This is a genomic window from Massilia sp. 05N420, assembly GCF_056397205.1.
On record NZ_JBFTMX010000004.1, the window covers coordinates 57098 to 114768 of the forward strand.

The following is a 57671-nucleotide window of genomic DNA, read 5'->3' on the forward strand; positions in this document are numbered from 1 at the left end:
GGCGCTCGCCACCACCGGCGTGCCGCAGGCCATCGACTCGAGCAGCACATTGGCCCAGCCTTCACGGCTGGACGCCAGCACCATCAGGTCGGCCGCATTGAAATACTGTTTCAGTTCGGGCTGCGGCACCGCGCCCAGGAAGCGCACGCGGTCGGCCACGCCAAGCCTTTGCGCCAGCGCTTCCAGCTTGCCGCGGTCCGGGCCGTGTCCGGCAATCAACAGAACCACGTCGGGCAAGCCCGGCAGCGCCCCGATGATCAGGTGGTGCCCCTTCAGCTCGATCAGGTGGCCGACCGAGATCAGGGTGTACTGCGTCAGGCCGAGCGTGGCGCGGATCGCCTCGCGGTCGAGCGGGCGGAAGGTGTCCAGGTTGACGCCGTTGCGCAGCGGCGTGATCGCGGCCGGACGCACGCCCAGCTGCACCAGGCTGTCCTTCAGCGCCTGGCTGACGGTGATGATGCCCCTGGCCTGGCTGGCGGCCCACTGGATCATGCGCCGCGGCAGCGGAAACTGCGGAAACAGGTTGACGTCCGAGCCGCGCGCCGTGATCACCACCGGCTTGTTGAAGTAGCGGCCCAGCATGGCGGCGGCCACGCCGTCCGGATAAAAATAATGGGCGTCGATGGCGTCGAAGTCGTAGCCCTCGTCGATGATGCGGCCGATCTCGCCCTTCGCGCCCTGCATCAGCAGCATCGGTGCGACATTCATGCCCACCTTCGGCAGGGTGACGTAGCGCGGGTGGCGGATGTCCAGGCCGTGGCGCTCCTCGCGCGCGGGCACCGCCGGATACCTGGCGTACTGGCCGAAACGCGGATGACGCGAGGGGAACCAGGGCACCGGCGCCACCACCCGCGACGCGACCTGGCCGCTGGCCACCAGGTTGCGCAGCCGGGTCTCCACGAAGATGCCGTGGTTGGGCTGCTGCTGGTTCGGGAACAGGGTGCTGAAGGTCAGTAGCTTCATGGAGCGGTACGGGGAACGGTGCCGCCGGTGCGGACGAAATGTCTTACGATAATAAAATTGAAATTAGCATTAAGCAAGGTCGCACGAAACATTAAATGCGGCCTGACTACAATGTGATGTAACGGCGCAGCCGCGGTCCCAGCTGGTTGGCCACGCTCAGCGGCAGCTTGCTCCAGGCTTTTTCGATCAGCGGCCGCAGGCTGCCGGCGCGGGACAGGCCCGATTCGGCGACCGGCAACTCGGCGCCGGCCTTCCACTCCTGCCAGGCGAGCGGATGCGGCAGCGCGCCCCACTGCTCCTTGAATTTATAGGTGCCTTCGCCGAAGGTCGAGCGGCCGAAGTCGAATTCGCGGATACCCAGCGTGCACAGGTGGGACTGGATCGCCCAGTACAGCAGCATATTGGGCGCCAGGCGGTTGTAGTCGGCCAGGGTCGAGGCCCAGGGAATCACCGCCTTGCCTGCGCACAGCAGGACCCAGCCGGCGCCGACCACCTTGCCTTCATGGCGCACCAGCATGACGAACATGCCGTCGGCGCCGTAGTGCCGATGGATGGCCTTGAACCAGTCCAGGCTGTGGGCCGGGCTGCCGAGCCGGCGCATGTTCTGCGCATACACGTCGTAAAAAGCCTGCACGGCTGCGGCCGAGGTCGACATTTCGGCGCCCAGGCCGTTCTTTTCCGCCTTGCGGATCTGGCTGCGCAGCTTGGGCGGATAGGATTTCATCAGCGCTTCCGCACTGTCCGGCAGCTGCAGCACCATGCGCACCTTGCGTCCCTCCAGGCCGCTGCCATCGCCGGGGCCGGCGGAGCAGCGCAGCTCGAGCGAGTTCAGTTGACGGACGCCGAGTTCGCGCCGCGCATGCGCCGCCAGCGCCGCCGTCACCTGCGCATCCTCGCCCAGCGGACCGCCGAGGTCGCAGAAGGGCTGCGATACCCAGCGCGGCTTGCCGAAGGGACGGGCAATCGTGCACAGCGGCAGCACGCCCGCCAGGCGGCCGCCGCGGCGCGCCGCCAATACCTGGCTGCGGTAGCCGTAAGCCTCGCTGACCGCGCGGCACCAGGCGGACAGCTGGTAGGCGCTGGCCGCCGGATGGCTGCGCACCCAGGCGTCCAGCACCGTCGTCTCGGCCGCGCTTGCATCTATATAAGTGAATTCCAGTTCGTTCAAAGCCAGGCTCCGCATCTGCATCGGGGTACAGAAGGTCTGTTAACTAAAATGCATGAATGCTTCCGCATTGTAAGTGATGCGCAGCCGGGCTCGCCAACAATCGTGCGCAATCGAACGCGCCTGGCTCGTCGCCAGCCAGCCGCTGTAGAAATATTGATATCAATAAATAAACTGTTGTCTTAGCATCCGGTATCGATACAGAGCCCTGCTTTTTGCGTGTTTTGTATTGACGCTCGCGCAAACTCTGTTCCAAGATTTGGAACCCATCATAAATATCCTGGCCCGCAACCGCCTTGCTCAACAGTACGCGCACGATAGCGCGACATTAAATCTTGTTTTTTTTTGAAGATGCTAAAATTGCATTTAGGCTATGGATGAGTTGGCAACCGGCAACCCCATCCTGTTGTTTTTTAAGAGTAATGTAAGTCGTTTGTTGAGTGCCATATATTTCCGTGCTATATTAAAAGTTAATATAATGGCAAAAATCAATACTTGATCGGGACGTGATATGAAAGCGGATGAAGTCGTCGCAGTAGTAGGCTTGGGCTATGTTGGTTTGCCGTTGGCTGTCGAATTCGGCAAGAAAGCGAAAACCATCGGTTTCGACTTGTCGGCAAGTAAGGTTGAAAACTACAAGAAGTTCGTCGATCCCACCGGAGAGGTCTCGACCGAGCAGCTGAAAGCAGCGCAATATCTGGAAGTCACCACCGACCCATCGCTGCTGTCCCAGGCCGACTACATCGTGGTCGCCGTCCCGACCCCCGTCGACATCGCCCATAACCCCGACTTCACCCCGCTGGCGGGCGCCAGCAAGACCGTCGGCAAGCACATGAAGCGCGGCGCGATCGTCGTGTTCGAGTCCACCGTCTACCCCGGCGCCACCGAGGAAGTCTGCATCCCGATCATGGAAAAAGAGTCGGGCATGAAGTGGCAGCAGGACTTCCACGTCGGCTTCTCGCCGGAGCGCATCAACCCGGGCGACAAGGAACATACCCTCACCACCATCCTGAAAGTCGTGTCCGGCGACGACGACGAGACCCTGGACCGCGTCGCCAGGCTGTATGAATCGGTGGTGACGGCCGGCGTGTACCGCGCCTCCAGCATCAAGGTGGCCGAAGCCGCCAAGGTCATCGAGAACACCCAGCGCGACCTGAACATCGCCCTGATGAACGAACTGGCGATCATCTTCGACAAGGTCGGCATCGACACCCTCGAAGTCCTGAAAGCCGCCGGTACCAAGTGGAACTTCCTGCCCTTCCGTCCGGGCCTGGTGGGCGGCCACTGCATCGGCGTCGATCCGTATTACCTGACCCACAAGGCCGAGATGGTCGGCTACCACCCGCAGGTGATCCTGGCCGGCCGCCGCATCAACGACGGCATGGCGAAATTCGTGGCCGAAAAGACCGTCAAGTCGATGATCTCGTCCGGCTTCCACGTGAAGGGTTCGAAGGTCAACGTGATCGGCCTGACCTTCAAGGAGAACTGCCCGGACCTGCGCAACTCGAAGGTCGCCGACATCGTCCACGAACTCGAATCCTACGGCTGCGACGTGCACGTCTACGATCCTGTCGCCGAAGCCGAGGAAGCCCGGCACGAATACGGCATCAAGCTGGAACGCTGGGAAGACCTGCCGAAGGCGGACGCCCTGGTGGTGGCCGTCCCGCACAAGGAAGTGCTGGCCCGCTCGCTGCTCGACTTCCAGTCCAAGCTGAACGACAACGGCTGCTTCATCGACGTCAAATCGCAGTTCGACCCGAAAGCGATCAGTGAAGCCGGCTACTGCGTCTGGCGCCTGTAATACTGCCCAATACGGCCGTCCGCCTGCGCGGGCGGCCGCGCAATCCCTAAAGTGTCTGCAAACGTGAACAAGATTCAAGATGTCCAACAGCAGTTGCGCCAGCACAGCTACCACTGGCTGGTCACCGGCGCTGCTGGCTTCATCGGCTCGAACTTGGTCGAAGCCCTGCTCAAGCTGAACCAGCGCGTCACCGCTCTCGACAACTTCGCCACCGGCCACCAGCGCAACCTCGACCAGGTCCGCGAGCTGGTGGGGGAGGCCGCCTGGGCCAACTTCCGCTTCCTGCAGGCCGATATCCGCTCGCCCGAGGATTGCGCACGTGCCTGCGAGGGCGTCGACTTCGTCCTGCACCAGGCCGCACTCGGATCGGTGCCGCGGTCGATCGCGAATCCGCAGCTGACCAACGAGACCAATATCACCGGTTTCCTGAACATGCTGGTGGCGGCGCGCGACGCGAAAGTCAAACGCTTCGTCTACGCCGCGTCCAGCTCGACCTACGGCGACCATCCGGGCCTGCCGAAGATCGAGGACCGGATCGGCAAGCCGCTGTCGCCGTATGCCGTGACCAAGTACGTCAACGAGCTGTACGCCGACGTGTTCGGCCGCACCTACGGCATGGAATCGATCGGCCTGCGTTATTTCAACGTGTTCGGCCCGCGCCAGGATCCGAACGGCGCCTATGCCGCTGTGATCCCGAAGTGGGTGGCGGCCCTGATCCGCAACGAGGAACTGCGCGTCAACGGCGACGGCGAGACCAGCCGCGACTTCTGCTACATCGACAACGTGGTGCAGGCCAACCTGCTGGCGGCAACGTCCGGTAGCGAGGCCGCCAACCAGGTGTACAACGTGGCGCTGAACGACCGTACCTCGCTGAACCAGCTGCACGCGATGATGTGCGAGCTGCTGGCGCCGCGTTTCCCGCATGTGGCCGCGCACCGGCCGGTGTATGTCGATTTCCGCGCGGGCGACGTGCGCCATTCCCAGGCCGACATCGGCAAGGCCGGCGCGATGCTGGGCTATGCGCCCACCCACCGCATCGGCGAAGGGCTGAAGGAAGCCATGGACTGGTACGTGCGCAACCTGTCTCAATAAGCACTGCAGTATGTAATCAAGAAGAATACCGGAGGGTAGCGTGCTTAAGATTTCGAATCACTACGTATCGAAGATCGTCTTCGTCTTGCTGTTCGTCGAGGTGCTGGTGCTCCTCGGCGCGGCCTATATCGGTGCGGCGGTGCGCTTCATTGAACTGGGCCAGCCGGTCAGTCTTCCCAACATCCAGAACCTCGATCATTTCTTCACCTCGGCCATCGCCTTCACCGCCGCCATCATCTTCAGCATGAGCGCGATGGGCATGTACCAGCTCGACTTCAACGAAGGCCTGCGCAATCCCTTCTTCATGAAGCTGATGCCGTCCTTCCTGATGGGCTTCCTGATCCTGACCCTGGTGTTCTACGTCGCTCCCGACCTGTATTTCGGACGCGGCATCCTGGCGCTGGTGTTCGCGATCGCCGCCGCCGGCATCTTCATTGCGCGGATGATCTTCTTCAAGAGCTCGGAGCTGCGCTTCCTCGAGACCCGCATCCTGTTCCTGGGCAGCGGCCCGCTGGCCAAGGAATGCAGCGACCTGGCCCTGCAGAGCACCAGCTACCACCGCTACAACATCACCGGCTTCATCCCCTCGCCCAACGAGGAATTGTGCGTGCCCTCGGCCAGCCTGCTGAACGGACGCGAAGGCGATACCCTGGTGTCGTTGGCGCGCCAGTACAACGTCGAGGAGGTCGTGGTGTCGGTGCAGAACCGCCGTGGCGGCTTTCCGATCAAGGAACTGCTCGAGTGCAAACTGGCCGGCCTGAAGGTCACCGACGCCGCCACCTTCTTCGAACGCGAGACCTGCCAGATCCGGGTCGACTCGCTGCAGCCTTCGTGGCTGGTGTTCGGCGGCGGCTTCGACCAGAGCTTCGTGCGCACCTTCATGAAGCGCAGCTTCGACATCGTGTGCAGCGTGATCATCCTGGTGCTGACCCTGCCGCTGATGCTGCTGGCCGCGCTGGCCGTCAAGCTCGAAGACCGCGGTCCGGTGTTCTACTCGCAGGAGCGGGTCGGCAAGGACGGCAACACCTTCTTCGTGCATAAATTCCGCAGCATGCGCACCGACGCCGAAAAAAGCGGCAAGCCGCAGTGGGCGCAGCAGAACGATCCGCGCATCACCCGCATCGGCAACTTCATGCGCAAGACCCGCATCGACGAGCTGCCGCAGATCCTCAACGTGTTCAAGGGCGAGATGTCGTTCGTCGGCCCGCGCCCGGAGCGTCCCTATTTCGTCGAACAGCTGATCGAGGTGGTCCCGTATTACAATGTGCGCCACAGCGTCAAGCCGGGCATCACGGGCTGGGCCCAGGTGCGCTACGGCTACGGTTCTTCCGCCGAGGACGCGCTGCAGAAACTGCAGTACGACCTGTACTACGTGAAGAACAACAGCCTGTTCCTCGACGTCCTGATCCTGATCGATACCCTGAAGGTCGTTCTGTTCCGCAGCGGACGCTGACCCGGTTCTGCGGTCAGCGCTGCGGTTTCCATTCCACTGTTGCGACGGTGTACCGTGACCAATATTGCCGCCTATAGTTATGCACTGGCCGCAGCAGGCTACCTGCTGCTGTGCCTGCCGGTGCTGTCGGGATGGCGCGGACGCGCGCAGCGCGGCACCCTGTCCGCCGCCTGCCTGCTGACCGCGCTGTGGGCCGCCGTGCTGGCCCTCGACGCCACCCATGACCGGCTCTGGACCGCGCTCACCGCCTCGCTCGAGGTGCTGCGCGACGGCGCCTGGTCGGTGTTCCTGGTGGCCCTGCTGGGCCACTGGCGCAGCGGGGGCGAACCGCCGTCATGGCTGCCGATCAGACTGCCCTTCGATGTACGGCCCTCGCTGTTCGTGGCCGCCTGCGCCTATGTCCTGCTGCTGGGGGCGCTGCTGGCCGGGCACTTCAGCTTCGAACTGCTGAGCGCACTCGGCGCGATGCCGGTGGTGACCGCCTTCGCCTGCCTGGCCGTGTACGGCATGCTGCTGGTCGAACAGGTGTACCGCAACAAGACCATCGAGGAACGCTGGGCGATCAAGTTCGCCTGCCTGGGCATCGGCGGCATGTTCGCCTACGACTTCTACCTGTACACCAACATGATGCTGTTCCGCGAACTGAATCCGGAACTGTGGAACGCGCGCGGCGTGATCAATGCGCTGACGGTGCCGCTGGTGGCGGCGTCGATGGCGCGCAGCAAATCCTGGAGCACCTCCTTCGTGGTCTCGCGCCGCGTGATGTTCCATTCGGCCGCGCTGTTCGGCTCCGCGGTCTACCTGCTGGCGATGGGATCGGCCGGCTATTACCTGCGCTTCTTCGGCGGCCGCTGGGGCACGGTGATGCAGGCCGGCTTCCTGTTCGGCGCGGTCAGCCTGCTGCTGGTGATCCTGTTCTCCGGCACCTTCCGCTCCTGGCTGAAGGTCTCGATCAGCAAGCACTTCTTCAGCTATAACTACGACTACCGCGAGGAGTGGATGCGCTTCACGCGCACCCTGTCCGAACGCGGCCCGAACCTGGGCGACCGCGCGATCCAGGCGATGGCGGCGCTGGTCGAGAGCCCGGGCGGCACCCTGTGGCAGCGCAACGAAGCCGGCCGCTACGAGCCGCGCGCCAGCTGGCACGGCCCGGAAGGCGGCGTGACGGAGCCGGGCAATTCGCCGTTCTGCCGCTTCCTGGAGAGCTCGCAGTGGGTGGTCGACCTCGACGAATTCGTGGCCCGTCCCGACAAGTACGAAGGCCTGGCGGTGCCCGACTGGCTGCTGGAGTATCCGCGCCGCTGGCTGGTGGTACCGCTGATCCTGCACGAGAAGCTGTTCGGCTTCGTGGTGCTGCAGCGCGCCCGCAGTCCGCTCAAGCTGAACTGGGAAATCACCGACCTGCTGGAGATCGCCGGCAGCCAGGCCGCCGGCCACCTGGCCCAGGAAGACGCCGCCAACGCGCTGATGGTGGCGCGCCAGTTCGAATCCTTCAACCGCATGTCGACCTTTGTCGTGCACGACCTGAAGAACCTGGTGGCCCAGCTGTCGCTGATGAACGCGAACGCGGAAAAGCACAAGGACAACCCGGAATTCCAGCGCGACATGCTGGAAACCCTGAACCACTCGGTGCAGAAGATGAAGCTGCTGCTGCAGAAGCTGTCCCGCACCGAGAACGCCGACAAGAAGCTGCCGCTGGCGGTCGAGCAGGTGGTGCGCCAGGCGGTGGCGCTGAAGAGCGCCTTCGAGCCGCGCCCGCAGCTGGTGGTCGAGGTGCCGGGCCTGCAGGTGGTGGCGGACCGCGAACGCCTCGAGCGCGTGGTCGGCCACCTGATCCAGAACGCGATCGAGGCCACGCCGCGCGACGGCCATGTGATGATCCGCCTGGGCCGCCGCGATACGGACGGGCAGCTCGATGCAGTCGAGATCGAGATCACCGACACCGGCGAAGGCATGAGCGAAGAGTTCATCCGCGAGCGCCTGTTCAAGCCCTTCGACTCGACCAAGTCGGCCGGCATGGGCATCGGCGTGTTCGAAAGCCGCGAATACATCACCGAGCTGGGAGGGCAGCTGGAAGTCAGCAGCCAGCCCACGCTCGGCACCACGTTCAAGGTCGTGCTGCCGCTGTACCGCGAGACGGCCGCAGCCATGCCCGCCTGAGCGATTCCCGAGAGAGGATACCGTGACCCAAACCAAACCCAAACTCCTGATCATCGAAGACGATCCCGGCCTGCAGAAGCAGCTGCGCTGGAGCCTGGACGCCTATGAGGTCGTGGTCGCCGGCGACCGCGAGGCGGCGCTGGCCCAGATCCGCCGCCACGAACCGGCGGTTGTCACCATGGACCTGGGCCTGCCGCCCGATCCGGACGGTTCCACCGAAGGCCTGGCCACGCTCCAGCAGATCCTGGCGCTGGCGCCGGACACCCGCGTGATCGTCCTGACCGGCAACCAGGACCACAACAACGCCGTCAAGGCGATCGGCATGGGCGCCTACGACTTCCACCAGAAGCCGGTCGACCCGGAAGTGCTGAACCTGGTCATCCAGCGCGCCTTCTTCCTGCACAACCTGCAGCAGGAAAACCACCGCATGCAGCAGTCGCAGGCCGATTCGCCGCTGGCCGGCGTGATCTCGCGCGACCCCGGCATGCTGAAGGTCTGCCGCACCATCGAGAAGGTGGCGCCGACCTCGGCATCGGTGATGCTGCTGGGCGAATCCGGCACCGGCAAGGAAGTGCTGGCGCGCGCCATCCACGCGCTGTCGCCGCGCTCGAAAGAGCGCTTCATGGCGATCAACTGCGCGGCGATTCCGGAAAACCTGCTCGAGAGCGAGCTGTTCGGCTACGAGAAGGGCGCCTTCACCGGCGCCGCCAAGCAGACCAAGGGCAAGGTCGAACTGGCCCATGGCGGCACCTTCTTCCTCGACGAGGTCGGCGACCTGCCGATGCCGCTGCAGGCCAAGCTGCTGCGCTTCCTGCAGGAGCGCGTGATCGAGCGCATCGGCGGCCACGAGGAGATCCCGGTCGACGTGCGCATCGTCTGCGCGACCCACCAGAAGCTGAAGGACCTGTGCGTGCAGGGGCGCTTCCGCGAAGACCTGTATTACCGCCTGTCCGAGATCGTGGTGAACATCCCGCCGATGCGCCAGCGCGAAGGCGACGCCGCCCTGCTGGCCCACCATTTCAAGAACAAGTTCTGCGCCCAGGAATCGCGCGCCTCGCTGCACTTCGCGCCCGACGCCATCGCCGCGATCGAGGGCTATGCCTGGCCGGGCAATGTGCGCGAGATGGAAAACTGCATCAAGCGCGCGGTCATCATGGCCGACGGGAATACCATCGTCGCCGACGACCTCGGCCTGCCCGACCTGGAAGCCGAGGAAGCGCCGCTGAACCTGCGCCAGGTGCGCGACGAGGCCGAGTACAAGGCCATCGTCAGGGCGCTGGCGCGGGTCGACGGGAATATCGTGAAGGCGTCGGAGATGCTGGGCGTCAGCCGCCCGACCCTGTACGACCTGATGGGCCGGCACGGCATCAAGACCAGCGCCTGACCGGTCGCGGGATCCCTACCAGGACCGCAGCCAGCCGGCGGTCCAGCCGACCACCTGGTCGTGCCATTCGCGCCGCGAGCAGGTGTGGTCGGCGCCGTCCAGCGTGTGCCGGGTGACGGCGGGACCGTCCAGCAGGCGCTGCCAGTCGCGCGAGCCGGATGCCAGTCCGGCGAATTCCTGGGCGGTCAGGTCGGCGCCGCTCAGCATCACCAGCGTCTTTCCTTCGAAGCCCTGCAGGGCCGCGTACATGCGCTCCGGAAGGGCGGCATCCTGCGCGTCATCCTGCGCCGCGGTCTTGCCGCCGCCGAAGGCCGAGCGCACCGAGGCCGCGAACGAGCGCGCCGCCTGGCCGGCCTCGAAATTGCCGCTGGCGATCTTCTTCCACAGCCCCGGATCCAGCAGCCTGGCGCGGTAATAATGCTTCAGCGTGGCCTTGGCCGCGCCCTGTTCGGTGCGCACCCAGGGGTTCAGCAGGGCCAGCCCGGCCACCCGCGGGTCGCCGGGCGCATACATCGCGGCGGCCGAGGCGCCGTCGCACAGGCCCCACAGCACCACGTCGCGCATGCCCGGCAGCTGGGCGAAAAAGCAGTCGAGGGCCGCGCGCAGGTCGTCCCGGACCCGTTCGAAATCGCGGGCTTCTCCCTCGCTGTCGCCCATGCCGCGGTAGTCGAAGCGCAGCACCGGGAAGCCGGCCTGCGCCAGGCTGCGCGCCAGCAGCGTGAACTGGCGGTGGCTGCCGGTGCGCACCTGCGGACCGCCGACCACGATCAGCACGCCGCGCGGCGCCTTCGCCTGCGTCATGTGCGCCGGCAGCGACAGCACGCCGTACAGCCAGGCGCCGGCGCAGGGAAAGGACAGGGCGCGTTCTTCAGCCTGCATGCGCGGCCTCCGGGTACAGCCGGCTCGTGGCGTCGAGCAGGGCGGGACATTCGGCGATCTCCGGCGTGGTCCAGAATTGCTCGCCATGCACCAGGTGCACGCCGAAGTCGATGCGCTGGGCCTGCCAGATGGCGGTGACGCGGCTGGAAGCCGGCGGCAGCGGACGCCCGGCCGCCGGACTTACCTCGAACCAGTCGATGCGGCAGYCGCGCGGCGCCAGCACCGAAGCGTCGAGGGGATCGATGGCGGCGGCCAGTTGCGGCGCCAGCTCGTAGCCGGCGATCTCGACCGGCCGGCCCTGTTCGAGCGCCACACGCAGCGCCTTGGTGCCGCCATTGGCGGCGCCCTCCTGCACCATGTCGGCGGCAATCCGCAGGCGCAGGAACTGGTTCATGACCGCGGCGCCATTCGCCATCGGCTGCCACAGCAGCAGGCGGTGCGGCACCTCGCGGGCGCCGGCGGCATAGTCGAGCGCGAGCAGGGCGCCCAGGCGCAGGCCCCATAGCCCGGCCGGACGGCCCAGGCGCTGCTGCAGCCAGGCGCGCGCCGCCTCGGCGTCGGCCTTCCAGCCTTCCCAGCGGGCTTCGCCGAATTCGCCGCTGCTGTCGCCGCAGCCGTGCAGGTCGATCTGCAGCACGCCGACGCCGCGCGCGGCCAGGGCGCGCGCCTGCAGCGCCGCCATGCGGCGGCTCTTGTTCATTTCTTCGGCAAAGGGGTGCAGGTAGACCAGCGCGTCGCGGCACTCGCCCTGCGGCGGATGGAACAGGCAATAGCGGGTCCCGTCCCGCACGGGCAGGAAAAAGCTTTCCGCGGGCGCGTGTGCCGGCGTCATGCCTCAGGCGGCCTTCTGTTCCACGAAGGCGGCCAGGCTGCCCAGCGTCGCGAAGGTGCTGGCGCTGATGTCGTCGTCGTCGACGGCGATGCCGAAATGGTCCTCGAGCGCGCCGATCAGCGAGACCACGGCCATCGAGTCGAGCTCGGGCAGGCTGCCCAGCAGCGGGGTGTCGGCCGACAGCGGAGTAGCCGGGTCGAGGCCGAGCACGTCGGTGAGGATGGTTTTGACTTCGTCGAGATACTTCATGATCCTTGTTCGTCCGTTGGTGCGCCGGCGGCGCGGCGTTGCCGCGCTTCGCGCAGCGCGTGCAGGTGGCGCAGCGCGGGCCAGCGATAATGGTTGACATGGTACATAGTGCGTACCTCTTCCGTCCAGCGCGTATGCCATTCCATTACGCGGCCGTAGAACTCGAGGCGGGCGAAGCGGCCGCCCGCGAACAGCGAGCGCATCGCTTCCTCGCGCATCAGCAGCGCCGGCGACAGGCTGGCCGGCACGGTTTCGTCGTAGGCGGTCTTCAGCACGACGATGCTGTCGCGGTCCTCGACGCACAGGTCCATCGCCACCAGGTTCTCGCCGAAATGATAGCGGTAGACGCTGGCGGCGTCCTGCCGCGCCATCGCTTCGAGCATGGCGCGGTAGTAGCGGCCCTGGGCGTCGCCGGCGCGCACCGCGGTGCCGGCGCCGGCCTTCCAGCCGCTGCCTTCCAGGCGGGCGTAATCCTCGACCGCCTGCGCCATCGCGGCGGGATCGCGGGCGATCTCGAGCCGGGTCGCGATGCCGTCGCGTTCGAGCCGGTTGCGTTGCTTCTTGAGGTTGGCGCGCAGGTTCTTGCCGCGCGCCTCCCAGTAGGCGTCGAAGCCGCCCGCCAGCGTCACCCGCGCGGTGTCGATGTAGTCGAGGGTGCGGACGGCCGGTCCTTCGGGCGGGCGCGGCATGATCATCGGGTCCATCTGGGTCAGCGCGCACACCAGCGGAAAGCCGGGCAGGGCGCCGAACAGGCTGCGCACCAGTGCGCCGGCGTCGAGGCCGGGCAGCTGCAGCCACAGGCCGACCGGGGCCTGGGCCGGTTGGAAAGTGGCCCAGGCACCGCGTCGGGTCGGGGCCAGCACCGCCATCGCGACCGTGCGTCCGTTCTCGCGGCCTTGCGCCAGCAGCTCGGCGCCGCTCGCGAAGGCGTCCAGCAGGGGCGCCACGAAAGCCGGCGCCAGCAGGGCCGGGGCGCCGGCGGCGGCGTGCAGGGAAGTCCAGTCCGCGGCGGCTTCCCGGAAGCGGGCGGCGGGAACGATGGTCCATTTCATGTGCATACCTCGCGCCTGACGGTGGCGATCAGCCAGCTGAATTCGTCCTCGCGCAGCTCCTGGTGGCAGGGCAGGCCCAGCACCTGGCGCGACAGCCGGGCGGCGTTCGGGCAGGTGGCGTCGTCGACGCCGTCCCAAAGCGGATAGCCGAAGCGGGTCAGCGGCACGCCGGCGGCGAGCAGGCGCTGCGCCAGGCCGTCCGCATCGTCGGCCAGCAGCGGGAACAGCCAGGGGCAGACGCCGTCCGGCAGGCGCGGATGCAGGGGCCGCACGCCGGGCAGGCCGGACAGGGCTTCGAGCAGCCGCAGGTAGTTGCGCCGCCGCCGCGCCGCCACCCGGCTGCTGGAGGACAGCGCCAGCACCAGGCGCGAGGCGAGCGAAGCGCGCTTGTCGATCCAGTCCGGGTCGAAGCCGTAGCCGCTGTCGGAGGAGGCGGGCGCCAGCGCGGCCGGCGGGCTGCCCGCATGCCTGCCGCGCTTGAGCGCATTCCACGCCAGGTCCTTGGCGCGCAGCGGCAGCCACAGCGCGGCGTGCAGGGGGCGTAGGCGGCCGAAGGCGAAGCCGCGCTCGAAGGTGTTGAAGGCGGCCTTCAGTTCGAAGCCGGCGCCGGCCGGGCGCAGCCTGGCGCCGGCCAGCGGGTGGCGTGCCGAGACCAGCGCGCCGCCCTCGTACAGGGGCAGGAATTTCATGATGCTGGCGGCCGCGTAATCGCCCCAGGCGCCCAGCGGGCGTCCTTCGTGCTCGCCGATGAAGGCGTGCGCGCAATCCTCCAGCAGCGCTACCCCGTGTTCGTCGCACAGCGCGCGCAGGGCCGCCAGCGGCTGCGGAAAGCCGAAGAAGTGGGTCGCCACCACCACCCGCGCACGCGGCGCCGCGCGCAGCAGGGCGGCGATGTGTTCGAGGTCGGCGCGGGCGTCGGGCCCGATGCGGTAGAAGGCCGGCGCCGCGCCGCGCCACAGCACCGGCGGCACCATCGAGGCGCTGTGGTAGGCCGGCAGCAGTACGGTGTCGCCGGCGCCCACGCCGAGCTCGCGCAGCGCCAGCGCGATCGCCACCCGTCCGCTGGTCACCAGGCGCGCCTCGCCGGCGTCGAGCACGGTGGCGGCGCGTCCGCCGGCACTCCGGTAGAACGAGGCCAGCGACAGTACCGGTGCGAGCGGAATGGCGGGACGGGAAGGAGGCGGGGCGACGAGCATGACCCAGTATAAACTGCCGCGTAAAAATTGGGCGAACTGGTAAGATGGCGGGCTGCGGCGGACCGCCGCGTTTCTCCTGTTTGCCATGGCCGATCTGATCCACGACTTTATCTTCGATGCCGCCCGCCGCACGCCCGCCGCCGAGGCGCTGGTCGACGGCAGCCGCCGCCTCGACTACGCCGCCCTGGCCGAGGCCGTCGAACAGGCCGCCGGCGCGCTGCTGGAAGCGGGCGTGGCGCGCCGCGAGCGGGTCGCGGTCTACCTCGACAAGCGCGTCGAGAACGTGGCCGCGATGTTCGGCGCGGCGCTGGCCGGCGCGGTGTTCGTGCCGGTCAATCCCCAGCTCAAGGCCGCGCAGGTGGCGCACATCCTGGCCGACTGCAACGTGCGCGTGCTGCTGACGTCGCCGGAGCGCCTGGCCCAGCTGAAGGATGTGCTGGCCGATTGCCCCGACCTGCGCACCGTGTTCGTCACCGGCGCGCCGGGCGCGCTTTCCACAGGCGCGGCGGCGCTGCGCGAATGGAGCGCGGCGCAGACCCGTCCGGACCCGCGGCAGCTGGCGGCGCGGCGCGCGATCGACGCCGACATGGCGGCCATCCTCTATACCTCGGGCAGCACCGGCAAGCCGAAGGGCGTGGTGCTGTCGCACCGGAACATGGTGGCCGGCGCGCGCAGCGTCACCGCCTACCTGGAGATCACGCCGCGCGACCGCATCCTGTCGGTGCTGCCGCTCAGCTTCGACTATGGCCTGAGCCAGCTGACCTGCGCCTTCCTGGCCGGCGCCACCGCGGTGCTGATGAACTACCTGTTCCCGAAGGATATCGTGAAGGCGGTCGTCGACGAGCGCATCACCGGCCTGGCGGCGGTGCCGCCGCTGTGGCTGCAGCTCGGCGCGCTGGACTGGCCGGCCGGCTGCACGCTGCGCTATCTGACCAATTCGGGCGGCGCGATGCCGCAGCGCGCGGTGCAGGCCCTGCGCCGGGCGCTGCCGGACGCCGAGCTGTTCCTGATGTACGGCCTGACCGAAGCCTTCCGTTCGACCTACCTGCCGCCGGCCGAACTGGAACGCCGCCCCGATTCGATCGGGCGCGCGATCCCGAACGCCGAGGTGATGGTGGTGCGCCCCGACGGCACGCCGTGCGAAGTGGACGAGCCGGGCGAGCTGGTGCACCGCGGCGCGCTGGTGGCGCTGGGCTACTGGAACGATCCGGTCAAGACCGCCGAACGCTTCCGCCCGGCCCCGGGCCAGCCCGCCGGCCTGCCGCTGGCCGAGATGGCGGTGTGGTCCGGCGACACCGTGCGCATGGACCGCGACGGCTACCTGTACTTCATCGGCCGCAGCGACGACATGATCAAGGTCTCCGGCTACCGGGTCAGCCCGACCGAGGTCGAGGAAGCCGTCTACGCGACCGGCCTGGTGCGCGAGGCGGTGGCTTTCGGCGTGCCGCATCCGGTGCTGGGCCAGGGCATCGTGCTGCTGGCGCTGCCCCAGCGGGACGGACTGGAGCCGGCCGAACTGCTGCGCCAGTGCCAGCGCCGCCTGCCGGCCTGGATGATGCCGGCCCATGTGGTGCTGAGCGGGCAGGCCTTCCCGCGCAACCCGAACGGCAAGATCGACCGCCCGGGCCTGCGCACCCCTTACCTGAACCTGTTCGAGAATCCCGCATGAGCGCCGCCCGTCCCGTCCACGCCCCCCAAACCCTGTTCCCGGTTGCCGACGGCTGCCTGCTGGTCGGCGGCATTCCGCTGCCGCGCCTGGCCCAGCGTGTCGGCGCGACCCCGTTCTACGCCTACGACCGCGCCCTGCTGGATGCGCGCGTGGCCCATGTGCGCGCCCACCTGCCGCCGGAGATTGCCCTGCATTTCTCGATGAAGGCGAACCCGATGCCGGCCCTGGTCCAGCACATGGCGGGCCTGGTCGACGGTATCGACGTGGCGTCCGCCGGCGAGTTGAAGGTGGCGCTCGACACCGGCATGGCGCCGGAACACCTCAGCTTCGCCGGTCCCGGCAAGCGCGACGCCGAGCTGCTGCAGGCGGTGGCCGCCGGCGCCTGCGTGCACGCCGAATCGGAGCGCGAAGTGCGGGCCCTGGCCCGCATCCAGGCGCAGACCGGCATCGCGCCGCGCCTGGTCCTGCGCATCAATCCGGACTTCGAGCTGAAGGGCTCGGGCATGCGCATGGGCGGCGGCGCCAAGCAGTTCGGCATCGATGCCGAGGACGCGCCGCGGGTGCTGGCGCTGGCCGCGGAACTGGAACTCGAGGTGCTCGGTTTCCACATCTTCAGCGGTTCGCAGAGCCTGAAGGCCGAGGCGATCGTCCAGGCCCAGGCCCAGACCATCGAGCTGGCGCTGCGCCTGGCCGAGGGCAGTCCGCATCCGGTGCGGATCCTGAACCTGGGCGGCGGCTTCGGCATCCCGTATTTTCCGGGCGAGCAGGCGCTCGACCTGGCGCCGATCGGCGAGGCGCTGGCGGCCGCGCTGCCGCGCTTGCGCGTCGCCCTGCCGCAGGCGCAGCTGTCGATCGAGCTGGGACGCTACCTGGTCGGCGAGGCCGGGGTCTACGTGACCCGGGTGATCGACCGCAAGGTCTCGCGCGGCCAGGTCTTCCTGGTCACCGACGGCGGCCTGCACCACCACCTGGCGGCCTCAGGCAACTTCGGCCAGGTGATCCGCAAGAACTACCCGGTCGCGATCGGCAACCGCATGGCGGACGGCGAACGCGAAACGCTGTCGGTGGTGGGGCCGCTGTGCACCCCGCTCGACCTGCTGGCCGACCAGATGAAGCTGCCGGCCGCGGACGTCGGCGACCTGGTGGTCGTGTTCCAGTCCGGCGCCTACGGCCGCTCGGCCAGCCCGCAGGGCTTCCTCAGCCACCCGGAAGTGGTGGAAGTTCTCGTCTGAACAGGCGTTCCGGCCGGCGCCGGAACGCCGTATGCAGTTAGGGCGAGAAAGCAACAGTTCTGCCCTGTATTGACTCGCGCACGATTGTTGCAATTCTTGACACGTCTTATTGCTTGCTCTACTCTGCTTTGACACATTTCTTCCGTGTAAAAGCTCGCATACCACTTCGGCCTGATGGCAGTAACCGGACGCTGCGAATCCTGTGTGCGACGACAACGTCTTGGACCTTCGCCAATACGCGCTGCTCGTCGACAGTGTTGTCTTACATAGCAGTAAATAATGGTTCACAGAAAAGGTAATAGTCTTGCCAGCGGCGCCGTCATCATGGTGGTCATGCGCTGGGTCGATCGTCTGATCGGCATCGTCAGCACTTTCATCCTTGCCCGCCTGTTAGTCCCCGATGATTTCGGTATCGTCGCGATGGCTTCGGTCGTGGTCGCTTTCGCCGACGTGTTGTTCGACCTCGGCATCAACGTCGCCGTCATCCAGCGGACCAATCCTTCCCAGTCCTTCTACAACACCGCCTGGACGCTGCGCATCCTGCAGAGCAGCTGCGTGGCGCTGGTGCTGACGGCCATTGCCCCATTCGCCGCCGAATACTACAAGGACCCGCGGGTGACGGCCGTGGTGCAGATCATGGCGCTGTCGATGGTCGTGAGCGCGTTCGAGAACGTCGGCGTCATCAATTTCCAGAAAGAGCTGCGCTTCACCGACGACGCCAAGTACGTGATGTTCAAGCGCCTGGTCGGCTTCATTACCACCATCGTGCTGACCCTGGTCCTGCACAGCTATTGGGGCATGATCATCGGCGCGCTGGTCGGCCGCCTGGCAAGCACGCTGCGCAGCTACATGGTGCATCCGATGCGCCCGTGGTTTTCGTTCAGCGACATCCGCGAGATCTTTTCGGTATCCCAGTGGGTGCTGGTCAAGAACGTCAGCCAGTACCTGGACAGCAAGCTGCCCGTGTTCCTGGTGGGCGGCATGGGCAACACCAGCGTCACCGGCGGCTACACGCTGGCCAGCGAGATCGCGGACGTGCCCGGCACCGACCTGCTGGCGCCGATCAACCGCGTGCTGTTTCCCGCGTTTGCGCGGGCCCGCGAAAACCTCGGCGAACTCTCCCGCCTGCTGCTCTCGGCCCAGGCCGTGCAGGTCATGGTCACCTTTCCCGCCTGCGTCGGCTTCGTCATGACGGCGCGCGACTTCGTCCCGGTCGCGCTGGGCGACAAGTGGGTGTTCATCGTGCCCTTCATCCAGATTCTCGCGCTGTCGAACATCATCCAGTCGATCAACAGCAGCGCCAACTACGTGCTGACCGTGGTCGGCCAGATCCGCCTGCTGGCATTGACCAGCTGGATCCAGATCGGCCTGTTCTCGCTGGGCGCCTTCCTCATGCGCGGGCACCTCACGCCGGAATTCGTCACCCAGCTGCGCCTCGGGTCCATCGTCCTGACCTTCAGCATCTCGTACATGCTCCTGATGCGCTACGTGCCTGGCCTGTCGGTGCTGATGCTGGTGCGCAGCGCCGGCCGCCCCGTGCTGGGCTGCCTGGCGATGGTGCTGGCGCTGTCCCTGCTCGACGCCGAACTGCAGGCCGCGCACTGGGTCATGCTGATCACCAAAGTTGTCGTCGGCGCCGCCGTGTATTGCGGGGTCGTGCTGGCTTGCTGGCGCCTGGCCGGCTATCCGGACGGTGCCGAGTCGTATTTCCTCAACAAGTTCAAACGGACGACGCCAGCGGTTCTTGGCGCACCTAGCGAGGCCCCATGAAAATCGATCTGGATCGTATTGCGAAGACCTTCAACGATGTCGAGTTCTTCGTCGCCGGCGTGTTCGCCGATGCGCCCCCCGCATTCACCGGTACCGGCAGCGGCCTGGCGACCCGGGTCAGCCCGCAGTTCTGGGCGGTGACTTCGCTCAGTACCGCGCACGGCCGCGGCCTGGCGCACGAGGTCGACGGCAGCGATATCGTGTTCCGCGGTTACGAAGGCGGGCTGTCCGTCCATTCGTACTCGGAAGCCGATGTGCTGAAGTGCCTGGCCATCGAGGACGGCCTGCAGAACGGCGTATTCGCCTACATCAAGTTCGACCGCCAGCGCCAGCAGGCGATCGTCCGCAGCGATGCCTTCGGTTTCGGTCCGCTCTATTACCGCCGGCTGGGTTCCGCCTGGCTGTTCGCGTCCCATCCGGCCCTGCTGCACGTCGATGGCGACGAGCCGGACATGATCGGGTGGGCCGGCCTGATGCAGAACAGCAGCCCGGTGGGCGACCGCAGCTTCTACCGCGATATCGCGCGGGTGCCGGCCGGCACCCAGATGACGCTGTGGCCCGAGCGGATGGAGAAGCGGCGCTGGTTCGATTTCGCGGCCCTGCCCGCCGGCACGCGCCGCATCGACGACGAGGCCTTCCGGGTCGTCGAGGATGCCTACCAGGCCGGCTTCGAGCGCTGCCTGAAGCTGAACGTCGGCGAGGTGGCGCTGCCGTTTTCCAGCGGCTTCGATTCGCGCCGTTTCTTCGCCACGCTGTTGCGCAGGAAGGTGCCGTTCAAGGCGGTCACCTGCCAGACCTTCCACCGAAAGAAAACCGGCGACTTCGAGCTCGACTCGCACTACGCGCCGAAGATCGCGGCCGCCTTCGGGGTCGACTGCGAGGTCGTGCCGGCGACAAAACCGGCCCTGATGGGGGAGGACGCCGCACGCCGCCAGGCATTGATCGGCACCGAGACCTTCATGCATGCATGGTCGCTGCCGCTGATGCGCTGGCTGGCCAAGCGTCCGCCGTCGCTGGTGTTCGACGGCCTTGCCGGCGACACCTTCGGCAACTCCGGCTTCGAGATCGATGGCCTGCACGAGACGGCGGAACGGGACGTCGGCCTGGTCCTCGGCGAGACCAGCAAGCCCTATATGCTCAAGCAGCTGTCGCAGCGTTTCCCGAGCCTGGAGCAGTTCCAGCAGCAGTACCGCGCCTATCTCGACCAGTTCGCCAGCAATATCAACCAGGCCGAGATGGCCTTCATCGAATCGCGTACGCGCCGCTGCATCAGTCCCTGGATCACCATGATGCACCCGCCCGGACATGTGCCCGTCTTCCCTTACTGCGACGTCGAGTTCGCGCGCGCGACCTTCGAATACCACCCGGCCGACAAGTACAAGTGGTTCTTCCAGAAAGAGTGCCTGCGCCGCTTCTATCCAGAGTTCTACGACTTCCATGGCTCGCGCAACATGCCGCCCGACCTGGCCCCGCTCGATCCCGCGATCTGCGGCGCCCGCGACGAGGCGGAAGAGCGTTTCGCCTACAGCGATTTCGGCGTGGTGCGCGAAGCGCTCACTTACCTGACCCTGCCGAACAAGATCCTGCTGCTGCTCTCGAGCGTGCTGCCCTCGCTGCGGCGGCGGCGCGACTGGGTCTTTCATCCGCTGCTCCTGCTGGCCCGCACCAAGAAGCATGCGGAGACCTTCATCGAGCCGAGTCCCGCCTCGTCCGCGATATCCAGCAGCAAACAGACGCGCCTACAAGAAGTCACATCTCTAGAAAGGGGAGCCACATGAAAACAGTCGGCCTGATGATCAGTACCAAGGAAAACGAGAAACGACGCGCACTCCTGCCCAAGCACGTGGCGCAGATCCGCCACCGTGACCACCTGTATTTCGAAGAAGGCTATGGCGCCGGCTTCGGCCACCCGGACGAGGAATACCGCGCGGCCGGCGCCCATGTGGTGCCGCGCGAGGAAGCGCTGTCGAAGGATGTGATCTGCGATCCCAAGATCGGCGACGCCACCTACCTGGAAGAGCTGAAACCCAGGCAGACCATTTTCGGCTGGGTGCACGCGGTGCAGAACCGCTCCATCACCGACAAGATCCTCTCCAAGGAGATCACGGCGATCGCCTGGGAAGACATGTTCGAGGGTAACCGCCACGTCTTCTGGCGCAGCAACGAGCTCGCCGGCGAAGCCGCGATCATGCATGCCTTCACCCTGTACGGCAAATGCGTCTACGAATGCAAGGTGGCCCTGATCGGGCGCGGCAACATCGCACGCGGCGCCTATCGCATCCTGTCCTGCATGGGCGCGACGATCAATGTGTTCGAGCGCAAGACCGAGAAACTGCTGCGCCAGGAACTGGGCAAATACGACGTGGTCGTCAACGGCATCCTGTGGGACGTCTACCGCAAGGACCACATCATCTACCGGGAAGACCTGGCGCTGCTGCGCAAACCGGCCATGATCGTCGACATCAGCTGCGACCGCGCAGGGGCGATCGAAACCAGCCGGCCGACCACCATCGAAGATCCGGTGTACAGCGTCGACGGCGTGCTGCACTACGTGGTCGATCACACGCCCGCGCTGGTCGGCTATTCGGTGAGTAACTGCCTGGGCGAGCAGATGGTCAAGTACCTGGACGTCATCATCGAGGGCAGGGTCGACCAGGACGAGGTGCTGGCGCCGGCCGTCTGCATCCGCGACGGCAGCATCGTCGACCGCCGCATCATCGACTTCCAGAACCGCTGACACACGATGCGGCCGCCGGCCATCGAGGCCGGCGGCCGCGACCGCCATCAGGCCGCGAGGGTTCCCGTCAGGCGGCCGTAGATGTTCTTGTAGCGCGCCACGCTGACCGGCCAGTTGCGCTCCGTCTCCACATAGTTGCGGCCGGCCCGACGCAGTTCGGGCCACTTCTGCTGCGATTCCAGCAGCGTCGCCACCTTCTCGACCAGGGAATCGGTATCGTTGGCGCGGAACAGCACGCCGGTCTTGCCGTCGGCGATCAGCTCGAGATGGCCGCCGACGTCGGAGGCCGCGAGGATCCGGCCCTGGGCCATCGCTTCCAGCGGTTTCAGCGGCGTGACCAGGTCGGTCAGGCGCATCGGCAGGCGCGGGTAGACCAGCACGTCCAGCAGGTCGTAGTACCTGGTCACCTGGTCGTGCGGCACGCGGCCGGTGAACACCACCCTGTCCTCGATCTTCAGGTCTTTCGCCAGCTGGCGCAGCTGGGCATCCTGCGGACCGCCGCCAACCAGCAGCACGCGCAGGTCCGGCATGCGCGCCGACAGCTTCGGCACCGCGCGCAGCAGCACGTCCAGGCCTTCGTAGGCGTAGAACGAGCCGATGAAGCCGATCAGGCGCGAGCCGGACAGGCCCAGCTTGTCCTTCAGCTGCAGGTCGGCGCTGCCGCCCAGCGCGAACTTGTCGATGTCCACCGCGTTCGGGATGACGGTCACCTTGTCGGCCGGGATGCCGCGCGCGACGATGTCCTTGCGCAGGCCTTCGCAGATGGTGGTGACGGCGTCGGCGCGCTTCAGCGCATAGGTCTCGAGCGCGCGCGTGAGCTTGTAGCGCAGGCCGTTCTCGGTGCTGGTGCCATGGTCGACCGCGGCGTCTTCCCAGAAGGCGCGCACTTCGTACACCACCGGGATGCCGAACTTCTTGCCGGCGCGCAGGGCGGCGATCGCGTTCAGCACCGGCGAGTGGGCGTGCAGCACGTCCGGCTTGACGACCGGGATGATCTCGGCCAGGCGCCTGGCCAGGCCGTCGATCACGTCGACCTGGTTCAGCACCGGCAGCTTCGACAAGGTCGAGCCGGACGGCGTGCGGTAGAAGTGCAGGCCGTCGCTGGTTTCTTCCAGCATGTCGCCGGAACCCTGCTTGGCGCCGGTGACGTGGAAGGTTTCCCAGCCGAGCGCGCGCTGTTCGCGCAGGATCGAGCGGGTACGGAAGGTATAACCGCTGTGCAGCGGGATCGAGTGATCGAGGACGTGCAGGACTCGCATGGGCTTTTCTTTGAACTTTGAGGTTATGCTTGGTTCTTGCGCAGGAAGGCTTCGAACATCAGCACCTGCCACAGCGCGGTGCTGTGGTCCTTCAGGCGCGCCAGGTGTTCGTCGACCATCCGCTTCAGGTATTGCTCGTTGAAGATGCCGGTATCGCGCAGCAGGGGGCTGAGCACCGCCTTCTTCATGCTGTCGGCCAGCGGCCCGCGCAGCCAGGCCGCGAGCGGGATCGAGAAGCCCATCTTCTTGCGGTACAGGACGTCGTTGCCGAGGTAGGGCTCGAGCGCCTTCTTGAAGATGTGCTTGCCTTCGCCGTTGCGCAGCTTGGTGCTCGACGGCAGGCCCGACACCCATTCGACGAACTGGTGGTCCAGCAGCGGCACCCGCACTTCCAGCGCGTGCGCCATGCTGGCGCGGTCGACCTTGGTGAGGATGTCGCCCGGCAGGTAGGTCTTCATGTCGATGTACTGGATCAGCGACAGCGGATCGTCGGTCGGCGCATCCTTCGTGTAGTTGCGCATCACCTCGACCGCGCTGTAGCCCTGCAGGCTGCTCTTGAAGCGCTCCGAGAACAGCTGGCCGCGCACGCGGTCGTTCAGCATCGACACGCCGTGGAAGTAACCTTCGGTCAGGTCGCGCGCCAGCGCTTCGAAGGTGGTCTTGGCGCGGAACACGCGCGGCGCCCAGTCGGCCTTCGGATAGGCGGCGCCGAGGAATCCGAACACCGGCTTGCGCAGCGCCAGCGGCAGCATCGAACGCACCCGGTTCTCGTTGTGGGCCATGCGGTGGCGGCGGTAGCCGGCGAAGTTCTCGTCGCCGCCGTCACCGGACAGGGCCACCGTCACGCGCTTGCGGGCCAGTTCGCAGACGCGGTAGGTCGGGATCGCCGAGCTGTCGGCATAGGGTTCGTCGTACAGGTGGGCCAGGGTGTCGACCAGGCCGTAGTCGTCCTTGCTGACGGTCTCGCACTGGTGGTTGGTCTGGTAGCGCTCCGCCACTTCGCGCGCGTAGTTCGATTCGTCGAAGGCCGGGTCGTCGAAGGCGATCGAGCAGGAATTCACCGGCTCCTTCGAGAGGCCGGCCATCATCGCCACGATGGCGCTGGAATCGACGCCGCCGGACAGGAAGGCGCCCAGCGGCACGTCGGCTTCGAGGTGGCTCTCGACCGCTTCGCGCAGGCGGTAGATCAGTTCGCCCTCCATGTCGCGCTCGGTCATGCGGTCGTGCGGCGTGAACGGCACGTCCCAGTATTTCTTCTGCTCGATGCTGCTGTCGCCCACTTTCAGGGTAATCGTATGGCCCGGCAGCAGCTTGTGCGCATGCCTGAAGATGGTGCGCGGTTCCGGTACGTAGCCGTAGGCGAAATACTCCTCGACCGCATGCGGATCGATCTCGCGCGGCAGGCCCGGCACCGACAGGATGGACTTCAGCTCGGAGCCGAACAGGAACATCCCGTCCGGCAGCACGGCGTAGTGCAGCGGCTTGATGCCGATGCGGTCGCGCGCGGCGAACAGGGTCTGCCGGGTGCGGTCCCAGATCACGAAGGCGAACATGCCGCGCAGGTGGCGCACGCAGTCCTCGCCCCATTGCTCCCAGGCGTGGACGATGGTTTCGCTGTCGGACGGCGTGCGGAATTCGTGGCCGAGTTCCTGCAGCTCGGCGCGCAGCTTGCGGAAGTTATAGATTTCGCCGTTGAACACCAGCGCCACCGTACGGTCTTCGTTGAACAGCGGCTGCAGCCCGTTTTCGGGCGCGATGATCGACAGGCGCCGGTGGCCGAAGCCGAGGCCCGGCTCGAGGTGCAGGTCGCCTTCGGTCGGACCACGGTGGAACTGGGTGTCGTTCATCCGTCCGAGTACGCCGCGGTCGATGGGACGTCCGCCGCGCATGTCAAAAATGCCTACTATTCCGCACATGGTGTGATTGCTTCTTGAAGTGGGGTTTTGGTCTTGCGCAGGCCGTCGTACAGGTCCATGTAATGGGCCAGCATGGCGGCGACGCTGTATTGTTGTTCGATGCGCGCGCGTCCGGCCGCGCCGTGCCGGCGGGTGAGTTCCCCGTCGAGCACATAGGCGGCCAGGGCGTCGGCCAGGCGCTGCGGATCGCCGGGCGGCACCAGGGCGCCGGTGGCGCCGTCGAGCACCAGGTCGGGAATGCCGCCGACCGCGGTCGAGACCACCGGCAGCCCGCTCGCCATCGCTTCCAGCATCGTCACCGGGGTGCCCTCGGCGATCGAGGACAGGGCGAACAGCGAGAAGCTGCGCATCGGCGGCGCGACGTCGCTGCGCGGGCCGGCCAGCCAGGCGCAGTCCTGCAGGCCGGCATCAATGATCTTCTGTTCGAGCTGCGCGCGCAAAGGGCCGTCGCCGACCAGCACCAGGCGCAGGCGCGGGCGCTGTTCCGGCAGCATCGCACGCAGGCGGGCGAAGGCTTCGATCAGGGTGGCCTGGTCCTTCACGTCCTGCAGGCGGCCGACGGTGCCGATCACGAACATGCCGGGCGCGCTCCACGGTTCATCAAAGCTGCCGGGGCGGAAACGTTCGGTGTCGACGCCGTTGTCGATCAGCTCGATCTTCGCCTGCGGAATGCCGATCACGCCGCGCAGCCAGCGCTCGAGGTCGCGCGAGACCGGCACGTAGCGGTCGATGACGGGCACCAGCAGGCGGCGCAGCAGCTTGTGCTTGCGGTTCACGCCGTGCGGGTCGCTGGCGTCGCGTCCGTGCTCGGCGTGCACCCGCACCGGCACCCCGGCCAGCAGGGCGGTGGCGTGGTATTCGATGGTGCCCAGGTTATAGGTGTGCAGCACGTCGGGACGCATGGCGCGCAGCACCTTGAACAGGCGCTTGTGCGTGCCCAGTTCGAGGCCGGGCGGCTTGTGCAGCGCCACCAGTTCCACGCCCGGGCGCGTGATGCGCTGGGCGAACTCGGTGTAATCGGTCAGGCAGATCACCGCATGCCGGTACTTATGGGCCGGCATGCGGTTGATGGCGTCGACCAGCAGGGTTTCCAGGCCGCCGATGTCGAGCCGGTAGATCAGGTGGGCCACCAGCGGCGCTTGCTTCATGTCGCTCATTGCGTGGCAAGCCTCAATGCGTGGCGGCGGCGTGGGCCAGCGCCGCGTCGATCGCCTTCAGGTTGTCGGCGACGAAGGCGCGCAGGGCGGCCCGCGCCGCTTCCGGATGCTCGTCGAAGGGCGCCGACAGCATCAGCGCCGCGCCGTCGTCGCCGCGCAGCATCGCCTTCGATCCCGCCTGGTACAGCTTGCCGATCGCATTGCTGGTCGTGTCGTGGCCGCCGATGCGCATCCAGCTCCACACCAGCAGGCCCTTGCCGCCGTCGCGCAGCACGGTCTCGCGCACGGTCAGCGGACGGCCGCCGGCGGTTTCGACCCGCTTCGCGCTCTCGGTCTCGTGCCAGGTGTCCTTGTAGCCGGCCAGGCGGTTCAGGGAGCTGATCAGGGATTTGCTGCGGTCCTGGTTGCGGTAGTACAGCAGGTTCAGCGCCACCGGCACGCTGTCGCGGCGGTAGCTGCGCACGAAGTCGACGTCGGGCGCCATGTAGTCCGGCTTCCAGTCGGCGAAGGGCGCGGCCTGGGGCCAGCCGACGGCCACCTCGCCCAGGGAAACCGGGGCCGGGTTGTGGTTGGCCTGCTCGCCGTAGAGGGCCAGCGCCGGCCACAGCGCGCACACGGCCAGCACGCCGGCGGCCAGCGCCGGGACGCCCTTGCCGACGCGTTCGCGCAGCGACGGTGCCGCCGCCGTGGTGCCGGAGGCCGCTGCCGCCGTTGCCGCCGCCGGCTCGGTGGTGTCTTCGCGCCAGTAGCTGCCGATCCAGAACATGATGAACATGACCAGGCCGAAGAACAGCCAGCCGTAGATCAGGTGGTCGACGCCGGTGGCCAGCGCCATGCCGGACAGGTGGCCGATCATCACGATCATGTAAGCGCGCAGGCCGTTGGCGAGGATCGGCACCACGACCGACAGGCCGATGAACAGCGCGCGCCGCATGGTCGAGCGGTAGGTGAGGTAGGCGTACAGGCAGCCCAGGGTGATCGAGGAGATCAGGTAGCGCACGCCGCTGCAGGCCTCGACCACCGACCAGTTCCCGGTCGGCAGCTCGAAGCGGGTGCCGCTGCGCAGGACCGGGATGCCGGTGGCCTGCACCGCCGCCACCGTGAAGTCGGCGGTGAACTGGATCAGCGGGCCGACGAAGGCTTCGCCGAACGGCACCGCGAACAGCAGGAACAGCAGCGGGAAGGTCAGCGAGCCGGCCAGGCGCGGTCCCAGCAGGGCCAGCGCGATCGCCGGGAACATGGCGACGAAGGTGTATTGCGACACTACCTGGACCTCGCCCAGCTGGGCCGCCAGCCAGCCGGCGCCGAGCAGCGCGACCAGCGCCAGGCCCGGAGCCCAGGGCTGTACCGGATAGAGGCTGAAATTCTCGCGCCGGCGCCAGATGAGCCACAGGCTGATCGGCAGGATCACGTAGCCGTGGGCGAAGGTCTCGGAGCTGTTCCACAGGCCGACGATCGAGCGCACGGTGCCGAAATAGAGGGCGAACGGGGCCAGCAGGGCCAGCACGATCATGGCCGCGCGGGCGCGCGACATGGACGGGTGCGGGGCGGCGATGGTAGCGCCCAGCACTTCGGGTGGGGGTTTCAGGAACATTCGAGGCTCTCTCCGATGCATGCCAGGTTGCTCGACCAGCTGTAGCGGCGCTGGACCTTGTCGCGGGCGGCGCGGCCGATCGCGTCGATGGCGCCGTCCTGTCCTTCGAGCAGGGCGGCGCAGGCGTCGGCGAAGGCGGTAGGTTCGTCGGCCAGCACCAGTTCGCTGCCGGGGACGGCGTCGATGCCTTCCAGCGCCTGCGGCGATACCACCACCGGGGTTGCCATCGCCATCGCTTCCAGTACCTTGTTCTGGACCCCGCGCGCAATCCGCAGCGGCGCCACCGCGGCGGCGGCGTGGGCGATGTAGGGGCGCACGTCGGGGACGGTGCCGGTCACCACCACGCCCGGCTGCTGGGCCAGGGCCTGCACCGCCGGCGCCGGACGCGAGCCGACGATGTAGAAGCGGGCGTCAGGGAAGCGCCGGTGCACCGTGGGGAAGACTTCGGCGGCGAACCACTTCACCGCGTCGATGTTCGGCCAGTAATCCATGGCGCCGGTGAAGACCAGGGCGCGCTCGCCGGCCGCGAACGGATTCTCATACGGCCGCTCGGGCGAAAAATACTCGGTGTCGACGCCGTTGCTGAAGTGGCCGATCTTCGGGCCGCTTTCCGGCGCCAGGCTGCGGAACAGCTCGGCCTCGGGGGCCGACACGAACAGCGAGGCGTCGTAGTCGCGCGCCACCTGGCGCTCGTAGCGCAGCAGCTGCTTCGCCTCGTAGCGGTAGACCAGGTTCATCGGGAAGGATTTCTGCTCGGCGTACTGGCGCCATTTTTCGGAGTCGATGTCGCAGAAGTCGATCACGCGGCGCGCGCTGCGGTGGTTCTCGGCGTACTGCGCCATCGGCGAGCAGAACACCAGCACGCGGTCGATCCTGTGCGCGGCCAGGGTGTCGTCGACCCAGCGCGCCATGCCGGCATCGCGGTAGTATTCCTGCGACAGCGAGCGGTTCTTCAGCAGCGCGCCGAGGCTGCGTACGCGCGCTAGCCGCGGGTTCATGCGCGCGAAATGGCTGCTCGCGCACAGTGCTTCCACGTGCGGCACGTACTGCCAGTCGTCCGGATCGTCGACGAAGGTCGCCAGGTGAACCCGGTAGTGGCGGGACAGGTGCTTGAGCAGGTGGTAGGAGCGGATCTTGTCGCCCTTGTTGGGCGGGTAGGGGATCCGGTGGATCAGCAGCAGCAGGTCTTCCATGATGCTCGCCTCATTCCTGGTTCAGGAAGATGCGGTCCATGCGGTCCCAGGCGAAGTCGCGCGCCAGGGCCTCGATGCGGGCTTCCATCCGGTCGATGTTGACGTAGTGGCGGAAGCGCGACTTGGCGTCCAGGCCCGCGGGACGCGGCTGCTGGGTGTCGATCTCCCACGGGTGGAAGTAGAACAGCGAGGGCTGGCGGTCGGCGCGGTTGACCTTGGCCATCATCCAGCGCGACAGCGCATAGGGCAGCAGGCGGAAGTAGCCGCCGCCGCCGGCCGGCAGGTTCCGGCCCAGCATCTGCACGGTGGTGATCGGCACTTCCAGCAGGCCGTCCGGACCGTTCGGGTAGAAGGCGAAGCGCGGCGCTTCCGGCATGCCGTAGTGGTCGTGGGCGATCGGGTAGATGCTGGAGCTGTAGCGGTAGCCGGCGTCGAGCAGCTCGTCCAGCGCCCACAGGTTGGCGCGGCCGATCGAGAAGCTGGGCGCGCGGTAGCCCAGCACGGCCTGGCCGCCGATGTCTTCCAGCAGCGCCTTGGCGGAGCGGATGTCGTTGGCGAATTCGGCGCGGGTCTGGTCGGAGGCGCGCAGGTGGCCGTAGCCGTGGCTGGCCAGCTCGTGGCCGCCGGCGACGATGCGGCGCACCACCTGCGGATAGCGCTCGGCGATCCAGCCCAGGGTGAAGAAGGTGGCGCGCACGCCATGGCGTTCGAACAGGGCCAGGATGCGGTCCATGTTCGCCTCGACCCGGCATTCGCGTTCCGGCCAGCTGGCGCGGTCGATGTAGGGAGCAAAGGCCGACACCTGGAAATAGTCCTCGACATCGCAGGTCATGGCGTTGCGGATGCGTTCCCCCGGCGCCGGCAGGCGGCGCGGGGCAAGTTCGACCATGTTCATTCTTGGTTGTCCATTGGCTGGGTTACCGCCCCCTGGGGCGTGGCGACGATCTTCTTCAGGATCGACAGCACGGAAACGATCGACTTTTCGAGGCGCATCATGCGTTCGTCCAGCATCTCGACGCTGTTGCCGCGGCGCTCTTCGACGCGCATGTCGGCGGTGCGGATCTCGCCGACGTGCAGGTCCTGGGCGAGGACGGCCGGGCTGCCGGCCGCCAGCGAATCGCCGTTGGCGCCGGGCAGCTGGAATTCTTCGCTGATGTCGCTGATCACGGTGTTGATGTCGGCTTCCGTGAAGGCATGCATCTCTTCCAGGTAGCCCATCAGCAGCACGCGGTCCATCAGGGTGTTGACCTTGCGCGGAATGCCGCCGCTGTAGGCATAGATGGCGGCGTGGGCGCCGTCGTCGAAGGACGGGTCGCCGTTCCAGCCGACCGTCGCCATGCGGTGCTCGATATAGGCGCGGGTCTCCTGCGCATCCATCGGGCCCAGGTGGTAGCTGGCGATCACGCGCTGGCGCAGCTGCTGCATGCCGGGGCTGTGCAGGGTGGCGCGGAATTCCGGCTGGCCGAGCAGGAAGGTCTGCAGCAGCGACTTGTCGTCGGTCTGGAAGTTCGACAGCATGCGCAGCTCTTCGACCGTGCGCGCCGACAGGTTCTGAGCCTCGTCGATGACGAGCAGGGCGCGCTTGCCCTGGTGGTCGACGTCGCACAGGAATTTTTCCAGGCGCGTCAGCAGGTCGGTCTTGCTCGCACCCTCGTACGGCAGGCCGAAGGCCGACACCACCATGCGCAGGGTGTCGTCCGGATCCAGGTGGGTGTTGACGATGTGGGCCGCCACGATCTGGTCCGAGGGCAGGCCGTTGAACAGGTTGCGTACCAGCGTGGTCTTGCCCGCGCCGACCTCGCCGGTGACGATGATGAAGCCTTCGCCCTGCGACAGGCCGTACTCGAGGTAGGCCATGGCGCGCTTGTGGCCCTTGCTGCCGAAGAAGAAGTGCGGGTCGGGGCGCAGCTGGAAGGGTTTGGCGGAAAATCCGTAAAAGGTCTCGTACATGTGAATGCTCCGCTTGCTTAATACCGGACCGACAGCGTCGCCACGAGTGCGTTCTCGTGATATTTGTCGCTGGTAAACAGGCCGGCTCGTCCGGTGGAGTGGCGCACGTCGAGCGTGCCGATGGTCTTCGCGTCGAAGCGCCGGTTCAGGCCCAGGCTCATCTGCCTGAGGTTGTTGATCAAGCCGGTATCGATGGACTGGATGCGCGCCGCGTACAGGCTGGCCTGCGCCTGCGTGCTCGAGGACAGCTTGTAGCTGGCGTTGGCGCTGGCGCCGCGCTGGCGCGTGTTGTCGTTCAGGGTGCTCAACTGGCTGGGCAGCAGCGTGCTGTCGGACTGCTGCAGCGATACCGCGTTGCGCTGGTCCGCGAACACGCTGATCGCCAGGTCGGTCCGCGCGCCGCGGAACAGGGCGCCGGCCTGCAGGTGCTTGTTGCGGGCGTAGCGGTTGCTCAGGTAGTTGATGGTGTTGGGCAGCGACGGCGGCAGGCCGCTGGCCGCCATATAGGTCGCCACCATCTGCGCGCGCTCGGCCGGATCCGGATACGCGGTCCTCAGCATGCTGTCGATCAGGCTGGCGGTGTCCACCGTGGCCGGCAGCAGGAATTGCGCGCGGGTGGTCGTGATCGCGTCGCTGTAGCTCAGGCTCCAGCTGCTGTGGCGGGTGCGGTGGCTGGCCAGCAGCGAACCGGTCTTGCCGAAGTAACGGTGGCCGAAGGTGGCATTGACGCTGGTGCGCGCCGACGGCGCCCACATGAAGCCGAGCGACCAGTTCGGCCCCTTGGTGCGCTGGTTGAATGCCGGATATTCGAATTTGTCGTAGCCGGCATTGGCCGTCAGGTTCAGGTGCGGGTCCAGCCGCCACTGCAGGCCGGCGTTGCCGGTCTGCGATCTGGAATCGCCGCTGATGGTGGAGCCCAGCTCCTGGCGGTTGTACGCCAGGTTCCAGCCGAGTTCCCGGAACGACGGGCCGCTCATCGCATTGATGGCGGTGCTGCTGCCGGTGGTGTTGCCGAAGGCCTCGCCGCGGTCGCTGCGCACCGAGTCGCGCGTGAACTGCGCCGCCACCACGGCGGTCGAGCCGAAGCGGTGGCGCAGGCTGGGGCTGACGCTCCAGGTGCGGACGTCGATGTTGTTGAGCGACGAATAGCTGTTGGCGGCCACCGGGCCGAAGGCCGAGGCGGCCTGGCGCGAACGGCTCGCGCCGCCGTCCAGGAACAGGAAATCGTCGATCAGCTCGGACTTCATCGCCGCCTGGTAGCGGGTCTCGCTGTCGTGGACGTTCGGGATGTCGTCGTGCTGGTAGACGAAGCGGCGGTACTCGGCATTCGCGCTGAGCTTCAGGCGGCGGCCGTCTTTCCTGACGCTGATGGCGGGACCGGCGTCGGTCACGAAGCCGCTCCTGGCCAGGGTGTCGTTCTGGTTGTTCAGATTGTCGGAGTAAGTCTCGCGCAGGGTGACGGTCGGTGCGATGCGCCAGTCGTCCGCGCGGCATTCGTTCGACAGCAGCATGGCCGCCAGCGCCAGCGGCGTGAGCCGAAGCGCCGCGATCGCCGGCCGCTTAGCCGTAGTGATAGTCATACGTCTCTTCGATGCCTGGGATGTCCCTGGTCTTGTTGTAGATGAGATTGACGTTGTCGATGCCTTCGAGCTGGCTCAGGGCTTCCTTGACCGCGTGCTGGGTCGTGGTCTGGGCCTCGACCACCAGCACGATCTGGCCCATGTGCGAGGCCAGCACCCGCGATTCRCTGGTCAGCAGCAGCGGCGGCGAGTCGAAGATCACGATCCGGTCCGGATAGCGGTTGGCGATTTCCTCGACCAGGTTGCTCATGGTCGAGCTGGCCAGCAGCTCGGTCGCGCGCGGCGTGCTGGTGCCGGCCGGCAGGATCGACAGGGTATCGACGTTGGTGCGCAGCATGACATCGCCCATGTCGAGCTTGTCGTCGACCAGGATGTCCATCAGGCCGCGCTGGGGCGGCAGGCCGAGGGTGCGCAGGATGGACGGACGGGCGACGTCGGCGTCGACCAGCAGCACGGTGTGGTCGAGCTCCATCGCGATGCTCATCGCCAGGTTGATCGCGGTATAGGTCTTGCCTTCGCCCGGCAGCGAGCTGGTGATCATGATCAGGTTGCCCGGGTTGCCGCCCGGCGCGCGGGCGGCAAAGGCGCGCTGCAGTAGCGGACGCTTGATGATGCGGAAGTCTTCCAGCAGTGGCGTACGGCCGCTGGCCGCGGTGACCATGCCCGTCTCGCGCATGCGCGCCAGGTCCAGTTCTACTTTGCGGGTGGTGAACTTCGGCGCGGCCGTCTGCTCGTTCACGGGGACCGGCGTAACCGGCACCGCGTGCACGGTTTCGTGGATGACGGTGTCGGCCACGGTCACGGACGGGCTGTCCGCGACCGGATGCAGCGCGGCGCTGTCGTTGAGGCCGCCAGCGGCGACGGGACTGGCGGGAGCGGCGCTACGCTGCCGGTCGATGCGGCTGGCTGCTTTTTCGATAATGCTCACGTGGAACTCCTTGCAAACTTTGCGGGGGCGCCGCGATTAAAACGAGGGATGGGACAGGATCGCTGCCATCCCGGCGCCGTAGATCCCGAACAGCACCAGTACCGATACCCCGAGGGCGGCCAGGCGGCGCTTGCGGCGGACCGTCTGTTCCGCCGTCCAGTTCATGCCGATCGAGCCCAGCACCGGCACGCCGGTGACGTCGCGCAGGGTGGCCTGGCTCAGGAAGGTCGGGCGCAGCTGGCTCATCAGGAAGGCGACGGCGATGCCGGCCGCCAGGGCGCCGGCGAACACCAGTGAGAACAGGCGCAGGCGGTTCGGACCGGCCGGCTGGGTCGGCACGGTCGGCGGATCGATCACGCGGAAGGTCAGCATGTCGGTGGCGGACGACAGGTCGCCCGACAGGCGCGCCGATTCGCGGCGTTCGAGCAGCTTCTGGTAGTTCTCCTTGTTGACCTGGTAGTCGCGGTTCAGCTGGGCCAGCTGGGCCTCGACTTCCGGCACCGACGAGCTCTGGGCGCGCAGGCGGGCGACGCGGGCCGCATATTCGTCGGCACGGATGCGCATCGATGCCACGTGGGCCTCGGCCGCCGACAGCGAGACGTTCAGCTGCTGCAGCATCGGGCTGTAGCCGGCGCCCGGATCGTTGCTGCGCTTCTTCTGCTTGGCCAGGTCGGCCTTCTGCGCCAGCAGCTGGTCCAGCAGGCGCTTGTTGGCGACGATGTCCGGGTGCTGCTCGGTGTACTGCAGGCGCAGGGTGTCCAGGTTCTTCTGGGCGGTGGCGATGCGGTTTTCCAGTTCCGGATCGGTGACGGGGATTTCCACGGCCTCGCCCGCCTTGCCGGGCTTGGCCGGCTCGCCCGTGATCTGGCGGCGGATCGCGTTGCGGGCCTGCTCGGCCTCGGCCAGCTCCAGGCGGGCCTGGCTGAGCTGGTCGGTGGCCTGGATCAGCTGGCCGCTGAAGTCGCCGCCGCCTTCGCGCGGCAGCAGGCCCATGTTCTTGATCTTGAACTCTTTCAGCGAGTTCTCGGCGGCGCTCAGCTTCTCTTCATAGGATTTGATCTGGTCGTCGATGAACTGCACGGCCTTTTCCGAGTCCTGCTTCTTGCCGCTGAAGCTGCCCTCGACGAAGATGGTCAGCAGGGACTGCACGATGTCCTTGCCCAGTTTCGGGTTGTCCGAGACGTAGGTGATCGTATAGATGTCGTCGCGCTCGGTGCCGCCGATCTTGATCTTGGCGATCAGGTCGTCGACGATTTTCTCGTGCTCCTTGGCATCCTTGGCCTTGACGTCGAGGTCGACCATGCGCATCAGCTTTTCGACGTTCGGACGGCTGAGCAGGGTGCGGCGCATGAACACCACCTGCTGGTCCAGGTTGGGCAGGGTGGTCATTCCTGACATTAAGGGCTTGAGGATGCTCTGGGTGTCGACGTAGACACGGGCCGAGGCCTCGTACTGGTTGGGCAGACGCAGCACCACGGCCCAGCCGATGACGGCGACGGTCCAGGCGATGGCGACGGCATACCAGCGGTATTTGCCGATTGCTTTAAGGAAGTTCAGGAGGGTGGCTGTGATCTCTGCCATCGTTCAATCTCACCATGAAAGATTTGGACTCATTTACTGATCCAAATCAGAGGAAAATGGAATACTCACGCATCATCGCTTGTACTCTCTGCAATTGCAATTAAGCACACGAAAAATGTGAAGAGCTCAACAAGCCGTACCTCGGCTACAACACAAATTCCTTTAAGAAACACGGAGATAGGGTCAGGTTTGCATTAATTTAGTGAAATTATTGCTGGGAAGTACATCGGACTTTCATATGCGGAGCATTCATGCAGTAGACTTGCGAAATCGCAACTTTCTAAAAGATACTGCTTTATTGTAATGTCTAAATTGCAAAAAGGGGTGCACGGTTGGTGCACCAACGAAACATGCTCCGGCAGCCCTTCCGCCACCCCTCGCACGGCCCCGCGCCGCGGGTCCTGGCGGGCGCTGCTGGCCGGTTTCGCGGCCGCCTGCATGATCGTGCCGGCAGTGGGCGCCGAGCTGACGGCGGTGGTGCCGACGGTCAAGCGCTCCGTGGTCGGGGTCGGCACCTTCGAGCGCACGCGCAGTCCCTCGACCGTGTTCGTCGGTACCGGTTTCGTGGTGGGAGACGGCCTCAGCGTGATCACGAATGCGCACGTGGTGCCCGAAAAGCTGGACGAGACGCGCATGGAGCAGCTGGGCATCGTGACCAGCGACGGCGACACCGTGCGTTTCCGCCCGGCCCAGCTGGTGGCGCGCGACAACGAACACGACCTGGCCCACCTGCGCCTGAGCGGTCCGCCGCTGCCGGCGCTGAAGCTGGGGGATTCCGACAGCGTCGCCGAAGGGCAGTCGTTGGCCTTTACCGGTTATCCGCTGGGCATGGTGCTGGGCCTGCATGCGGCCACCCACCGCGCCACCCTCGCCGCGATCACGCCGGTGGTCATGCCTTCGCTGAGTTCGCGCAAGCTCGACGTGCGCCAGCTGGTCCAGCTGCAGCGCACCTCCTACGACATCTTCCAGCTCGACGGCACGGCCTATCCCGGCAACAGCGRGAGTCCGGTCTACGATCCGGCCAGCGGGGAAGTGTGGGGGGTGATCAACGCCGTGTTCGTGAAGGGTTTGAAGGAAACCGCGATCAGCGCGCCGAGCGGCATCACGTATGCGATTCCGGTGAAGTACGTGAAGAATCTAATGCAACAGAAATAGAGTATTCGGGAAAGATTTCAAGCGTGCGCGGTCTTTTCCTCAAGCACTATGATATACAATACATCGCTGTTAGCGACTTATTAACATATGTGTTCGACGAAAGGGAATGACGTGGGCAAGTACAAGGCGAACCTGATGAAACACACGACAGTGGCGGCAGCCGCCGCGCTCGCATTGCTCCTGACCGGCTGTGCCACCAGGACGCCGCCGCCGCAAACCCAGGTCACCAACCCCGACTACCTGATCGGACCGGGCGACAGCGTGAGCATCATGGTGTGGCGCAACCCCGAGGTGTCGATGTCGGTGCCGGTTCGTCCGGACGGCAAGATCACCACCCCGCTGGTCGAAGACCTGCCGGCCGCCGGCAAGACCTCGACCGAACTGGCGCGCGACATCGAAAAAGCGCTCGCCAAGTTCATCCAGCAGCCGGTGGTGACGGTGATCGTCACCAACTTCGTCGGCAATTTCAGCGAACAGATCCGTGTGATCGGCCAGGCCGCCAAGCCCCAGGCCCTGGCGTACCGCCGCGACATGAGCCTGATGGACGTGCTGATCGCGGTCGGCGGYGTCACCGAGTTCGCCGCCGGCAACCGTGCCAGCGTGATCCGCACGGTCGACGGCAAGCAGCAGAAATTCAACGTCCGCCTGGACGACCTGATCAAGGAAGGCGATATCTCGGCGAACATGCCGATGCGCCCCGGCGACGTGCTGATCATCCCCGAAAGTTTCTTCTGATTGTGTCTGCCGGGAGGCGTCGATAATTTTTACACTTGTCGGCGTTCCGGCATACAATAGAAATTTCCGGGTAGTACAGTCGGCATTAAGCGCCTGATTTACAATATTTTTTTCGGAACAGTCTGTTCATGGCCCGGAACTTGCTTTTTATGGGAAGTGGAAAAACGCTTCGCATGATCGCAACACATCTTTGGGGATAACGCACGTGGCTACCGAAAATCAAGAAAACAATGGAAACGCAGCGCCGTTGTCCTTGAGCGAACGCGGTGCCGCCCGGCGCCGGCTGGCCAAGGCCGGTGTCGGTGCCGTCGGCGTCCTGTCGACGCTGGAAAGCCACGCGACCTTGAAGCTCATGACCTGCAAGTCGCCGTCGGGGTCCATGTCCGGCGGCATGAGCAGCCATTACGGCGGCGTCAAGCCGGCATGCGAGGGCTTGTCGCCGGGCTTCTGGAAGAACCACACCAGCTCCTGGCCATGCTCGATCGACACCTGGTTTGCCGACGTGTTCTACGTGGCGGGCAACCGCGGGTCCTGCACCGTCAAGACCAAGAACACGAGCTACCTGTGCTCGACGATGCTGAACCTGCTGAGTCCGCAGAAATTCGACAAGTACAATCTGGCGATGCATGCGATCGCGACCTACCTGAACATCAAATCCGGCAGGATCGGTTTCCTGTCGACCGACACGCTGCTGGCGATGTGGGCCGACGTCCAGACCAAGGGTTACTACAGCCCGGCCGCCGGCGTCAGGTGGAGTGCCGAACAGGTCAAGAATTATCTCGAATCCACCCACGATTGACGAGGCGACAGCGAGCATGTGGCGTGTGGTGCCGGGGCAGTCGCTTGCTTTCCGGGAGTGGGACGAAGAAGCGGTGCTGTACAACGACCTGTCGGGCGGCACCCACCTGCTGGACGGTGCCGCCGTCGATGTCTTGCTGGCGCTGCGCATCGGTCCCGCCGATGCCGCCACGCTGGCGGACCGCCTGGCCGCGCGTTTCGAGGCCGATACCGACGAACTGCGCGCGATGATCGAGCACATGCTGGCCGGCCTTGCCCGCCTCGACCTCGTCGAGCCTTTTCCATGCTGAGCGTCGGCGACTTGCCGCAGGGCGAGCTGGCGGCCCGCCTGGCAGGGCCGGGACTGGTCCTGCGCACCGGACCGTTCGCCAACCGTATCCGCAGCGACGTGCCGCAGCTGGCCACCGGTATTGCGCTGCTGTATGCGGATTATCCGGTCGACGAACCTGGCGGCTTTGCCGACTTCCATCTGTCCTTGCACCGCGCCGGCAGGCTGCGGCGCTTCTTCCGCCCACAAGTCCATTTCGCCTACGAGGGCGTGGCGCCGTTCCAGCCCTTGCCGCTGGCGCATGCCTATCCGATGTTCGAATGGGTGATGAACTGGTGCGTGTCGCACCGTGCCCATTCCTACCTGATCATCCATGCCGCCGTGCTGGAGCGGCACGGCCGCGCAGTGGTCCTGCCGGCGCCTCCCGGATCCGGCAAGAGCACCCTGTGCGCGGCCCTGGTGATGCGCGGCTGGCGCCTGCTGTCCGACGAAATGACCCTGGTCAGCCTGGACAACGGTACGGTGCTGCCGCTGCCGCGTCCGGTCAGCCTGAAGAACCAGTCGATCGGCGTGATCCGCGCCTTCGCCCCCGATGCCGTGCTCAGTACGCCCGTGGAAAAGACCGCCAAGGGCACTATCGCCCACCTGAAGGCGCCTGCGGAGAGCATTGCGCGCGCGGCGGAACCGGCCCGGCCGGCCTTCATCGTGTTTCCGCGATATGAGGCGCAGGCGCCGATCAGCCTGCGGCCTTTGCCGAAGGCGCGCGCCTTCATGGGCGTAGCCGAGAACGCTTTCAATTACCAGGTGCTGGGCGCACGCGGTTTCGGCGCGCTCGGGGCCTTGATCGACGCGACCACGGCCTTCGAGTTTCGGTACAGTAAACTGGACGAGGCTGTCCAGTTATTCGAACGACTGGCGAAGGACGGCGCATGACGGCATCGCCACCGCTGTTGCCGGTACTGCTGCGCGTACTGCGCGATCCCGCCGCGGCAGCCGGGCTCGACCTGGCCGGCTGGGACCTGCTGCTGCGCCAGGCGGAGAACGCCGACATGAGCGTCATCCTGCTGATGCTGCTCGACGATGCCGGACTGCTCGACCAGGCGCCGGCGCCGGCGCGCATGCACCTGGAGTGGGCGCGCGTGGCCGGCGAGCGCCATGCCCGGGCGGTGCGCAACGAGGTGAGGCAGATCGGCCGCGCCCTGTCCGGTCTCGGCCTGCCGCTGATCCTGCTGAAGGGCGCGGCCTACGCGATGGCCGGCCTGGCGGCGGGGCGCGGCCGGATATTTTCCGACATCGACATCCTGGTGCCGAAGGCGCAGCTGGGCGAGGTCGAAGGGGCCCTGATGATGAGCGGCTGGGCCAGCCTTCACCAGGATGCCTACGACCAGCGCTACTACCGCGAATGGATGCACGAACTGCCGCCGATGGAGCACGTGCGCCGCGGCAATGTCATCGACGTCCACCATGCCATCCTGCCCGAGACCGCCGACCGCCGTCCCGATCCCGCCAGGCTGCGCGCGGCCGCGGTGCCGCTTGCCGATACCGAGCCCGGCATGCCGCCGCTGTACGTACTGGCGCCGCGCGACATGGTGCTGCACAGCGCCGTGCACCTGTTCTACGAGGGCGAGTTCGAGCATGGCTTGCGCAACCTGTTCGACATCCACCGCCTGCTGCTGCAGTTCGGCACCCGGGACGGCTTCTGGAACGGCCTGCCGGCGCGCGCCCGCGAGCTGGAACTGGGGCGGCCGCTGTTCTACGCCTTGCGTTATTGCCGGCGCCTGCTGGGTACGCCGGTGCCGGACGCCGTGCTGCGCGCGATGGAAAGCGAGGCGCCCGGCCGTCCGCTGCTGGCGCTGATGGACCGCCTGTTCCTGCGCGCCCTGGTCCCCTTCCACCCGAGCTGCGCGGATGCCTTCACGCCGCTCGCCCACGGCATGCTGTATATCCGCGGCAATTGGCTGCGGATGCCTTTCTTCCTGCTGCTGCGCCATCTTTTTCACAAGGCCTTCCTTTCTCCTGACGCGACGCCGGCGCACTGATATTATTAAAAGATTACCGATATGTAATCACTCCTATTGCGAGGAAGACATGGGCAGTGCGGAAAACAGATGGGTGAGACTCCAGGACCTGCAGAATTTCCTGGCCGAAGGCAGTCTGGACGAAAGCCTGCAGAACCAGGCCGCACTGACGGCGGAGCTGCTCGGTGCCGGCAGCTGTTCCATCATGCTGCTCAACAGCGGCGCCCCGGGCCAGCTGCGCATGACGGTCCACGCCCGCTTCGGCAAGCTGCCGGACGCCGCGCTGACGGCCTCGGTGGGGCAGGGCGAAGGAATCTGCGGCCGGGTGCTGGCCAGCGGCGAAGCGCTGCTGATCGAAGACATCGCGCAATCCGAGGTGGCGGCGCTGGCCCAGGGCCGCGACGGCATCGGCGGCAGCCTGATGTCCGCCCCGCTGAGGGTCGACGGCAAGATCGTCGGCGTGATCAATGTGGCAGGCGCCAGGGAGGGCCAGGCATTCACCCAGGGCGATCTACAATTGCTGAATATAATCGCACTATTCATCGGCAAATCGATCCAGGTGCAGCAGCTGCAACGTTTGCTCGACTCGCGTTTTTCCCAACTGGCATTGCTGCAGGAAGCGCGCGATCAGGTCCAGGACAAGGTGCGCCTGGCCTACCGCAATCCCGAAGACGCCGCCAAGATTCTCGCGCGCTCCTTTTTTAAGGAAATGACCAAGGCCGGCTTCGAATCCGGCCAGATCGTCAGCGCGGCAACCGAACTGATCGAGCAGTTGAATTTGAAGCTCAAGCACTCACCTCCGTCCTCTCCACCGACTTCCAACTGATTCATGCAAGACACCACGACCCAACTGGCGCCGGCCCTGGACGCCTGGCAGGCACTACTCGGCCCGGAAAACGTGCTGCACGGCGAAGCCGCCCTGCAGGCCTGGGGCGCCGATACCACGGGCGCGACGCGCCGCCTGCCGGCCGCGCTGCGCATTCTCGACAGCAAGCACTTGCCGGAGGTAATGCGCATCGCCCAGCGCTACCGGATTCCCGTGCATCCGATCAGTACCGGCCACAACTGGGGCTACGGCAGCGCGCTCGCGGCGCGCGACGGCTGCGTGATCATCGACCTGTCCCGGCTGCGCGCGATCCTGCATTTCGACGAGGACATGGGCGTGGTCACGCTCGAGCCCGGCGTCACGCAAGGCATGCTGGCCGAGTTCCTGGAAAAGCAGGACTACCCCTTCATGGTGCCGACCACCGGCGCCGGTCCCCACTGCAGCCTGCTCGGCAATGCGCTGGAGCGCGGCTACGGCGTCACGCCGATCACCGATCATTTCGCGGCGGTGACGGACCTCGAGGCGGTGCTGGCGGACGGCAGCCTGTACCGCTCGGCGATGCGCGAAGCCGGCGGCGACGACATCGCGCGCCTGTTCAAGTGGGGCATCGGCCCCTATGCCAGCGGCCTGTTCACCCAGAGCGGCCTGGGCATCGTCACGCGGATGAGCATCATGCTGGCGCGCCGTCCGGAAAAAGTGAAAGTGTGCCTGTTCAGCCTGAAGGATGACAGCCTGCTCGAGCCGGCCATCGAACGGATCCGCGCCATCCTCGGCCGCCTGCCCGGCACGGTCGGCGGACTGAACCTGATGAACCGGCACCGCGTGCTGGCGATGTCGGCGCCGTATCCGGCCGACCGCGTCGGTCCCGACGGCCTGATCCCGCAGGAGGTGATCGAGGCGCTCGGCAGCCAGTACCAGATCCTGCCCTGGACCGGCTTCGGCACCCTGTACGGCACCGCGCGCATGGTGAAGGCGGCGCAGAAGGAGATCCGCGCCGCCCTCAAGGGCGTGGCCAGCCGCCTGCTGTTCCTGAGCCAGGACAATGCGAACACGCTGCTGACGCTGTCGCGCTGGATTCCCGGGCCGGCCGGGCGGCGCCTGTCGAGCACCGCCTCGACCCTGGCCAGTTCGATGGAACTGGTGCTGGGGCGTCCGAATGAGACGGCCCTGCCGCTGGCCTACTGGCGCAATCCACGTCCGCACGGGGAGGGGCCGCGCGATCCGGCGCGCGACGGTTGCGGCCTGATCTGGTACGCGCCGCTGGTGCCGATGCGCGGCGCCGGCGCACGCGCCTATGTCCAGATGGTAAGGGAGATCACCCGGCGCCACGGCATCGAGCCGCTGCTGACGTTTACTTCGCTCAGCGACAAACTGTTCGACAGTACCGTGCCGCTCCTGTTCGACCGCAATTCGCCGGCGGCGGTGGCGGCGGCCCAGGCCTGCTACCGGGAGCTGATCGCCGCCGGCCGCGAGCGCGGCTGGTTCCCGTATCGCCTTGCGGTCGATGCCATGCCGGATCTGCAGCACCTGCTGGACGACTCGGCGCGCCTGCATGCGCGCCTGCGCCGCGAACTCGATCCGCATGACCTGCTGGCGCCCGGACGCTATCACAATTGATAGTAGGCATAGTTGTGTTAAGCAGTTAACTGTCGACTTCTTTTACAAGTTTTGTTAACTTTCCTTTAAGAATCTGTTGAAATGTTAATTTCCCAATAATAATTCTCTTCAAGATCAGTTAGTTATAAGGCATTTTTTCAAGCTGGCACGCAGGTTGCTTATATAGCTTTGCTGTCGTTAATGATTAATTGATTCCATCATTGGAGAGAACATGAAGAAGTTACTCGCTTTCGCTGTCGGCGCCGCTGTAAGCATTGGCGCATACGCTGCCCCGGCCCCGACCAACCTGCCGGCAGGTCCGATCTACCTGAAATTCTCCGGCCAGGAACAGATCGCCATCAACAACGCACACACCTTCGGTAACAGCGAGATCAACTGGGGCGTGATCCTGGTGTCGACCGCCGAAAAAGGTGATGTCAACACGCCGCATGACGCGATCGATCCGAACGGTGACATTTTCTTCGTCAATGGGCAGCAAGGCCAGATTACCGGTATGTTCTATGGCGTCCAGAAGGGTGCACCGTCGGCAACTGACCCATTCCCGGCAACCGGCGGCTTCCTCGACCTGTACTGGCGCAATACCGACACGATGAGCAAATCGTCGGTGTCGAACACGGCCATCAACCCGAGCATCCGCTGCGGCGAAAGCTGCGCCACCGGCTTCACCGAAGGCACCTTCCTGGCCCGCATCAAGTTCGATACCGGCATGGACACCGGCAACCCGACCAATACCATCGTCGGCGACCAGATTCCGAGCAGCAACGGCTTCACCGGCAATGCCGATTCCTACGGTTCGGTCGTGGCCGATGCCATGATCGACGGCAAGACCGGCCTGTGGGCCACCCAGCTGGACTCGAACTGGTTCACCAGCTACCTGGGCCAGCGCGACCTGCGCTTCAAGAACAGCTACAACTACAACCCGCTGTGGAATGGCGGCAGCGACATCCTGGGCGCACGTATCGACGATCCGGGCCAGGCATTCGCCCTGCCGGAGCCGGGTGCCCTGTCGCTGATGGGCCTGGCCATGGTCGGCATGGGCGCCGCCCTGCGCCGCCGCGAGAAAAAGTCCGCCAAGTAATTCCTGGCGCGCCGCTTGAAAAGGCCTCTTCGGAGGCCTTTTTTCTTTTGCTGATTGACAACATCAGCGCCTTTCATGTCTACTTGCCAAATGTATATGCGAACCCGCCTTCTTCTGCAGGTCCCGGCAGTCATGCTGATCCTGGCGTTCGTGCCGACCAATCCCGGCAAGCTGGCCGCGTTGCTGCTCCTCTGGATCCTGAGCTTCGGCCGGCTCGGCAAGGTCGAGGCGATCTTCTACGTCTGCGTCTGCGCCTTCTTCACGGCGATGAATGCCGCTTCCCTGAAGCAGGGCATCTTCATGTTCGCCCACCCGGACATCCTGTTGCAGCCGGTCTGGGAACTGTTCATGTGGGGCTTCTATCTATTGCACACGCGGCGCCTGCTGAACGGCCCGGCGCCGGCCGGCAGGCGGGCGACCGTATGGGCGCTCGCGCTGGCCTATTCGGCCGCCTTCGCCACCATCCACGACGGCAATACGCTGCTGCTGGTGACGGGCGTCCTGCTGCTGGTGGGGCTGGCGCTGTTCCACGAGCCGCTGGACCTGGCCTATGCCGGCTATATGGTGCTGCTGGGGGCGCTGATCGAATACACGGGCGTGCACAGCGGCCAGTGGGGCTATCCGGGCAATCCGCCGGGCGGCGTGCCGCTGTGGTTCATCACGATGTGGGGCGGCATCGGCCTGTTCATGCGGCGCCTGATCAACCCGATCCTGGCGCGCCACGAAGCGGCCGCGCGGACGGCGGCCGAAGCGCCGGGCGGCGCTGCCTGAATGCCGGGGTAGGCGCGTTCAGCCGAGGTTGGTCAGGCGGCGCGCGATGCCTTCTTCTTCCTTCTGGGAGAAGAAGTAGGGGAACAGCGAGCGTTCGTTTTCCGCCGAATCGCTGGTGCCGCCATAGCGCTCGATCTGGTCCTGGACGTAGTCGAGGCTGTTCCACAGCAGCCAGCCGGGGGCATCGACACGGGGATTGATGCGCAGCTCGCCGACGCGCTTGAAACCCAGCATGGTTTCATAGAAGCGGCGGTGGCGCGGATTGACTTCGATAAAGACGTCGGTGCATTTGTGCAGCCGGCGGCCATAGATGAACATCACGTGGAACAGTGAAGCCAGGGCGGCCTTCGAACGCACCTTCGGGTCGAAGGCGAGCTTGGTGATTTCGCAGACCTTTGCACCGCGCTCGCGGAAACGGTCGATCTCGTCCTTGAAGACTTCGTCGGCCAGCAGGCCGACCGGGGAATCGATGCCAAGCGTGACCGTTCCGACCACTTCGCCGTGATCGGAAGCCGAAAGAGTAATCCGGTTCGGGTCGTCGTCCAGACGATGCGTGCCCGAGTAACCGCGCCACGCATACATCTTGTTGATGAGAAGGTTCGCAGAACTGCGCCTCCCATCCGTGTCCGCCGTACGGATACCAAATGTTTTTTCGTTAATGGTCACGTCTGTGATCGTATCACAGCCGAGCTCAGCACCCCCCTCAGGAGCGGAATCGTAACGTGCGTCCTGAGGTTCAGAGGACGCCTTCACCACTTCCTCGCCAGTTGCTAAACTGTTCATTCTTTTCTCTCCGCAGGACGTCGCTATTTATCTCGCGCAAACGCGCGCCTATAGTACCAATCGTAACACCGGGCCAGTAAAGATTCTATAAAGAAATGAATAGTTGATAACGAACAAGATAAAAAGAACACTATTTGTCAAGCCGGCGGCTTGCGCCGCCGGCTGGATGTCACATTTGTTGTAACAACTCCTTCGCCTTGGCCGAACTCTCGCCCTTGTTGGCCGCCGACACCTTCTCCAGGGTCTTGCGGGCACCGGCCTTGTCGCCGTTCTTGGCCTGGGCCTCGCCCAGGTGCAATTGCATGTCGAGGTTGTTCGGGAAGGCCGTCACTGCCTTCTGCAGCAGGTCGACCGCGCGCTTGGTGTCGCCCTTGTCGGTCAGGATGCTGCCCAGGGTGTCGAGCACGGCCGGGTTGTTGCCTGCAATGCTGTAGGCCTTCTCGGCGGTTTCCAGCGCCTTCGGATTGTTCAGCTGCTGGTAGGTCCAGGCCAGGTTGTTGAGCGCCAGCGCATTGTTGGGTGCCAGTTTCAGCGCGCTCTCCAGCTGGGTGGCGGCCGCCTGGTACTGCTTGGCGTACAGGCTTTGCTCGGCCGAATAGATGATCGCCTGGACGTCGTCCGGATGGTCCTTCAGCCACTGCGTCAGAACCTGGTTGGCTTTCTGCTCCTTGCCGTTCATTTTCTGCAGGCGGTGCAGGGTGAGGGCCACCTGGGTGGTCGGATGGCTGGCCTGGGCTTTCTCGTACAGCGGCAGGGCCTGGTCGATCTTCTTCTGCGTCATCAGGATGTCGGCTTCGAGCATCAGGCCGGCGTTCGCGGTACGCGGCTGTTTCTGCATGCCGCGGGCGATGGCCAAGGCTTCTTCCGGACGGTTCTTGCGCATCGACAGCTCGGCCAGCGCGAGCTGGGCCGGCATGAAGTCCGGCTGCAGCGAGGTCGCCTTCTTCAGCTCGGAGGCGGCATCGTCGTCACGCTTCGCCACCGCATAGGCCGAGGCCAGGCGGTACTTGGCCTGGGGCGACTTCGGCTGCACGTTGACCAGCTTGCTGTAGGTTTCGATCGCCGCGGTGGCATCGTTGTTCGCCAGCTGGACCTGGCCCAGCAGGTCCAGCAGGTTCGGATCGGTCGGATTCTCGGTCTGCAGCTTGCGCGCCACGGTCAGCGCCTTCGGCGCCTGCTTGATCTTCAGGTAATGGTTGGCGAGGCGCATGCCGGGGCCGACGGCGGTCGGGTTCTCGCTGCTGGCCTTTTCGAACCAGGTCGTGGCCTTGTCGGGCTGGCCTTGCAGGTCGGCGAGTTCGGCCAGCGCCGTCATGGCGCCGATGTTTTTCGGATCCTTCTTGAGGATGGTGGTGAAGCGGGCTTCGGCATCGGCCGGCTTCTTGTCGTTCAGGTCCATCTGGGCCAGGTTGGCCGCGGCGGGGAAGAACACCGGGTCGATCGCCAGCGCCTTTTCCAGGCTGGCGCGGGCGTTGGCCTGGTCGTTCATGGAGGCATACACCGTGCCCAGCAAGGCCTGCACCTGGGCATTGTCGGGTTGTTGCTTGACCAGTGCCTGGGCCGCGGCCAGGGCCTTGTCGTAGTGCTTCATCGACATCTCGGCCTGCACCAGCGCGATGCCGGCCTTCGGCGAGCTGGTGTCGAGCGAGGCGGCGAGTTCGAGCTCGGACAGGCCCTTCGCCTGGTCGCCCTGGCGCATTCGCGACAGGCCCAGCGAGGTGTGCAGGGCGGCAACCTTCGGCGCCAGCGCCGTCGCTTTCTCGAGGTAATTGGTGGCGTTGCCGTAGTCCTTGTTGCGCAGATAGGTCTCACCGGCCAGCGCCAGCAGCTGCGGGTCGTCGGACGAATTCTTCAGCGCCGGCGCCAGCGTCGCCAGGGCTTCGGACGGGGCGGTCTGCAGCTGGGCCTGGGCCAGCAGCTTGCGCGCATAGGTATTGTCCGGAATGGCTTTCACATACTTGCCCAGGTGTTGTTCCGCCTGCAGGTAGGAGCCCATCCTCAGCTCGATCGCACCGGCCAGCAGCATGCTCGGCAGATGGTCGGGCGCGCTCTTGAGCACTTTTTGTATCGATTCCAGGGCCGCCGCGTTCTGGCCCTTGGTGAAGTCGAGCAGGGACTGTGTATACGCCAGCTGCAGGCTGCCCGGGGTAAGCTTGCGCGCGGCGTCCAGGTCGGCCTTGGCTTCGTCGAACTTGCGCAGGTTGATTTCGATCAGCGCCTTTTCGATGAATGCGGTGCGGTGATCCGGCTTGACCACGGAAGCCTTGGTGAAGGCGGCCAGCGCTTCCGGCATCTTGCCTTCGCCGCGTGCGAGGGCACCCTTGAACATCCAGGCGTCGGCGTTTTTCGGATCCTTGGCGACGGCCTGGTCGGCCAGGGTCTGGGCCGCGATCGCGTCTTTCTGGAGCAGCGCCAGGCGCGACATGCCGATCAGGACATCGCCGTTGTCCGGCTGCAGCTTGGCGGCCTCGGCAAAGGCATCCTTGGCCTTGTCCGCGTCGTTCAATCCGAGATAGGCGCTGCCGCGCAGGGCTAGCAGTTCGGCCGAGCCGGCAGCGGTATCGGCCGCGATGGTATCCAGCAGCTCCTTGAACTTGCCCTCCTGCTCGAGCGCACGGCCCAGGGGCGGCAGCACCCGCTTCTTGTCGATACCGAGCGACAGCGCCTTGCGCAGTTCCTTCTCGGCCGACACGTAGTCGCCGGCCTGGACGTGCAAGGAGCCCAGCGCCAGCCGCGCTTCGCCGTTCTCCGGGCTGTTGGCGACAGCATTTTTCAGCTCGATCATGGCCGCCTTGATCTCGCCTTTCTGCTGGTACTGCTTCGCCTCGGCCAGCAGCTGTTCCGTGGGCTTGGTGCGATTACAGCCGCCTAGCGCGGCGGAGACGATGATGACTCCGGTGACCAGAGCGGTGCTGAGCGCCCTTTTGTTGACTTTACGCGGCATGGTTTCCTCAAGAAATCGAGTGGGTGCAAACAGGCCTGTCTGCATAGAAATTTGCGAAAGTCAATCATACCTGAAGATATCTTCCTGACATCAACACGATAGGGAATTGTGCTAAATCAGAGCGCTCTGTGGTCTTTGTGCGTCATTTACTTCTTGTTGTTACGCAGCCGGCTTAACAGTGCCTCAACATTGTCGCCGGCAGGAATGCCATGGCGGCGCAGCAACTGCACATGCAGCACCAGGTTTTCGAGGACCAGCTTGGCCGACACGGCAAGCAGGGTCATCAGGCGGTCTTCGGAGCTGAAGTTCTCCATCGAGGCCGCCATCTCGCACAGGTGGTTGGCGACCAGCTCGCGCAGATCGTCTTCGGGAAAGGGGAGGTCGGCGAAATCGATCGGATCTTCCTGCTCGACTTCGCGCATCAGGGACGCGAGTTGTTCCGGCTTGATCGGCATGCATGGCTCCATGACATTCGGGGTCAGAGCACATTTCGGCACACCGCCAAAAATGTGCTCTGACCCCGAATTCTAAAGCAGGAGCGGAGGCTTGCCGGCTTACATATTACGGCGATACTGGCCGCCGACCTCGAACAGCGCGGTCGTGATCTGGCCCAGCGAGCAGACGCGCACGGCGTCCATCAGGCGCGCGAACACGTTTTCGTTGTCGATCGCGGCCTGTTGCAGGGCAGCCAGGGCGGCCGGCGCTTCGCTTGCGTTGCGCTGGTGGAAGGCTTCCAGGCGCGTCAGCTGCGACTGCTTCTCGTCGTCGGTCGAACGGGCCAGCTCGATGGTGGCAGGGGCTTCCGCGCCCTTCGGGTTGCGGAAGGTGTTCACGCCGATGATGGGCAGGGTGCCGTCGTGCTTCTGGTGCTCGTACAGCATCGACTCTTCCTGGATCTTGCCGCGCTGGTAGCCGGTTTCCATCGCGCCCAGCACGCCGCCGCGTTCGGCGATGCGCTCGAATTCCTGCAGCACCGCTTCCTCGACCAGGTCGGTCAGCTCGTCGATGATATAGGCCCCCTGGTTCGGGTTCTCGTTCTTGGCGAGACCCCATTCGCGGTTGATGATCAGCTGGATCGCCAGGGCGCGGCGGACCGATTCGTCGGTCGGCGTGGTGATCGCTTCGTCGTAGGCGTTGGTGTGCAGCGAGTTGCAGTTGTCGTAGATCGCGATCAGCGCCTGCAGGGTGGTGCGGATGTCGTTGAAGTCGATTTCCTGCGCGTGCAGCGAGCGGCCCGAGGTCTGGATGTGGTACTTCAGCTTCTGGCTGCGGTCGTTGGCACCGTATTTGTCGCGCATCGCCACCGCCCAGATACGGCGCGCCACGCGGCCCAGCACCGTGTATTCCGGATCCATGCCGTTCGAGAAGAAGAAGGACAGGTTCGGCGCGAAATCGTCGATGTTCATGCCGCGCGCCAGATAGGCTTCCACAAAAGTGAAACCGTTCGACAGCGTGAAGGCCAGTTGCGAGATCGGGTTCGCGCCGGCTTCGGCGATGTGGTAGCCCGAGATCGACACCGAGTAGAAGTTGCGCACCTGGTGCTGCACGAAGTATTCCTGGATGTCGCCCATCACCTTCAGCGAGAACTCGGTCGAGAAGATACAGGTGTTCTGGCCCTGGTCTTCCTTCAGGATGTCGGCCTGGACCGTGCCGCGCACATTGGCCAGCACCCATGCCCTGATCTGCGCCGCTTCTTCCGCGCTCGGCTGGCGGCCTTTCTCCAGGGCGAACTTGTCCAACTGCTGGTCGATGGCGGTGTTCATGAACATCGCCAGGATGGTCGGGGCCGGACCATTGATGGTCATCGAGACGGAGGTGCTCGGGCTGCACAGGTCGAAGCCGTCGTACAGCACCTTCATGTCGTCCAGGGTCGCGATCGAGACGCCCGAGTTGCCGACTTTACCGTAGATGTCCGGACGCAGGGCCGGATCGGCGCCGTACAGGGTCACGGAGTCGAAGGCGGTCGACAGGCGTTTCGCGTCCATGCCAGTCGAAACCAGCTTGAACCGGCGGTTGGTGCGGAAGGCATCGCCTTCGCCGGCGAACATGCGGGTCGGGTCTTCGCCTTCACGCTTGAAGGGGAACACGCCGGCCGTGTAGGGGAAGGCGCCGGGGACGTTTTCCAGCATCAGGAAGCGCAGGATTTCGCCATGGTCCTCGAAGCGGGGCAGGGCGACTTTGCGGACCTTGTTGCCGGACAGCGTAGTTTGCACCAATTTGGTGCGAATTTCCTTGTCGCGGATCTTGACCACGTGCTCGTCGCCGGCGTAGGTCGCCTGCAGCTGCGGCCAGGACGCCAGCAGGTTCTTCGCTTCGCCGTCCATGGCGTTCTCACGCTCGGTGATCAGGTCGTCCAGCACCACTTCGCGGTTCGCCGCAGCCAGCATGCGCCTGGTTTCGCTGAGCTGCTGGCGTTCGCGCGCCAGCTTCACCTGTTTACCGGTGTTGCGGTGGTAGCCGCGCACGGTGTCGGCGATCTCGGCCAGGTAGCGGGTGCGGCTCGGCGGCACGATGACGTTCTTGCCGCTCGAGTATTTTTGCGCCGGCTGGGCCAGCTTCGGGGTGTCCGTTTTGAGGCCGAGTTCGGCCAGTGCCGGCAGCAGGCCGAGGTAGAGCGCGGTGACGCCGTCGTCGTTGAAGCGCGACGCCTGGGTGCCGAACACCGGCATCTGGTCCGGCGACTTGCTCCACAGTTCGCGGTTGCGCTGGTACTGTTTCGCCACGTCGCGCAGCGCATCCTGGGCGCCCTTGCGATCGAACTTGTTGATGGCGATGAAATCGGCGAAGTCCAGCATGTCGATCTTCTCGAGCTGGGAAGCGGCGCCGAATTCCGGGGTCATCACGTACATCGACAGGTCGACGTGCGGGACGATGGCGGCGTCGCCCTGGCCGATGCCCGAGGTCTCGACGATGACGAGGTCGAAGCCGGCCACCTTGCAGGCGGCGATCACGTCCGGGAGGGCCTGGGAGATCTCGGAACCGGCTTCGCGGGTCGCCAGCGAGCGCATGAAGACACGCGCCTGGCCATTCCACGGGTTGATCGCGTTCATGCGGATGCGGTCGCCCAGCAGGGCGCCGCCCGACTTGCGGCGCGACGGGTCGATCGAAATCACCGCGATGTTCAGGCGGTCGTTCTGGTCGAGGCGGATGCGGCGGATCAGTTCATCCGTCAGCGAGGACTTGCCGGCGCCGCCGGTACCGGTGATGCCGAGTACCGGCACCTTCAGGCCTTCGGCGCTGTCCATGATCTGCTTGCGCAGCTCGTTCGAGGCTTTGCCGTTTTCCAGCGCGGTGATCAGCTGGGCCAGCGGACGGTGACGCTGTTCGATATTGCCTGCGGTCAGCGCGTCGAGCGAGGTCGGCGCATAGGCCGACAGATCGACGTCGCAGGCTTCCAGCATCGAGCGGATCATGCCGACCAGGCCCATGCGCTGGCCGTCTTCCGGGCTGAAGATGCGCGTCACGCCATAGGCATGCAGCTCTTCGATTTCAGAGGGGACGATCACGCCGCCGCCGCCGCCGAACACCTTGATGTGGGCGCCGCCGCGCTGGCGCAGCAGGTCGATCATGTACTTGAAGTATTCGACGTGGCCGCCCTGGTAGCTGGAGATGGCGATGCCTTGCACGTCTTCGGCCAGGGCCGCGGTGACGACTTCGTCGACCGAGCGGTTGTGGCCCAGGTGCACGACTTCGGCGCCGTTCGACTGCAGGATGCGGCGCATAATGTTGATCGAGGCGTCATGGCCGTCGAACAGCGAAGCCGCGGTCACGAAACGCACTTTATTGGCCAGTTTCGGCTGCTCCGGCAGTTCGAGCCTGGCGGCGGGGGTGATGTCGTTCATGGTGTTCCTTGAGATTGCGGAAGCGAACAGGAGTTCTTGGTACGGTATATGACGTTAACGTAAACGTCAAGAATGCAGAACGCCGTCGTCCCCGCGGAGGCGGGAACGACGGGTGATCGATCAGGCAGCGCGTTTCTTGGCGTTGCCGCTCAGCAGCTCCGTCACCCGCGCACGGTACTCGGCCACCGCCTTTTCCTTCACATGGCCGAAGCCGCGGATCTGCTCCGGCAGGGCCGCCAGCTCGACCGCGGTCGCGTGCGTCGACGCATCCAGCGAGCCCAGCACGCCTTCGATCATCCCACGATACTCGCTGATCAGCGCGCGCTCCATCTTGCGCTCGGCCGTGTAGCCGAAGATGTCGAAGGTGCCGCCGCGCAGGCCTTTCAGCTTGGCCAGCAGCTTGAAGGCGCTCCACATCCACGAGCCGAATTCGGCCTTCACCAGGTGGCCCTTGGCATCCTTCTTGGCGAACAGCGGCGGCGCCAGGTTGAACTTGACGCTGAACTCGCCCTCGAACTGGGTCTTCAGCTGCTCGACGAAACGGCCGTCGGTGTACAGGCGGGCGACTTCGTATTCGTCCTTGTAGGCCATCAGCTTGAACAGGGACTTGGCGACCGCCGTCGCCAGCTTGTTGCCCAGGCCCAGGGCCGATTCGCGCTCGCGCACCTGCGACACCAGTTCGGCGTACTGCGCGGCATAGGCCGCATCCTGGTAACCGGTCAGGAATTCGACGCGCTTCTTGAGGATGCCGTCCAGGGTTTGCGGCATCTGCATGACGATGGCGCGGGCCGCGCTCGGCTGAACTGGCGTGGCGGTGTTCTCGACGCGCTTGAGGTCGACGGCGGCGCGGCGGCCCCACAGGAAGCTGCGCTTGTTGGAGCCGACGGCCACGCCGTTCAGTTCGATCGCGCGCAGCAGCGAGGCTTCCGACAGCGGGATCAGGCCCTTCTGCCAGGCGTAACCCATCATGAACAGGTTGGCGGCGATCGAGTCGCCCATCAGCGCGGTGGCCAGCCTGGTGGCGTCGATGAAGTCGACACCGGCTTCACCGCCCACGGCCTCAAGAATCAGCGAGCGCACCTGCTCGGTCGGGAATTCCCAGTCGCGCTGCTGGGCGAAGGTGCCGGTCGGTTGCTCGTGCAGGTTGACGACGACCGTGGTGCGGCCCGGGCGCATCTTCGAGATCGCGTCCGAGGCGCCGGCGGTCAGCATGTCGCAGCCCAGCACCAGGTCGGCTTCGCCGGTGGCGATGCGCTGGGCGCGCAGGCGTTCCGGCGTTTCCGCGATCTTCACGTGCGAGGTCACGGAGCCGTTCTTCTGGCTCATGCCGGTCATGTCCAGCACCGAGGCGCCTTTGCCTTCGAGGTGGGCGGCCATGCCCATCAGCGCACCGACGGTGATCACGCCGGTGCCGCCGATGCCGTTGATCAGGATGTTGTAGGGAGCGGCGATCGACGGCAGCATCGGCGCCGGCAGTGCGCCCCAGCCGTCGTCTTCGTCCTTCGACTTGGCGACGCCGGCCTTGTTTTTCTTGAGCGTGCCGCCTTCGACGGTGACGAAGCTCGGACAGAAGCCCTTGGCGCACGAGTAATCCTTGTTGCAGGACGACTGGTCGATCGCGCGCTTGCGGCCGAATTCCGTTTCCTTCGGCAGGATAGAGACGCAGTTCGACTGCACGCCGCAGTCGCCGCAGCCTTCGCAGACGGCTTCGTTGATGACCATCCGCTTGTTCAGGTCCGGGAACTCGCCTTTTTTCCGGCGGCGGCGCTTCTCGGCGGCGCAGGTCTGGTCGTAGATCAGGACCGTCACGCCCGGCAGTTCGCGCAGCTCGCGCTGGATGTCGTCCATGTGCTTGCGGTCGTGGATGGTGACCAGTTCCGGCAGGCTTGACCTGTCTTCGTAACGCGACAGGTCTTCGGTGACGAGGGCGATGCGTTTCACGCCTTCGGCCGCCATCTGCTGGGCGATCAGCGGCACCGAGGTGACGCCGTCGACCGGCTGGCCGCCGGTCATCGCGACCGCGTCGTTATAGAGGATCTTGTAGGTGATGTTGACCTTGGCCGCGATCGCCGCGCGGATGGCAAGGTAACCGGAGTGGAAGTAGGTGCCGTCGCCCAGGTTCTGGAACACGTGCGGCACTTTCGAGAACGCGGCCTGGCCGATCCAGGGCGTGCCTTCGCCGCCCATGTGGGTGGTCAGCTTGTTCATCTCCGGGTAGATCGAGGTCGCCATCACGTGGCAGCCGATGCCGGCCAGCGCGAAGGAGCCGTCCGGCACCTTGGTCGAGGTGTTGTGCGGACAGCCGGAGCAATAAAAAGCAGGGCGGAACGGCGTCGTGACCGCCTTCATCAGCACCGCGTCCTTCGCTTCCAGGAAGGCCAGGCGGGCCTTGATCAGGTCGCGGGTGCGGCCGTCCAGGTTCAGGCGGGCGATGCGGCCGGCGATCACGCGCGCGACCTGGGCGACCGAGAAGTCGGCCTTCGGCGGCAGCAGCCATTCGCCGCGCGGCGAGACCCATTCGCCCTTGTCGTCGAACTTGCCGACGATGTGGGGACGGACGTCGTCGCGCCAGTTGTACAGCTGTTCCTTGAGCTGGTATTCGACGACCTGGCGCTTTTCTTCGACCACCAGGATCTCTTCCAGGCCCTGGGCGAATTCGCGCACGCCCTCCGGTTCCAGCGGCCAGATCATCGCGACCTTGTACAGGCGCAGGCCGACCTGGGCCGCCATCGCTTCGTCGATGCCCAGTTCTTCCAGCGCTTCCAGCACGTCCACATAGGATTTGCCGGAGGCGATGATGCCCAGCCTGGCGTCCGGGCTGTCGATGGTGACGCGATTCAGCTTGTTCTCGCGCGCGTAAGCCAGGGCTGCGTAGATCTTGTAGTCCTGCATCAGCGCTTCCTGGGTGCGCGCCTGCTGGCCCAGCGGCACGGACGACAGGCGCGTATTCAGGCCGCCTTCCGGCATCGCGAAGTCCTGCGGCAGCTTGACCTCGACGCGGAACGGGTCGGCATCCACCGAGGCGCTCGATTCGACGGTATCGGCCAGCGCCTTGAACGCCACCGCCAGGCCGGAGAAGCGCGACATCGCCCAGCCGTGCACGCCCAGGTCCAGGTATTCCTGCACGTTCGACGGATACAGCACCGGAATCATGCAGGCGGCGAAGATGTGGTCCGACTGGTGCGGCAGGGTCGAGGAGTAGGCGCCGTGGTCGTCGCCGGCCACCAGCAGCACGCCGCCGTTCTTGCTCGTACCGGCGTGGTTCATGTGTTTAAAAACGTCGCCGCAGCGGTCGACGCCCGGGCCCTTCGCATACCACATGGCGAATACGCCGTCGTGCTTGGCCGGACCGATCAGGTCGACGGTCTGGGTGCCCCAGACGGCGGTCGCGGCCAGGTCCTCGTTCACGCCCGGCACGAACTGGATGCTCTTCGCTTCCAGGTGGCCCTTGGCCTTCCACAGGTTCTCGTCCAGGCCGCCCAGCGGCGAGCCGCGGTAGCCGGACACGAAGCCGGCCGTGTTCAGGCCCGCCTGTTCGTCGCGGATCTTCTGGATCATCGGCAGGCGCACCAGCGCCTGGATCCCGGACAGGAAGATCTTGCCGGAGGTCGCGGTGTACTTGTCGTCGAGGCTGACGTCTTTCAAGCGGTCCGGCGATCCGGCGACGGGAGCGGCGGGCGTGGACGGGATGGCAGGCGCGGGCGCGCCCTGGCCGAGGATGGTGTCAGGCATGGTGTCTCCAAATGGTATTCAGGTGGGCTGGCTCGGAGCGTCGCGCCGGGTAGGCGGTGGCGGGAGCGGGCCGGGTGCCGGTTTTTTGGCTTTGCCCGAAGTGTAGAGACAACTTGACGTATACGGAAATACGGAATGGGGATGGGGCTATAAGAAAAAATGATGGGCCATCAGGCCGCGAGGGCCCGCGCGCCGATCCAGGCGCCGCTGGCGCACAGTTCCGTCGCAACCTGGGCCACCAGGCGGCTGACCGCGGCGGCGGCGTTCGTCAGCGGGATGTTCTTCGAGGTGCACAGCACCACCGTGCGCGAGATCGAGGGGCTGTGGATCGAGACCGCCCGCATGGCGCCGCGCTCGACTTCGGCCTGCACCGGCGCCACCGGCAGGATGGTGGCGCCCATGCCGGCCAGGATCGCCGACTTGAGGATTGCGATCGAGTTGATTTCGATGACGCCGCGCGTGTGCAGGCCGGCGGCGCGCGCCGTGCTCTCGATGCGCGGACGCACGCCATGCTGCAGGCCGGGCAGGATCAGGGTCGCGTCCAGCGCTTCGGCGAGCGCCAGGCTGTCGCGTCCGGCGGCCCAGGGCGCGTCGTCGCGGCAGATGAAGCGCAGCTCTTCCTCGACCAGCGGGGTGGTGGCGAAGCTGGACAACTGGCCGTCGTCGAGCAGCACGGCGAGGTTGACGCGGCCGGCGCGCAGCTGCTCGGCCAGGTTGCCGGTCAGCTCCTCGGTCAGCTGCAGGGTGATCTCGGGATAACGCTGGCGGATCGCGGTCAGCAGCGGCAGGGCCAGCGCGCCCGAGATACTGTGCGGCAGGCCGAGGGTGACGCTGCCGGAGGGCCGTTCGGCCGACTGGACCACCGCCGCCTGGGCGTCCGCCACCTGTTTCAGGATCGCCAGCGCGTGTTCGTAGAACACCTTGCCGGCGTCGGTGCTGACCACGCCCTGGGCCGAGCGGTGCAGCAGCTGCACACCGAGCTCATCCTCCAGCTGGCGCAGCTGCTGGGTCAGCGCCGGCTGTGCCACATGCAGCACCAGCGCCGCGCGCGAGAGCGAACCATGGTCGACGATGGCGACGAAGTAGCGGAGCTGGCGTAATTCCATAAATCAATATTTGTATCTTTAAGGACACATTCCACTGAAAGTAGTTTACCTATGGCAAGTGGCAAGCTGAACAGTTGTTATACTGAAAGCGCCTCGAAACGCGGCGAGATTAACACACCCCTGTTCGTGTCCCCATGCTCAAGAAAATCGATTCCTCGCAACTTCGCGTAGGGATGGCCATCCACGATCTCGATTGCGGCTGGATGGAACATCCCTTCGTTCGTAACCGCTTCGTCATCAGCAGCGAGGACGAAATCCGCAAGATCGTCCAGGCCGGCATCCGCGGCGTGGTCATCGACTGCGCCAAGGGGCTGGACCTGAGCGATGCGCCGACCGTCGATGAGGCGGCGGCGAAGGTCGAAGAGGAAGTGGCGGCGATCGCGGCCAGGCCGGTGGCGCCGCTGCGCAGCACACTGGCCGAGGAGTTCGACCGCGCCGTCGCGATCCGCCGCCAGGCCGCCAGCCTGGTGAAAACCGTGATGCAGGACGCGCGCCTGGGCAAGGCGGTCGAGATGGACAAGGTGTCGCCGGTGGTCGAGAGCATCACGGCCTCGATCCTGCGCAATGCCAGCGCCCTGCTGGGCCTTTCTTACATCAAGAACAAGGACGACTACACTTTCCTGCACTCGGTCAGCGTGTGCACCCTGCTGGTCGCCTTCTGCCGCTCGCGCAAGATGGACGACGAGACCATCTACCAGGCCGGCATCGGCGGCCTTCTGCACGACACCGGCAAGGCCCTGGTCCCGGACCATATCCTGAACAAGCCGGGCCGCCTGACCGACGAGGAATTCGAGGTGGTGCGCCGCCACCCGCGCGACGGTGTCGAGATCCTGCGCCGCTCGCCGGAGATCGGCGCGATCCCGCTCGACATCACCCTGCATCACCACGAACGCCGCGACGGCACCGGCTATCCGGACCGCCAGGGTGCCGAGCAGATCAGCGAGCTGGCGCAGATGGCCGCGATCGTCGACGTCTACGACGCGATCACGGCCGACCGCTGCTATCACAAGGGCATGCCGGCGGCCGAAGCGCTGCGCAAGATGTACGAGTGGAGCAAGTTCCACTTCAATCCCGCGCTGACCCAGGAGTTCATGCGCTGCGTCGGTATCTATCCGGTCGGCACCCTGGTGCTGCTGGAATCGGGACGCCTCGGGGTGGTGGTCGAACCGCACGAAACCAGCCTTCTCACGCCGAAGGTCAACGTCT

At 65.7% G+C, this 57671-nt stretch carries 44 protein-coding genes (2 of these 44 running past the window's edge); 21 read left to right on the forward strand and 23 right to left on the reverse strand.

The features are described 5' to 3' along the window. A protein-coding gene (locus AC1DIX_RS03405) for a glycosyltransferase family 4 protein (RefSeq protein ID WP_442122902.1) crosses the window boundary here: on the reverse strand, window positions 1–963 show its 5' portion. 216 nt of this gene lie to the left of the window's left edge; the window shows 963 of its 1179 coding nt (coding positions 1–963); it begins with the start codon at window positions 961–963; the stop codon falls past the left edge of the window. Between the two features lie 106 nt (window positions 964–1069). Beyond that, window positions 1070–2131 (reverse strand): GNAT family N-acetyltransferase, encoded by a 1062-nt coding sequence (locus AC1DIX_RS03410; RefSeq protein WP_442122903.1) that lies wholly within the window; start codon window positions 2129–2131, stop codon window positions 1070–1072. A 508-nt stretch (window positions 2132–2639) separates the two neighbouring features. Between AC1DIX_RS03410 and AC1DIX_RS03415 the strand changes: the two genes are divergently transcribed. The 5 genes from AC1DIX_RS03415 to prsR all read left to right on the forward strand — a co-directional run bounded on the left by AC1DIX_RS03415 (window position 2640) and on the right by prsR (window position 10018). Further along, entirely contained in the window at window positions 2640–3929 is a 1290-nt protein-coding gene (locus AC1DIX_RS03415; protein ID WP_442122904.1) for a nucleotide sugar dehydrogenase, read from the forward strand. A gap of 63 nt (window positions 3930–3992) precedes the next feature. After that, window positions 3993–5021: an SDR family oxidoreductase gene (locus AC1DIX_RS03420; protein ID WP_477322032.1), complete on the forward strand. Its 1029-nt coding sequence runs from the start codon at window positions 3993–3995 to the stop codon at window positions 5019–5021. 40 nt (window positions 5022–5061) lie between these two features. Continuing rightward, window positions 5062–6474 (forward strand): TIGR03013 family XrtA/PEP-CTERM system glycosyltransferase, encoded by a 1413-nt coding sequence (locus tag AC1DIX_RS03425; protein WP_477322034.1) that lies wholly within the window; start codon window positions 5062–5064, stop codon window positions 6472–6474. A 54-nt stretch (window positions 6475–6528) separates the two neighbouring features. After that, window positions 6529–8634 carry an XrtA/PEP-CTERM system histidine kinase PrsK gene (gene prsK / locus AC1DIX_RS03430; RefSeq protein WP_442122907.1) on the forward strand — a complete coding sequence of 702 codons (2106 nt, stop codon included), beginning with the start codon at window positions 6529–6531 and terminating at the stop codon, window positions 8632–8634. A gap of 22 nt (window positions 8635–8656) precedes the next feature. Then, complete coding sequence (gene prsR, locus AC1DIX_RS03435; RefSeq protein ID WP_477322036.1) at window positions 8657–10018, forward strand: PEP-CTERM-box response regulator transcription factor; 1362 nt, start codon at window positions 8657–8659, stop codon at window positions 10016–10018. A 15-nt stretch (window positions 10019–10033) separates the two neighbouring features. On the opposite strand, the gene AC1DIX_RS03440 is transcribed toward prsR, so the two are convergent. From AC1DIX_RS03440 to AC1DIX_RS03460, 5 genes are read right to left on the reverse strand one after another with little or no spacing between them, the layout of a single operon-like run. Then, a complete protein-coding gene (locus tag AC1DIX_RS03440) occupies window positions 10034–10897 on the reverse strand; it encodes a hydrolase 1, exosortase A system-associated (RefSeq protein ID WP_477322038.1) in 864 nt (287 codons plus the stop codon). Further along, window positions 10887–11729: a hydrolase 2, exosortase A system-associated gene (locus AC1DIX_RS03445; protein WP_477322040.1), complete on the reverse strand. Its 843-nt coding sequence runs from the start codon at window positions 11727–11729 to the stop codon at window positions 10887–10889. Before AC1DIX_RS03445 ends, AC1DIX_RS03440 begins: the two co-directional genes overlap by 11 nt. Window positions 11730–11732: 3 nt before the next feature. Beyond that, window positions 11733–11978, reverse strand: coding sequence for an acyl carrier protein (locus AC1DIX_RS03450; RefSeq protein ID WP_442122911.1), 246 nt, complete (start codon window positions 11976–11978; stop codon window positions 11733–11735). Next, entirely contained in the window at window positions 11975–13030 is a 1056-nt protein-coding gene (locus AC1DIX_RS03455) for a GNAT family N-acetyltransferase (protein ID WP_442122912.1), read from the reverse strand. The genes AC1DIX_RS03450 and AC1DIX_RS03455 overlap by 4 nt, the downstream gene beginning before the upstream one ends. Beyond that, the gene (locus AC1DIX_RS03460) at window positions 13027–14226 is read right to left on the reverse strand and encodes an aminotransferase class I/II-fold pyridoxal phosphate-dependent enzyme (RefSeq protein WP_477322042.1); all 1200 of its coding nucleotides are present in this window, start codon (window positions 14224–14226) and stop codon (window positions 13027–13029) included. Before AC1DIX_RS03460 ends, AC1DIX_RS03455 begins: the two co-directional genes overlap by 4 nt. An 85-nt stretch (window positions 14227–14311) precedes the next feature. Here AC1DIX_RS03460 and AC1DIX_RS03465 point away from each other — a divergent pair, with 85 nt between their 5' ends. The 5 genes from AC1DIX_RS03465 (at window position 14312) to AC1DIX_RS03485 (ending at window position 21634) form a co-directional block, all read left to right on the forward strand. Then, window positions 14312–15895: an acyl-CoA ligase (AMP-forming), exosortase A system-associated gene (locus AC1DIX_RS03465; protein WP_477322044.1), complete on the forward strand. Its 1584-nt coding sequence runs from the start codon at window positions 14312–14314 to the stop codon at window positions 15893–15895. Then, entirely contained in the window at window positions 15892–17127 is a 1236-nt protein-coding gene (locus tag AC1DIX_RS03470) for a pyridoxal-dependent decarboxylase, exosortase A system-associated (RefSeq protein WP_477322046.1), read from the forward strand. Before AC1DIX_RS03465 ends, AC1DIX_RS03470 begins: the two co-directional genes overlap by 4 nt. A gap of 279 nt (window positions 17128–17406) precedes the next feature. Next, complete coding sequence (locus AC1DIX_RS03475; RefSeq protein WP_442122916.1) at window positions 17407–18897, forward strand: lipopolysaccharide biosynthesis protein; 1491 nt, start codon at window positions 17407–17409, stop codon at window positions 18895–18897. Next, on the forward strand, window positions 18894–20675 hold the full coding sequence (locus AC1DIX_RS03480; RefSeq protein ID WP_477322048.1) for a hypothetical protein: 1782 nt from the start codon (window positions 18894–18896) through the stop codon (window positions 20673–20675). Before AC1DIX_RS03475 ends, AC1DIX_RS03480 begins: the two co-directional genes overlap by 4 nt. Beyond that, window positions 20672–21634 carry a N(5)-(carboxyethyl)ornithine synthase gene (locus tag AC1DIX_RS03485; RefSeq protein WP_442122918.1) on the forward strand — a complete coding sequence of 321 codons (963 nt, stop codon included), beginning with the start codon at window positions 20672–20674 and terminating at the stop codon, window positions 21632–21634. Before AC1DIX_RS03480 ends, AC1DIX_RS03485 begins: the two co-directional genes overlap by 4 nt. 47 nt (window positions 21635–21681) lie before the next feature. Here AC1DIX_RS03485 and AC1DIX_RS03490 read toward each other — a convergent pair whose 3' ends face one another. Genes AC1DIX_RS03490 through AC1DIX_RS03535 form a run of 10 tightly spaced genes read right to left on the reverse strand, consistent with a single transcriptional unit; the run spans window position 21682 to window position 34792 of the window. Then, on the reverse strand, window positions 21682–22893 hold the full coding sequence (locus tag AC1DIX_RS03490; RefSeq protein WP_477252324.1) for a TIGR04063 family PEP-CTERM/XrtA system glycosyltransferase: 1212 nt from the start codon (window positions 22891–22893) through the stop codon (window positions 21682–21684). A 23-nt stretch (window positions 22894–22916) separates the two neighbouring features. Further along, window positions 22917–24809 (reverse strand): XrtA/PEP-CTERM system amidotransferase, encoded by a 1893-nt coding sequence (locus AC1DIX_RS03495; RefSeq protein ID WP_442122920.1) that lies wholly within the window; start codon window positions 24807–24809, stop codon window positions 22917–22919. Beyond that, window positions 24797–25966 (reverse strand): TIGR03088 family PEP-CTERM/XrtA system glycosyltransferase, encoded by a 1170-nt coding sequence (locus tag AC1DIX_RS03500; protein WP_477322051.1) that lies wholly within the window; start codon window positions 25964–25966, stop codon window positions 24797–24799. The genes AC1DIX_RS03495 and AC1DIX_RS03500 overlap by 13 nt, the downstream gene beginning before the upstream one ends. Window positions 25967–25979: 13 nt before the next feature. Continuing rightward, entirely contained in the window at window positions 25980–27560 is a 1581-nt protein-coding gene (gene xrtA / locus AC1DIX_RS03505; RefSeq protein WP_477322053.1) for an exosortase A, read from the reverse strand. Then, the gene (locus AC1DIX_RS03510) at window positions 27551–28753 is read right to left on the reverse strand and encodes a TIGR03087 family PEP-CTERM/XrtA system glycosyltransferase (protein ID WP_477322055.1); all 1203 of its coding nucleotides are present in this window, start codon (window positions 28751–28753) and stop codon (window positions 27551–27553) included. The genes xrtA and AC1DIX_RS03510 overlap by 10 nt, the downstream gene beginning before the upstream one ends. A gap of 10 nt (window positions 28754–28763) precedes the next feature. Beyond that, window positions 28764–29648 carry an XrtA system polysaccharide deacetylase gene (locus tag AC1DIX_RS03515; RefSeq protein WP_442122924.1) on the reverse strand — a complete coding sequence of 295 codons (885 nt, stop codon included), beginning with the start codon at window positions 29646–29648 and terminating at the stop codon, window positions 28764–28766. Next, on the reverse strand, window positions 29645–30703 hold the full coding sequence (locus AC1DIX_RS03520; protein WP_442122925.1) for an XrtA/PEP-CTERM system-associated ATPase: 1059 nt from the start codon (window positions 30701–30703) through the stop codon (window positions 29645–29647). Before AC1DIX_RS03520 ends, AC1DIX_RS03515 begins: the two co-directional genes overlap by 4 nt. 17 nt (window positions 30704–30720) lie before the next feature. Beyond that, window positions 30721–32283, reverse strand: coding sequence for a TIGR03016 family PEP-CTERM system-associated outer membrane protein (locus AC1DIX_RS03525; RefSeq protein ID WP_477252332.1), 1563 nt, complete (start codon window positions 32281–32283; stop codon window positions 30721–30723). Next, window positions 32264–33211, reverse strand: a complete 948-nt coding sequence (locus tag AC1DIX_RS03530; protein WP_477322057.1) for an XrtA-associated tyrosine autokinase — start codon at window positions 33209–33211, stop codon at window positions 32264–32266. Before AC1DIX_RS03530 ends, AC1DIX_RS03525 begins: the two co-directional genes overlap by 20 nt. A 36-nt stretch (window positions 33212–33247) precedes the next feature. After that, window positions 33248–34792 carry an XrtA system polysaccharide chain length determinant gene (locus tag AC1DIX_RS03535; protein ID WP_442122928.1) on the reverse strand — a complete coding sequence of 515 codons (1545 nt, stop codon included), beginning with the start codon at window positions 34790–34792 and terminating at the stop codon, window positions 33248–33250. A gap of 303 nt (window positions 34793–35095) precedes the next feature. Between AC1DIX_RS03535 and AC1DIX_RS03540 the strand changes: the two genes are divergently transcribed. The 10 genes from AC1DIX_RS03540 (at window position 35096) to AC1DIX_RS03585 (ending at window position 44058) form a co-directional block, all read left to right on the forward strand. Beyond that, window positions 35096–35947: a S1C family serine protease gene (locus tag AC1DIX_RS03540; RefSeq protein WP_477322059.1), complete on the forward strand. Its 852-nt coding sequence runs from the start codon at window positions 35096–35098 to the stop codon at window positions 35945–35947. Between the two features lie 135 nt (window positions 35948–36082). Then, a complete protein-coding gene (locus tag AC1DIX_RS03545) occupies window positions 36083–36682 on the forward strand; it encodes an XrtA/PEP-CTERM system exopolysaccharide export protein (protein WP_442122930.1) in 600 nt (199 codons plus the stop codon). A gap of 253 nt (window positions 36683–36935) precedes the next feature. Next, window positions 36936–37481, forward strand: a complete 546-nt coding sequence (locus AC1DIX_RS03550; RefSeq protein WP_477322061.1) for a hypothetical protein — start codon at window positions 36936–36938, stop codon at window positions 37479–37481. Between the two features lie 16 nt (window positions 37482–37497). Then, window positions 37498–37770, forward strand: coding sequence for an HPr-rel-A system PqqD family peptide chaperone (locus AC1DIX_RS03555; protein ID WP_442122932.1), 273 nt, complete (start codon window positions 37498–37500; stop codon window positions 37768–37770). Continuing rightward, window positions 37764–38681, forward strand: a complete 918-nt coding sequence (locus AC1DIX_RS03560) for an HprK-related kinase A (protein WP_477322063.1) — start codon at window positions 37764–37766, stop codon at window positions 38679–38681. Before AC1DIX_RS03555 ends, AC1DIX_RS03560 begins: the two co-directional genes overlap by 7 nt. Next, window positions 38678–39787, forward strand: coding sequence for a nucleotidyltransferase domain-containing protein (locus AC1DIX_RS03565; protein ID WP_477322065.1), 1110 nt, complete (start codon window positions 38678–38680; stop codon window positions 39785–39787). Before AC1DIX_RS03560 ends, AC1DIX_RS03565 begins: the two co-directional genes overlap by 4 nt. 73 nt (window positions 39788–39860) lie before the next feature. Continuing rightward, the gene (locus AC1DIX_RS03570; RefSeq protein WP_442122935.1) at window positions 39861–40592 is read left to right on the forward strand and encodes a GAF domain-containing protein; all 732 of its coding nucleotides are present in this window, start codon (window positions 39861–39863) and stop codon (window positions 40590–40592) included. A 3-nt stretch (window positions 40593–40595) separates the two neighbouring features. Further along, window positions 40596–42209, forward strand: coding sequence for an FAD-binding oxidoreductase (locus AC1DIX_RS03575; RefSeq protein ID WP_477322067.1), 1614 nt, complete (start codon window positions 40596–40598; stop codon window positions 42207–42209). Window positions 42210–42420: 211 nt separating this feature from the next. Beyond that, a complete protein-coding gene (locus tag AC1DIX_RS03580) occupies window positions 42421–43287 on the forward strand; it encodes a PEP-CTERM sorting domain-containing protein (RefSeq protein ID WP_477322069.1) in 867 nt (288 codons plus the stop codon). Between the two features lie 132 nt (window positions 43288–43419). Further along, on the forward strand, window positions 43420–44058 hold the full coding sequence (locus tag AC1DIX_RS03585) for a hypothetical protein (protein ID WP_477322071.1): 639 nt from the start codon (window positions 43420–43422) through the stop codon (window positions 44056–44058). A gap of 18 nt (window positions 44059–44076) precedes the next feature. Here AC1DIX_RS03585 and AC1DIX_RS03590 read toward each other — a convergent pair whose 3' ends face one another. The 6 genes from AC1DIX_RS03590 to AC1DIX_RS03615 form a co-directional block, all read right to left on the reverse strand. Beyond that, the gene (locus AC1DIX_RS03590; RefSeq protein WP_477322073.1) at window positions 44077–44841 is read right to left on the reverse strand and encodes a GNAT family N-acetyltransferase; all 765 of its coding nucleotides are present in this window, start codon (window positions 44839–44841) and stop codon (window positions 44077–44079) included. A gap of 169 nt (window positions 44842–45010) precedes the next feature. Beyond that, window positions 45011–47785, reverse strand: a complete 2775-nt coding sequence (gene prsT, locus AC1DIX_RS03595; protein WP_477322075.1) for an XrtA/PEP-CTERM system TPR-repeat protein PrsT — start codon at window positions 47783–47785, stop codon at window positions 45011–45013. A gap of 146 nt (window positions 47786–47931) precedes the next feature. After that, window positions 47932–48240 (reverse strand): hypothetical protein, encoded by a 309-nt coding sequence (locus AC1DIX_RS03600; protein WP_442122941.1) that lies wholly within the window; start codon window positions 48238–48240, stop codon window positions 47932–47934. A gap of 99 nt (window positions 48241–48339) precedes the next feature. Beyond that, window positions 48340–51627, reverse strand: coding sequence for a fused isobutyryl-CoA mutase/GTPase IcmF (icmF, locus tag AC1DIX_RS03605; RefSeq protein ID WP_477322078.1), 3288 nt, complete (start codon window positions 51625–51627; stop codon window positions 48340–48342). 120 nt (window positions 51628–51747) lie between these two features. Beyond that, window positions 51748–55359, reverse strand: a complete 3612-nt coding sequence (locus AC1DIX_RS03610) for an indolepyruvate ferredoxin oxidoreductase family protein (RefSeq protein WP_477322080.1) — start codon at window positions 55357–55359, stop codon at window positions 51748–51750. Between the two features lie 170 nt (window positions 55360–55529). Continuing rightward, window positions 55530–56465: a LysR substrate-binding domain-containing protein gene (locus tag AC1DIX_RS03615; RefSeq protein ID WP_442122944.1), complete on the reverse strand. Its 936-nt coding sequence runs from the start codon at window positions 56463–56465 to the stop codon at window positions 55530–55532. Window positions 56466–56599: 134 nt separating this feature from the next. Between AC1DIX_RS03615 and AC1DIX_RS03620 the strand changes: the two genes are divergently transcribed. Continuing rightward, a protein-coding gene (locus AC1DIX_RS03620) for an HD-GYP domain-containing protein (protein WP_477322082.1) crosses the window boundary here: on the forward strand, window positions 56600–57671 show its 5' portion. Its footprint extends 152 nt past the window's final position; 1072 of the gene's 1224 nt are visible here — the first part of the coding sequence; it begins with the start codon at window positions 56600–56602; its stop codon lies beyond the right edge, outside the window.

Coding starts and splice junctions, on each gene's coding strand:
- AC1DIX_RS03415 (WP_442122904.1), top strand. CDS start 2,640: ATGAAAGCGGATGAAGTCGTCGCAGTAGTAGGCTTGGGCTATGTTGGT.
- AC1DIX_RS03440 (WP_477322038.1), bottom strand. CDS start 10,897: ATGCAGGCTGAAGAACGCGCCCTGTCCTTTCCCTGCGCCGGCGCCTGG.
- AC1DIX_RS03450 (WP_442122911.1), bottom strand. CDS start 11,978: ATGAAGTATCTCGACGAAGTCAAAACCATCCTCACCGACGTGCTCGGC.
- AC1DIX_RS03455 (WP_442122912.1), bottom strand. CDS start 13,030: ATGAAATGGACCATCGTTCCCGCCGCCCGCTTCCGGGAAGCCGCCGCG.
- AC1DIX_RS03460 (WP_477322042.1), bottom strand. CDS start 14,226: ATGCTCGTCGCCCCGCCTCCTTCCCGTCCCGCCATTCCGCTCGCACCG.
- AC1DIX_RS03465 (WP_477322044.1), top strand. CDS start 14,312: ATGGCCGATCTGATCCACGACTTTATCTTCGATGCCGCCCGCCGCACG.
- AC1DIX_RS03470 (WP_477322046.1), top strand. CDS start 15,892: ATGAGCGCCGCCCGTCCCGTCCACGCCCCCCAAACCCTGTTCCCGGTT.
- AC1DIX_RS03475 (WP_442122916.1), top strand. CDS start 17,407: ATGGTTCACAGAAAAGGTAATAGTCTTGCCAGCGGCGCCGTCATCATG.
- AC1DIX_RS03480 (WP_477322048.1), top strand. CDS start 18,894: ATGAAAATCGATCTGGATCGTATTGCGAAGACCTTCAACGATGTCGAG.
- AC1DIX_RS03485 (WP_442122918.1), top strand. CDS start 20,672: ATGAAAACAGTCGGCCTGATGATCAGTACCAAGGAAAACGAGAAACGA.
- AC1DIX_RS03490 (WP_477252324.1), bottom strand. CDS start 22,893: ATGCGAGTCCTGCACGTCCTCGATCACTCGATCCCGCTGCACAGCGGT.
- AC1DIX_RS03495 (WP_442122920.1), bottom strand. CDS start 24,809: ATGTGCGGAATAGTAGGCATTTTTGACATGCGCGGCGGACGTCCCATC.
- AC1DIX_RS03500 (WP_477322051.1), bottom strand. CDS start 25,966: ATGAGCGACATGAAGCAAGCGCCGCTGGTGGCCCACCTGATCTACCGG.
- xrtA (WP_477322053.1), bottom strand. CDS start 27,560: ATGTTCCTGAAACCCCCACCCGAAGTGCTGGGCGCTACCATCGCCGCC.
- AC1DIX_RS03510 (WP_477322055.1), bottom strand. CDS start 28,753: ATGGAAGACCTGCTGCTGCTGATCCACCGGATCCCCTACCCGCCCAAC.
- AC1DIX_RS03515 (WP_442122924.1), bottom strand. CDS start 29,648: ATGAACATGGTCGAACTTGCCCCGCGCCGCCTGCCGGCGCCGGGGGAA.
- AC1DIX_RS03520 (WP_442122925.1), bottom strand. CDS start 30,703: ATGTACGAGACCTTTTACGGATTTTCCGCCAAACCCTTCCAGCTGCGC.
- AC1DIX_RS03525 (WP_477252332.1), bottom strand. CDS start 32,283: ATGACTATCACTACGGCTAAGCGGCCGGCGATCGCGGCGCTTCGGCTC.
- AC1DIX_RS03535 (WP_442122928.1), bottom strand. CDS start 34,792: ATGGCAGAGATCACAGCCACCCTCCTGAACTTCCTTAAAGCAATCGGC.
- AC1DIX_RS03555 (WP_442122932.1), top strand. CDS start 37,498: ATGTGGCGTGTGGTGCCGGGGCAGTCGCTTGCTTTCCGGGAGTGGGAC.
- AC1DIX_RS03560 (WP_477322063.1), top strand. CDS start 37,764: ATGCTGAGCGTCGGCGACTTGCCGCAGGGCGAGCTGGCGGCCCGCCTG.
- AC1DIX_RS03565 (WP_477322065.1), top strand. CDS start 38,678: ATGACGGCATCGCCACCGCTGTTGCCGGTACTGCTGCGCGTACTGCGC.
- AC1DIX_RS03575 (WP_477322067.1), top strand. CDS start 40,596: ATGCAAGACACCACGACCCAACTGGCGCCGGCCCTGGACGCCTGGCAG.
- AC1DIX_RS03580 (WP_477322069.1), top strand. CDS start 42,421: ATGAAGAAGTTACTCGCTTTCGCTGTCGGCGCCGCTGTAAGCATTGGC.
- AC1DIX_RS03585 (WP_477322071.1), top strand. CDS start 43,420: ATGCTGATCCTGGCGTTCGTGCCGACCAATCCCGGCAAGCTGGCCGCG.
- AC1DIX_RS03590 (WP_477322073.1), bottom strand. CDS start 44,841: ATGAACAGTTTAGCAACTGGCGAGGAAGTGGTGAAGGCGTCCTCTGAA.
- prsT (WP_477322075.1), bottom strand. CDS start 47,785: ATGCCGCGTAAAGTCAACAAAAGGGCGCTCAGCACCGCTCTGGTCACC.
- AC1DIX_RS03600 (WP_442122941.1), bottom strand. CDS start 48,240: ATGCCGATCAAGCCGGAACAACTCGCGTCCCTGATGCGCGAAGTCGAG.
- icmF (WP_477322078.1), bottom strand. CDS start 51,627: ATGAACGACATCACCCCCGCCGCCAGGCTCGAACTGCCGGAGCAGCCG.
- AC1DIX_RS03610 (WP_477322080.1), bottom strand. CDS start 55,359: ATGCCTGACACCATCCTCGGCCAGGGCGCGCCCGCGCCTGCCATCCCG.
- AC1DIX_RS03615 (WP_442122944.1), bottom strand. CDS start 56,465: ATGGAATTACGCCAGCTCCGCTACTTCGTCGCCATCGTCGACCATGGT.